The 54157-nt window shown below is 67.2% G+C and carries 61 protein-coding genes (2 of these 61 running past the window's edge); 33 read left to right on the top strand and 28 right to left on the bottom strand.

Annotation, left to right across the window (positions count from 1 at the left end; genetic code table 11):
• Together C0V75_RS01655 and C0V75_RS01660 are read left to right on the top strand one after the other, a co-directional pair.
• Nucleotides 1-206: the end of an FAD-binding oxidoreductase gene (locus tag C0V75_RS01655; protein ID WP_101919160.1), read on the top strand. It extends 868 nt beyond the left edge of the window; the window shows 206 of its 1074 coding nt (coding positions 869-1074); the start codon falls outside the window, past its left edge; the stop codon is at nucleotides 204-206.
• Between the two features lie 84 nt (nucleotides 207-290).
• Nucleotides 291-1112 (top strand): GH25 family lysozyme, encoded by an 822-nt coding sequence (locus C0V75_RS01660; RefSeq protein ID WP_101919161.1) that lies wholly within the window; start codon nucleotides 291-293, stop codon nucleotides 1110-1112.
• Between the two features lie 105 nt (nucleotides 1113-1217).
• Here the strand turns inward: C0V75_RS01660 and C0V75_RS01665 are convergent, their stop codons facing one another.
• The 4 genes from C0V75_RS01665 to C0V75_RS01680 all read right to left on the bottom strand — a co-directional run bounded on the left by C0V75_RS01665 (nucleotide 1218) and on the right by C0V75_RS01680 (nucleotide 5998).
• Complete coding sequence (locus tag C0V75_RS01665) at nucleotides 1218-3716, bottom strand: FAD-dependent oxidoreductase (RefSeq protein WP_101919162.1); 2499 nt, start codon at nucleotides 3714-3716, stop codon at nucleotides 1218-1220.
• Between the two features lie 197 nt (nucleotides 3717-3913).
• Nucleotides 3914-4705 (bottom strand): metal ABC transporter permease, encoded by a 792-nt coding sequence (locus C0V75_RS01670; RefSeq protein WP_101919855.1) that lies wholly within the window; start codon nucleotides 4703-4705, stop codon nucleotides 3914-3916.
• Nucleotides 4698-5474 (bottom strand): metal ABC transporter ATP-binding protein, encoded by a 777-nt coding sequence (locus C0V75_RS01675; RefSeq protein ID WP_101919163.1) that lies wholly within the window; start codon nucleotides 5472-5474, stop codon nucleotides 4698-4700. Before C0V75_RS01675 ends, C0V75_RS01670 begins: the two co-directional genes overlap by 8 nt.
• A complete protein-coding gene (locus tag C0V75_RS01680) occupies nucleotides 5471-5998 on the bottom strand; it encodes a Fur family transcriptional regulator (protein ID WP_101919164.1) in 528 nt (175 codons plus the stop codon). The genes C0V75_RS01675 and C0V75_RS01680 overlap by 4 nt, the downstream gene beginning before the upstream one ends.
• Before the next feature lie 70 nt (nucleotides 5999-6068).
• On the opposite strand from C0V75_RS01680, the gene C0V75_RS01685 reads away from it, so the two are divergent.
• Entirely contained in the window at nucleotides 6069-7130 is a 1062-nt protein-coding gene (locus C0V75_RS01685) for a zinc ABC transporter substrate-binding protein (RefSeq protein ID WP_101919165.1), read from the top strand.
• Between the two features lie 56 nt (nucleotides 7131-7186).
• Nucleotides 7187-8173 (top strand): aldose epimerase family protein, encoded by a 987-nt coding sequence (locus C0V75_RS01690; RefSeq protein WP_101919166.1) that lies wholly within the window; start codon nucleotides 7187-7189, stop codon nucleotides 8171-8173.
• Here C0V75_RS01690 and C0V75_RS01695 read toward each other — a convergent pair.
• On the bottom strand, nucleotides 8170-9417 hold the full coding sequence (locus tag C0V75_RS01695) for a urate hydroxylase PuuD (protein WP_101919856.1): 1248 nt from the start codon (nucleotides 9415-9417) through the stop codon (nucleotides 8170-8172). The two genes, C0V75_RS01690 and C0V75_RS01695, sit on opposite strands and share 4 nt — an antisense overlap.
• Nucleotides 9418-9540: 123 nt before the next feature.
• Between C0V75_RS01695 and C0V75_RS01700 the strand changes: the two genes are divergently transcribed.
• Genes C0V75_RS01700 through C0V75_RS01715 form a run of 4 tightly spaced genes read left to right on the top strand, consistent with a single transcriptional unit; the run spans nucleotide 9541 to nucleotide 11844 of the window.
• Nucleotides 9541-10473, top strand: coding sequence for a LysR family transcriptional regulator (locus C0V75_RS01700; RefSeq protein ID WP_101919167.1), 933 nt, complete (start codon nucleotides 9541-9543; stop codon nucleotides 10471-10473).
• Nucleotides 10470-11144, top strand: a complete 675-nt coding sequence (locus tag C0V75_RS01705) for a hypothetical protein (protein ID WP_101919168.1) — start codon at nucleotides 10470-10472, stop codon at nucleotides 11142-11144. The genes C0V75_RS01700 and C0V75_RS01705 overlap by 4 nt, the downstream gene beginning before the upstream one ends.
• 56 nt (nucleotides 11145-11200) lie before the next feature.
• Nucleotides 11201-11416 carry a plasmid stabilization protein gene (locus C0V75_RS01710; protein WP_101919169.1) on the top strand — a complete coding sequence of 72 codons (216 nt, stop codon included), beginning with the start codon at nucleotides 11201-11203 and terminating at the stop codon, nucleotides 11414-11416.
• A complete protein-coding gene (locus tag C0V75_RS01715) occupies nucleotides 11416-11844 on the top strand; it encodes a PIN domain-containing protein (protein WP_101919170.1) in 429 nt (142 codons plus the stop codon). Before C0V75_RS01710 ends, C0V75_RS01715 begins: the two co-directional genes overlap by 1 nt.
• Here the strand turns inward: C0V75_RS01715 and uraH are convergent.
• On the bottom strand, nucleotides 11829-12188 hold the full coding sequence (gene uraH / locus C0V75_RS01720) for a hydroxyisourate hydrolase (RefSeq protein ID WP_101919171.1): 360 nt from the start codon (nucleotides 12186-12188) through the stop codon (nucleotides 11829-11831). The genes C0V75_RS01715 and uraH overlap by 16 nt on opposite strands.
• 154 nt (nucleotides 12189-12342) lie before the next feature.
• Here uraH and puuE point away from each other — a divergent pair, with 154 nt between their 5' ends.
• From puuE to C0V75_RS01740, 4 genes are all read left to right on the top strand, one after another.
• Nucleotides 12343-13758, top strand: a complete 1416-nt coding sequence (gene puuE, locus C0V75_RS01725) for an allantoinase PuuE (protein ID WP_101919172.1) — start codon at nucleotides 12343-12345, stop codon at nucleotides 13756-13758.
• On the top strand, nucleotides 13755-14597 hold the full coding sequence (locus C0V75_RS01730) for a bifunctional allantoicase/(S)-ureidoglycine aminohydrolase (protein WP_101919173.1): 843 nt from the start codon (nucleotides 13755-13757) through the stop codon (nucleotides 14595-14597). Before puuE ends, C0V75_RS01730 begins: the two co-directional genes overlap by 4 nt.
• 101 nt (nucleotides 14598-14698) lie before the next feature.
• Nucleotides 14699-15172 carry an ureidoglycolate lyase gene (locus tag C0V75_RS01735; protein ID WP_101919174.1) on the top strand — a complete coding sequence of 158 codons (474 nt, stop codon included), beginning with the start codon at nucleotides 14699-14701 and terminating at the stop codon, nucleotides 15170-15172.
• Nucleotides 15173-15379: 207 nt separating this feature from the next.
• Nucleotides 15380-17347, top strand: a complete 1968-nt coding sequence (locus C0V75_RS01740) for a potassium transporter Kup (protein ID WP_101919175.1) — start codon at nucleotides 15380-15382, stop codon at nucleotides 17345-17347.
• Between the two features lie 18 nt (nucleotides 17348-17365).
• On the opposite strand, the gene C0V75_RS01745 is transcribed toward C0V75_RS01740, so the two are convergent.
• The 5 genes from C0V75_RS01745 to bhcA form a co-directional block, all read right to left on the bottom strand.
• A complete protein-coding gene (locus tag C0V75_RS01745) occupies nucleotides 17366-18340 on the bottom strand; it encodes a type I glyceraldehyde-3-phosphate dehydrogenase (RefSeq protein ID WP_101919176.1) in 975 nt (324 codons plus the stop codon).
• Between the two features lie 203 nt (nucleotides 18341-18543).
• Nucleotides 18544-19503, bottom strand: coding sequence for an iminosuccinate reductase BhcD (bhcD, locus tag C0V75_RS01750; RefSeq protein WP_101919177.1), 960 nt, complete (start codon nucleotides 19501-19503; stop codon nucleotides 18544-18546).
• Between the two features lie 70 nt (nucleotides 19504-19573).
• Nucleotides 19574-20737 carry a 3-hydroxy-D-aspartate aldolase BhcC gene (bhcC, locus tag C0V75_RS01755; protein ID WP_101919857.1) on the bottom strand — a complete coding sequence of 388 codons (1164 nt, stop codon included), beginning with the start codon at nucleotides 20735-20737 and terminating at the stop codon, nucleotides 19574-19576.
• Nucleotides 20738-20742: 5 nt separating this feature from the next.
• The gene (bhcB, locus tag C0V75_RS01760) at nucleotides 20743-21714 is read right to left on the bottom strand and encodes a beta-hydroxyaspartate dehydratase BhcB (protein ID WP_101919178.1); all 972 of its coding nucleotides are present in this window, start codon (nucleotides 21712-21714) and stop codon (nucleotides 20743-20745) included.
• A gap of 9 nt (nucleotides 21715-21723) precedes the next feature.
• On the bottom strand, nucleotides 21724-22914 hold the full coding sequence (bhcA, locus tag C0V75_RS01765) for an L-aspartate--glyoxylate aminotransferase BhcA (RefSeq protein ID WP_101919179.1): 1191 nt from the start codon (nucleotides 22912-22914) through the stop codon (nucleotides 21724-21726).
• Nucleotides 22915-23065: 151 nt separating this feature from the next.
• On the opposite strand from bhcA, the gene bhcR reads away from it, so the two are divergent.
• Entirely contained in the window at nucleotides 23066-23881 is an 816-nt protein-coding gene (gene bhcR / locus C0V75_RS01770) for an HTH-type transcriptional regulator BhcR (RefSeq protein ID WP_101919858.1), read from the top strand.
• A 143-nt stretch (nucleotides 23882-24024) separates the two neighbouring features.
• Here bhcR and C0V75_RS01775 read toward each other — a convergent pair whose 3' ends face one another.
• Nucleotides 24025-25197 (bottom strand): MalY/PatB family protein, encoded by a 1173-nt coding sequence (locus C0V75_RS01775; RefSeq protein ID WP_101919180.1) that lies wholly within the window; start codon nucleotides 25195-25197, stop codon nucleotides 24025-24027.
• A 222-nt stretch (nucleotides 25198-25419) separates the two neighbouring features.
• On the opposite strand from C0V75_RS01775, the gene def (C0V75_RS01780) reads away from it, so the two are divergent.
• Genes def (C0V75_RS01780) through C0V75_RS01795 form a run of 4 tightly spaced genes read left to right on the top strand, consistent with a single transcriptional unit; the run spans nucleotide 25420 to nucleotide 27630 of the window.
• Nucleotides 25420-25944, top strand: a complete 525-nt coding sequence (gene def / locus C0V75_RS01780) for a peptide deformylase (RefSeq protein ID WP_101919859.1) — start codon at nucleotides 25420-25422, stop codon at nucleotides 25942-25944.
• On the top strand, nucleotides 25941-26444 hold the full coding sequence (gene def, locus C0V75_RS01785) for a peptide deformylase (RefSeq protein ID WP_101919181.1): 504 nt from the start codon (nucleotides 25941-25943) through the stop codon (nucleotides 26442-26444). Before def (C0V75_RS01780) ends, def (C0V75_RS01785) begins: the two co-directional genes overlap by 4 nt.
• Nucleotides 26441-27337 (top strand): methionyl-tRNA formyltransferase, encoded by an 897-nt coding sequence (gene fmt / locus C0V75_RS01790; protein WP_101919182.1) that lies wholly within the window; start codon nucleotides 26441-26443, stop codon nucleotides 27335-27337. Before def (C0V75_RS01785) ends, fmt begins: the two co-directional genes overlap by 4 nt.
• Nucleotides 27338-27393: 56 nt before the next feature.
• Nucleotides 27394-27630 carry a GlsB/YeaQ/YmgE family stress response membrane protein gene (locus C0V75_RS01795; RefSeq protein WP_101919183.1) on the top strand — a complete coding sequence of 79 codons (237 nt, stop codon included), beginning with the start codon at nucleotides 27394-27396 and terminating at the stop codon, nucleotides 27628-27630.
• Here C0V75_RS01795 and C0V75_RS01800 read toward each other — a convergent pair.
• The 9 genes from C0V75_RS01800 to C0V75_RS01840 all read right to left on the bottom strand — a co-directional run bounded on the left by C0V75_RS01800 (nucleotide 27627) and on the right by C0V75_RS01840 (nucleotide 33028).
• Nucleotides 27627-28115 (bottom strand): transcriptional regulator, encoded by a 489-nt coding sequence (locus tag C0V75_RS01800; protein WP_101919184.1) that lies wholly within the window; start codon nucleotides 28113-28115, stop codon nucleotides 27627-27629. The two genes, C0V75_RS01795 and C0V75_RS01800, sit on opposite strands and share 4 nt — an antisense overlap.
• A 61-nt stretch (nucleotides 28116-28176) precedes the next feature.
• Entirely contained in the window at nucleotides 28177-28842 is a 666-nt protein-coding gene (locus tag C0V75_RS01805; protein WP_101919185.1) for a trimeric intracellular cation channel family protein, read from the bottom strand.
• Nucleotides 28839-29309 (bottom strand): ribonuclease HI, encoded by a 471-nt coding sequence (gene rnhA / locus C0V75_RS01810; RefSeq protein ID WP_101919186.1) that lies wholly within the window; start codon nucleotides 29307-29309, stop codon nucleotides 28839-28841. Before rnhA ends, C0V75_RS01805 begins: the two co-directional genes overlap by 4 nt.
• 145 nt (nucleotides 29310-29454) lie before the next feature.
• Nucleotides 29455-29910, bottom strand: coding sequence for a DUF3429 domain-containing protein (locus C0V75_RS01815; protein ID WP_101919187.1), 456 nt, complete (start codon nucleotides 29908-29910; stop codon nucleotides 29455-29457).
• Entirely contained in the window at nucleotides 29907-30356 is a 450-nt protein-coding gene (locus tag C0V75_RS01820) for a YdeI/OmpD-associated family protein (protein WP_101919188.1), read from the bottom strand. Before C0V75_RS01820 ends, C0V75_RS01815 begins: the two co-directional genes overlap by 4 nt.
• A complete protein-coding gene (gene ispH / locus C0V75_RS01825) occupies nucleotides 30353-31303 on the bottom strand; it encodes a 4-hydroxy-3-methylbut-2-enyl diphosphate reductase (protein WP_101919189.1) in 951 nt (316 codons plus the stop codon). The genes C0V75_RS01820 and ispH overlap by 4 nt, the downstream gene beginning before the upstream one ends.
• Before the next feature lie 79 nt (nucleotides 31304-31382).
• A complete protein-coding gene (locus C0V75_RS01830; protein WP_101919190.1) occupies nucleotides 31383-31820 on the bottom strand; it encodes a YqaA family protein in 438 nt (145 codons plus the stop codon).
• 54 nt (nucleotides 31821-31874) lie between these two features.
• The gene (locus C0V75_RS01835; RefSeq protein ID WP_101919191.1) at nucleotides 31875-32456 is read right to left on the bottom strand and encodes a hypothetical protein; all 582 of its coding nucleotides are present in this window, start codon (nucleotides 32454-32456) and stop codon (nucleotides 31875-31877) included.
• Complete coding sequence (locus C0V75_RS01840; RefSeq protein WP_101919192.1) at nucleotides 32453-33028, bottom strand: NYN domain-containing protein; 576 nt, start codon at nucleotides 33026-33028, stop codon at nucleotides 32453-32455. Before C0V75_RS01840 ends, C0V75_RS01835 begins: the two co-directional genes overlap by 4 nt.
• A gap of 148 nt (nucleotides 33029-33176) precedes the next feature.
• Here C0V75_RS01840 and folK point away from each other — a divergent pair, with 148 nt between their 5' ends.
• The 12 genes from folK (at nucleotide 33177) to recO (ending at nucleotide 42519) form a co-directional block, all read left to right on the top strand.
• Nucleotides 33177-33776 carry a 2-amino-4-hydroxy-6-hydroxymethyldihydropteridine diphosphokinase gene (folK, locus tag C0V75_RS01845; protein ID WP_101919193.1) on the top strand — a complete coding sequence of 200 codons (600 nt, stop codon included), beginning with the start codon at nucleotides 33177-33179 and terminating at the stop codon, nucleotides 33774-33776.
• 49 nt (nucleotides 33777-33825) lie between these two features.
• Entirely contained in the window at nucleotides 33826-34179 is a 354-nt protein-coding gene (gene rpoZ / locus C0V75_RS01850; RefSeq protein WP_101919194.1) for a DNA-directed RNA polymerase subunit omega, read from the top strand.
• A 31-nt stretch (nucleotides 34180-34210) separates the two neighbouring features.
• Nucleotides 34211-36328, top strand: a complete 2118-nt coding sequence (locus C0V75_RS01855; RefSeq protein WP_101919195.1) for a bifunctional (p)ppGpp synthetase/guanosine-3',5'-bis(diphosphate) 3'-pyrophosphohydrolase — start codon at nucleotides 34211-34213, stop codon at nucleotides 36326-36328.
• 73 nt (nucleotides 36329-36401) lie between these two features.
• Nucleotides 36402-37058 (top strand): DUF2062 domain-containing protein, encoded by a 657-nt coding sequence (locus C0V75_RS01860; protein WP_254216343.1) that lies wholly within the window; start codon nucleotides 36402-36404, stop codon nucleotides 37056-37058.
• A 41-nt stretch (nucleotides 37059-37099) separates the two neighbouring features.
• Entirely contained in the window at nucleotides 37100-37855 is a 756-nt protein-coding gene (locus C0V75_RS01865) for a pyridoxine 5'-phosphate synthase (protein WP_101919197.1), read from the top strand.
• A 78-nt stretch (nucleotides 37856-37933) separates the two neighbouring features.
• Nucleotides 37934-38425: a hypothetical protein gene (locus C0V75_RS22695; RefSeq protein ID WP_143710368.1), complete on the top strand. Its 492-nt coding sequence runs from the start codon at nucleotides 37934-37936 to the stop codon at nucleotides 38423-38425.
• Between the two features lie 9 nt (nucleotides 38426-38434).
• Nucleotides 38435-38878, top strand: coding sequence for a holo-ACP synthase (gene acpS, locus C0V75_RS01870; RefSeq protein ID WP_101919198.1), 444 nt, complete (start codon nucleotides 38435-38437; stop codon nucleotides 38876-38878).
• Nucleotides 38879-38921: 43 nt separating this feature from the next.
• Entirely contained in the window at nucleotides 38922-39713 is a 792-nt protein-coding gene (gene lepB / locus C0V75_RS01875) for a signal peptidase I (RefSeq protein WP_101919199.1), read from the top strand.
• 13 nt (nucleotides 39714-39726) lie between these two features.
• On the top strand, nucleotides 39727-40431 hold the full coding sequence (rnc, locus tag C0V75_RS01880) for a ribonuclease III (RefSeq protein WP_101919200.1): 705 nt from the start codon (nucleotides 39727-39729) through the stop codon (nucleotides 40429-40431).
• The gene (gene era / locus C0V75_RS01885) at nucleotides 40428-41345 is read left to right on the top strand and encodes a GTPase Era (RefSeq protein ID WP_101919201.1); all 918 of its coding nucleotides are present in this window, start codon (nucleotides 40428-40430) and stop codon (nucleotides 41343-41345) included. The genes rnc and era overlap by 4 nt, the downstream gene beginning before the upstream one ends.
• Before the next feature lie 78 nt (nucleotides 41346-41423).
• Nucleotides 41424-41759 carry a DUF1491 family protein gene (locus C0V75_RS01890; RefSeq protein ID WP_101919202.1) on the top strand — a complete coding sequence of 112 codons (336 nt, stop codon included), beginning with the start codon at nucleotides 41424-41426 and terminating at the stop codon, nucleotides 41757-41759.
• A 37-nt stretch (nucleotides 41760-41796) separates the two neighbouring features.
• Nucleotides 41797-42519: a DNA repair protein RecO gene (recO, locus tag C0V75_RS01895; RefSeq protein WP_101919203.1), complete on the top strand. Its 723-nt coding sequence runs from the start codon at nucleotides 41797-41799 to the stop codon at nucleotides 42517-42519.
• Here recO and C0V75_RS01900 read toward each other — a convergent pair.
• From C0V75_RS01900 to mnmD, 3 genes are read right to left on the bottom strand one after another with little or no spacing between them, the layout of a single operon-like run.
• A complete protein-coding gene (locus tag C0V75_RS01900; protein ID WP_101919204.1) occupies nucleotides 42516-43409 on the bottom strand; it encodes a DMT family transporter in 894 nt (297 codons plus the stop codon). The two genes, recO and C0V75_RS01900, sit on opposite strands and share 4 nt — an antisense overlap.
• Nucleotides 43406-44278: a DMT family transporter gene (locus C0V75_RS01905; protein WP_101919205.1), complete on the bottom strand. Its 873-nt coding sequence runs from the start codon at nucleotides 44276-44278 to the stop codon at nucleotides 43406-43408. Before C0V75_RS01905 ends, C0V75_RS01900 begins: the two co-directional genes overlap by 4 nt.
• On the bottom strand, nucleotides 44275-44967 hold the full coding sequence (gene mnmD / locus C0V75_RS01910; RefSeq protein ID WP_143710369.1) for a tRNA (5-methylaminomethyl-2-thiouridine)(34)-methyltransferase MnmD: 693 nt from the start codon (nucleotides 44965-44967) through the stop codon (nucleotides 44275-44277). The genes C0V75_RS01905 and mnmD overlap by 4 nt, the downstream gene beginning before the upstream one ends.
• Nucleotides 44968-45016: 49 nt before the next feature.
• On the opposite strand from mnmD, the gene C0V75_RS01915 reads away from it, so the two are divergent.
• A complete protein-coding gene (locus C0V75_RS01915; RefSeq protein ID WP_101919207.1) occupies nucleotides 45017-46072 on the top strand; it encodes an FAD-binding oxidoreductase in 1056 nt (351 codons plus the stop codon).
• On the opposite strand, the gene C0V75_RS01920 is transcribed toward C0V75_RS01915, so the two are convergent.
• On the bottom strand, nucleotides 46054-46404 hold the full coding sequence (locus tag C0V75_RS01920) for a hypothetical protein (RefSeq protein WP_101919208.1): 351 nt from the start codon (nucleotides 46402-46404) through the stop codon (nucleotides 46054-46056). The two genes, C0V75_RS01915 and C0V75_RS01920, sit on opposite strands and share 19 nt — an antisense overlap.
• 198 nt (nucleotides 46405-46602) lie before the next feature.
• On the opposite strand from C0V75_RS01920, the gene C0V75_RS01925 reads away from it, so the two are divergent.
• From C0V75_RS01925 to C0V75_RS01935, 3 genes are all read left to right on the top strand, one after another.
• Nucleotides 46603-47553: a threonine-phosphate decarboxylase gene (locus tag C0V75_RS01925; RefSeq protein ID WP_101919209.1), complete on the top strand. Its 951-nt coding sequence runs from the start codon at nucleotides 46603-46605 to the stop codon at nucleotides 47551-47553.
• Nucleotides 47550-48458, top strand: a complete 909-nt coding sequence (cbiB, locus tag C0V75_RS01930; RefSeq protein WP_101919210.1) for an adenosylcobinamide-phosphate synthase CbiB — start codon at nucleotides 47550-47552, stop codon at nucleotides 48456-48458. The genes C0V75_RS01925 and cbiB overlap by 4 nt, the downstream gene beginning before the upstream one ends.
• Before the next feature lie 62 nt (nucleotides 48459-48520).
• The gene (locus C0V75_RS01935) at nucleotides 48521-49690 is read left to right on the top strand and encodes a lytic murein transglycosylase (RefSeq protein WP_101919211.1); all 1170 of its coding nucleotides are present in this window, start codon (nucleotides 48521-48523) and stop codon (nucleotides 49688-49690) included.
• Here the strand turns inward: C0V75_RS01935 and C0V75_RS01940 are convergent.
• The 3 genes from C0V75_RS01940 to smc form a co-directional block, all read right to left on the bottom strand.
• Nucleotides 49687-50271, bottom strand: coding sequence for a dimethylsulfonioproprionate lyase family protein (locus C0V75_RS01940; protein WP_158241757.1), 585 nt, complete (start codon nucleotides 50269-50271; stop codon nucleotides 49687-49689). The genes C0V75_RS01935 and C0V75_RS01940 overlap by 4 nt on opposite strands.
• A 415-nt stretch (nucleotides 50272-50686) precedes the next feature.
• Nucleotides 50687-51037 carry a hypothetical protein gene (locus C0V75_RS01945; RefSeq protein WP_101919213.1) on the bottom strand — a complete coding sequence of 117 codons (351 nt, stop codon included), beginning with the start codon at nucleotides 51035-51037 and terminating at the stop codon, nucleotides 50687-50689.
• A 24-nt stretch (nucleotides 51038-51061) separates the two neighbouring features.
• Nucleotides 51062-54157, bottom strand: partial view of a chromosome segregation protein SMC gene (gene smc / locus C0V75_RS01950; RefSeq protein ID WP_101919214.1) — the 3' portion only. It continues 360 nt past the right edge of the window; 3096 of the gene's 3456 nt are visible here — the last part of the coding sequence; its start codon lies beyond the right edge, outside the window; the stop codon is at nucleotides 51062-51064.

Here is a 54157-nt window from a genome sequence, read left to right on the forward strand (position 1 = left end):
GCCTGCGCACCTTCTCGCCCGACCGGGTGCTGGTGATTGGACGGGATGCGCGTGACCCTGCCTTCTTCTGGCTGGCTGGCCAGGGCGGCTATGGCTTCCAGACCTGCCCCGCCGCCAGCCGCCTTGCCGCCGATCTGATCGGCGGCCGCCCAAGCCTTCTCTCCGGCAGCCTGACCCGCGCCCTCGATCCCGCCCGCTTCGGCTGACCCACCGCCAAGGGCATCGGCGGCGCAGCGCGCCCGCGTCTTTTCCCCGGTGACAGTGCGCCCCGGATCGGTCAGCATCGCCGCATGATCCGCATTCTCGCCGCCATCCCCTTTGCGCTTGCGCTGGCCGCCTGCACCCCATCCGGCCCCGCCCCCTCGGCCACCGTCTCGACCGGGGGCCTCAGCGTGGCGCCGCAGGACCCGGCCGCCGTCATCCGCCCGAATTTCGCCGATGCCAAACCCGTCAGTTTCGGCGGCAATGGTCCCGAACGGCACGAGGTGCACGGCATCGACGTGGCCCGCTTCCAGACCTCCATCGACTGGCCAACCGCACGCGCCAATGGCGTCAACTTCGCCTTCATCAAGGCCACCGAGGGCGGCGATCTCGTCGATCCGATGTTCCGGCAGAACTGGCGCGGCGCGGCGCGGGCTGGCGTGCCGCGCGGGGCCTATCACTTCTTCTACCACTGCCGCCCAGCGGCGGAACAGGCGGCCTTCTTCATCCGCAACGTCCCGCGCACGCGGGGGGCGCTTCCCCCCGTGCTCGACATGGAATGGACGCCCTTCTCGCCGACCTGCACCATCCGCCGCGCGCCCGAGGTGATCCGGTCCGAGGCGAAAATCTTCCTCGACATCGTCGAGGCGCATTACGGCCAGCGCCCCATCATCTATTCCACCGTGGATTTCTACCGCGAAAACCAGATGTGGCGCGTCGGCCCCTATCCGTTCTGGCTGCGCTCCGTCGCTGCCCATCCGGACGAAGTCTATGGCGGCCGGCATTGGAGCTTCTGGCAATACACCTCCACCGGCCTCATCCCCGGCATCGCCGGAGAGGTGGATATCAACGTCTTCGACGGCAGTGCCGCCGAATGGGGCGCCTGGCTGGCAGCGAACCGCCACCCCTGACCCCCGGCTCCACCCGCGACAACACCCCGGCCTCGCCACCATCGCCACAAGGCAAAGGGGCACCGGACGCGCGCCCGATGCCCCTTGCTTTCGCGCCTGACGGGATCAGCCGTCGATGCGGATGCGTTCGTTCTTCGGGTCGAAGGGGCTGTCCTCCGTCACCACGGCATCCCATTCCTGCCGCAGGATCTTGACCTTCAGCTTCGTGCCGGGCGCCGCCAGATCGGGGCGCACATAGCCCATCCCGATCTGCTTGCCAAAGGCCACCGACCACCCGCCCGAAGTCAACCGCCCCACCTTCTCGCCATCCAGAAGCAGCGCCTCCTTGCCCCAGGGATCGGTATCCGACGGCCCGTCGATCAGCAGCGTCACGCATTTGCTGCGGATGCCGGTCTCCAGCATCTTCGCCTTGCCCCGGAACTCCTTCGACAGATCGACGAACCGATCCAGTGCCGCCTCAAGGGGCGTCGCATCCCGGCCCAGTTCGTTCCCGAAGGCACGATAGGATTTCTCCTGCCGCAGCCAGTTCTGCGCCCGCGCGCCCACGGGCTTCAGCCCGAGCTTCTCCCCCACCGACCAGATCAGGTTCCACAGATACCGCCCCATCTCCACAGGGTGATGCAGCTCCCAGCCCAACTCGCCCGTATAGGCCACGCGCACCGCCCGCACCGGGCACATGCCGAGCTCGATGTCGCGATAGCTCAGCCAGGGGAAGCGCTTGTTGCCCAGCACCGTCTCGGGATCTGCATCCTTGACGATCTCCTTCAGGATCGCGCGGCTGTTCGGCCCCGCCAGCGCAAACACACCCCATTGCGTGGTGATGTCATGGATATCGACATAGCCGCCGCCCTGCGCCATCCAGTCCTCGGCGGACTTGATCAGGAAGTCGGCATCATAGGCCGTCCATGCGCCCGCCGAGATGAGGTAGTACTCATTCTCCTTCAACCGGACGATGGTGTATTCCGTCCGCGTCGTGCCGTGATCGGTCAGCGCATAGGTCAGGTTGATCCGGCCCACATTCGGCAGCTTGTTGCAGGTAAACCAGTCAAGGAAACCCGTCGCCCCCGGCCCGCGCAGCAGATGCTTGGTAAAGGCCGTGGCGTCGATGATCCCCGCCGTGGTGCGGATGGCCTTCGCCTCGGCCTCGGCATAGGGCCACCACGTCCCGCGCCGGAACGACCGCCCGTCATGATCGAACGTCGCAGGCGCATCCTTGGGGCCATAGTAGTTCGGCCGTTCCCAGCCATTCACCTGCCCCATCTGCGCGCCCAGGGCGATCTGGGCGTCATAGTTGGGCGCCGTGCGCAGCGGGCGGCAGGCCTCACGCTCTTCATCTGGGTGGTGCAGGATGAAGACATGCTCATAGCATTCCTCATTCTTCCGTGCGGCATATTCGGTGGTCATCCAGTTGCCGTAGCGCTTCGGGTCGAGGCTCGCCATGTCGATCTCGGCCTCACCTTCCGTCATCATCTGGGCAAGGTAATAGCCCGTCCCGCCCGCCGCCGTGATCCCGAAGCTGAAGCCTTCCGCGATCCACATGTTGCGCAGCCCCGGCACCGGGCCGACCAGCGGGTTGCCATCCGGCGTATAGCAGATCGGACCGTTGTAATCGTCCTTCAGACCCACCGTTTCCGAAGAGGGGATACGGTGGATCATCGACATGTACTCCGCCTCGATCCGCTCCAGATCCAGCGGGAAAAGGTCCGCCCGGAAGGACTGCGGCACGTCATACAGGAACCGCGCCGGGGCGTTCCGCTCATAGGGGCCAAGGATCCAGCCGCCCCGCTCTTCCCGCACATACCATTTCGCATCGGCATCGCGCAGCACCGGGTGCTGCGGATTGGTCTTTCGCCATTCCACCAGCGCCGGGTCAGGCTCCGTGACGATATACTGATGCTCCACCGGAATGGCCGGGATCTTGATCCCCAACAGCCGCGCCGTCCGCTGCGCGTGGTTGCCCGTCGCCGTCACCACATGCTCGGCATGGATGTCGTATGTCTCTTCGGTCGGCACCAGATTGCCGCCCCGATCCTCCATCTTCGTGACCGAAACGATCCATTCGCTCCCGGTCCAGCGATAGCCGTCCACCTGGATCTTCCGCTCGATCGTCGCGCCCAGTTGCCGCGCGCCCTTGGCCATGGCCTGCGTCACATCGGCGGGGTTAATGTAGCCGTCCTGCGGGTGATAAAGCGCGCCCACCAGATCCTCCGTCCGCACCAGCGGCCAGCGATCCTTGATCTCCTTCGGCGTCAGGAACTCGTGATAGACGCCCGCCGTCTCCGCGACGGACGAATAGAGCATGTATTCATCCATCCGCTCCTGCCGCTGGGCCATCCGCAGATTGCCCACGACATAAAAGCCGGGGTTCAGCCCCGTCTCGGCCTCCAGCCCCTTGTAGAAATCGACGCTGTACTTGTGGATATGCGTCGTCGCATAGCTCATGTTGAACAGGGGCAGCAGGCCCGCCGCATGCCAGGTGGACCCGGCGGTCAGCTCGTCCCGCTCCACCAGCATCGTGTCCCAGCCTGCCTTGGCAAGGTGATAGGCGATGCCGTTCCCGACGGCACCACCGCCGACGACAAGGGCTTTGACATGGGTCTTCATGGGGGCGACTCCGCGGAAAGGTGTTTGCCCCTTATCTGCCCGAACGCGCAGGAACGGGGCAAGTCAACCCGACCCTTGGCAGACAAAAGCGACATGGCTGTAAAATCCGCGACCTGCGCGGGAGGGCAGGCCCCCGGGTGTTTCACACCCCCGGACCCAAGTGGGACATGATCGGACAGAAAATGAAGCGGCAGGCCCTATCTGCGCCCGACGCGCCCAAACGCCGCCGAGAGCGCGAAAAGCAGCGCCGCCGCCGCGATGATGGACGGCCCCGCCGGCGTATCCTGCCAGAGCGACAGTTGCAGACCCGCAATCGCCGATCCGGCCCCGATCACCACGGCGATGGCCGCCATCGCCTCCGGCGTCCGTGCCAGCCCCCGCGCCGCCGCCGCCGGGATGATCAGCATCGCCGCGATCAGCAATGCCCCCACCACCTTGATCGCCACCGCCACCACCACAGCCAGCGCCAGCGTCAGCACCAGCCGCTCCCGCGCCGGGTTCAACCCCGAGGCATGGGCCAGATCCTCGTTCACCGTCGCCGTCAGCAAGGCCTGCCAGCGCCAGACCAACAGGCCCAGAACCAGCGCCGCGCCCCCCCAGACCAGCGCCAGATCGCCCCGCGTCACCGCAAGGATATCGCCAAACAGCCATGCCGAAAGATCGGTCCGCGCGCCCGGCACGAAACTCACCGCCACCAGCCCGAAGGCCAGCGCCGAATGCGCCAGCACCCCCAGCGTCGTATCCATCGCCCAGCCCCGCGCCGCCAGCGTGGCCACGGTAAAGGCCATGGCCAGCGCCACGACCAGCGTGCCGAAGGTCACCGGCAGATCGGCGGCCAGCGCCAGCGCCACGCCAAGGATCGCCGCATGGGATGTGGCATCCCCGAAATAGGCCATCCGCCGCCACACGACGAAAGACCCAAGCGGCCCCGTCGCCAGCGACAGCCCCACCCCGGCCAGCGCCGCGCGGATCAGGAAATCGTCAAGCATGGTGGTGATCATGGTCATGCTTGTGGTCATGGTGATGATGCGCCTGCGCCTCGCCATGATCGTGGCTATGGTCATGCACATGCTGATACAGGGCCAGCGCCCCCTGCGTCCCCAGCCCGAACAGCGCGCGGTATTCCGGCGCGGTGGACACCACGCGCGGCGTCCCCTCACAGCAAATATGCCCGTTCAGGCAGATCACCCGGTCCGACGCCGCCATGACCACATGCAGATCATGGCTCACCATCAGCACCGCAACGCCCGTCTCGCGCCGCACCTCTTCGATCAGCCGGTAGAAGGCCGCCTCGCCGGGCTGGTCCAGCCCCTGCGTCGGTTCATCCAGGATCAGGATATCCGGCTGCGACAGCAGCGCCCGCGCCAGCAGCACGCGCTGGAACTGGCCGCCCGACAGATCGGCCATCTGCCGCCCCGCCACCTCCGGCACGCCCACCCGCGCCAACGCCGCCGCAGCCTCGGCATCCCCCACCCGGCGCGGCAGCGACAGGAACCGCCGCACCGTCATCGGCATGGTCCGGTCGATGGCCAGCCGCTGCGGCACATAGCCCACCACCAGCCCCGGCCGCTGCACGACCCGGCCGCCACTGGCCGGGACGATCCCCAGCAACGCCCGAAGCAGCGTCGATTTCCCCGATCCGTTGGGACCAAGGATCGTCACGATCTCGCCCGGCTGAACCGCAAGGCTCACATCCGACAGCACGGGATGCGCCTCAAGCCGCACCGACAGATGTTCCGCCGTAATCAGCGCCGTCATGACGCCGTCCCCCGGCAGGCCGGGCAAAGACCCATCGCCTCGATATTCGACCGTTCCACCGTGAACCCCAGGGACGCCGCCACCGCATCCACCGCCGCGCGCACCGGGGCGGCCGGCGCCTCGGCCACATGGTTGCACTCGCGGCAGATCAGGAAGACCGGCGCATGATCCTCGCCCGGATGCATGCAGGCGGCAAAGGCGTTCAGGCGGCGGATGCGATGGGCCAGCCCGTTCTCCACCAGAAAATCCAGCGCGCGATAGGCCACTGGCGGCTGGTTCCCGAAGCCTTCCGCCGCCAGCCGTTGCAAAACGTCATAGGCCCCCAGCGCGCGATGTTCCTCCAGCAGGATCTCCAGCACCCGCCGCCGCACCGGCGTCAGCCGCGCCCCCTGCGCTTCGGCCAAGGCCTCGGCCCGCGCCAGAACATCACCCGCGCAATGGCTGTGGTCATGGCGCGCAAAGGCAACCTGCGGCGGCGCGGCGCAGCCGGGGCAGGCGTCGGAGTGATCATGCTCATGCGCCATGGGGGCCTCTTGACATGTTATTGTATAACATACATAGGGCCCGTTGATCTGCACAGGAAGGGCCACCCCGATGCGTTATATCATCTCCTCCGCCTTTGCCACCCTCGCCACCGCCCTTCCCGCCCTGGCCGAGGTGCCACGCGTCGTGACCGATATCCACCCCGTCCATGCCCTCGTCTCGCAGGTGATGGGCGATCTGGGCACGCCCGAACTCCTGCTCGAACGCGGCGCGAATGAGCATGACTTCCAGCTTCGCCCTTCGCAGGCGGCCGGACTGGCCGAAGCCGATCTGGTGGTCTGGATCGGCCCCGAACTCACCCCCTGGCTCGACCGCGCGCTGGAAGGGCTGGGCGAAGGCTCCACCCGGCTCACGCTCCTCACCGTCCCAGGCACGGAAACCCGCGAATTCTCGGAAGACGGCGCCCATGCGGGGCATGACCACGGCACTGCTGAAAAGGCCGCCGCCGAGGATCACGACCACGATCATGACCACGATCACGGCCACGAGGAAACCGCCGAAGCCGCACATGACCACGATCACGGCCATGACCACGGGCACGAGGAAACCGCCGCCGCAGGCCATGACCACGACCACGGCCACAGCCATGACGGCCTTGATCCCCATGCCTGGCTGGACCCCGCCAATGCGCAACTCTGGCTGACCGCCATCGCCGCCGAACTGGGACGGATCGACCCGGCCAACGCCGCGACCTACACCGCCAATGCCGAAACCGCCGCCGCCGAAATCGCCGCGCTGGATGCGGAACTGGCGGCCACGCTCGCCCCGCTCCAGGGCAAGCCCATCGTCGTCTATCACGATGCCTACGGCTATCTCGCCGCACATTACGGGCTGGATATCTTCGGCTCCATCGCCCTGGGTGACTCCACCGCCCCCGGCGCCGCACGCCTCGCCGAACTGCGCGAAGGCATCGCGGCAGGCACCCCCGTCTGCCTCTTCCCCGAGGCGCAGCATGACCCCGCGCTTGTCGAGCAACTCGCCGAAGGCACCGGCGCGCGCATCGGCGGCGCGCTCGATCCCAACGGATCGCTGCAAGAACCGGGGCCGGGCGCCTATGCCGGTCTGTTGCGTGCGCTGGCCGGGACCATGGTCGATTGCGTTCAGACCTCCTGACGGCTTGACCCACGCGCCGACAGGCCTCACCACTGCTGAAGGGCAGGGGGGATCGCATGACGGATCGGCAATTGGGCATCGCGCCCTTCGGCAGAACGGCGCAGGGCGAAGCGGTCCAGCGCGTCACCCTGGGCCGCGATGGCCTGACCGTTTCCATCCTGACCTGGGGCGCGGTGCTACAGGGCGTCTGGCTGGAAGGCGCGACCCGCAACCTCACCCTCGGCTCTGACCGGCTGTCGGATTACCAGGGCGACATGCGCTACCACGGCTCGCTCATCGGGCCGGTGGTCAACCGATTCAGCAATGCCCGCGCCACCATCGCCGGGCAAGACCTCCGCTTCGAGGCCAATCAGGATGGCCGGCACACCCTCCATTCCGGCAGCGCAGGGACGCATCTGAAGGTCTGGCGTCTGGCCGAGGCGACGGAAGACAGTCTCCGCCTCGAACTCGACCTGCCCGATGGCGAAGGCGGCTTTCCCGGCAACCGCCGCGTCACCGCTTCATGGCATGTTGACGGGGTCAGCCTGCACCTCCAGGTCCATGCCTCGACAGACCGCGCCACCCCGGTCAACTTCGCCAATCACAGCTACTGGAACCTCGACGGCAGCCCCACCTGGGCCGGTCACCGCCTTATGGTCGCCGCCGACCGCTACCTTCCCACCACCCCCGATTTCACCCCCACGGGCGAAATCCTGTCGGTGGACGGCACGGCGATGGATTTCCGCAAGGCCCGCCGCATCGAACCGGGGGTGGACCTCTTCGACAACTGCTACATCCTGGGCACCGCGCCCGCTCCGCTGCGCGAGGTGCTGCGCCTCACCGGCCAGACGGGCATCGGCCTCGTCGTCTCCACAACAGAACCGGGCGTGCAGGTCTATGACGGCCGCAACGCCTTCCGTCCCGGCAAGGGCGCATATGAAGGCTTCGCGATCGAGGCACAGAACTGGCCCGATGCGCCCAACCATGCGGGCTTTCCCTCGATCACGCTGGAACCGGGCCGGAACTACCACCAGCACACCGTCTGGCGGTTCACCCGCGACTAGCCGTCCACCCCGCCCACACCGGCGCTGCGGAACCATTGCACGATGGCGGCCCGCTCCTGCAGCTCCATATAGCTCAGGTTGCCAGGCGGCATGGCATGCGACACCCCCGCCTGAAGATAGATGCGCCGCGCCTCATGCGCGATCTGGGCGGGTGTCTCCAGCACCACCCCCTTGGGCGGCCAATACATCCCCTCCCATACCGGCTCCGCCGCGTGGCACATGGAACAGCGCCCCTGCACGATCCCCACCACATCCTCAAACCCGCTGGCCGAGGCATAGGTCAACGCCGCCCCCGACAAGGCCGCCCCCTCCTCCTCTCCCGCCGCCGCAACCTTCATCGGCGCGGTGGACAGCCAGGCGATCACAAGGAACAGCACCGCCGTCGCCGCCCAGGTCCAATGCGGATTGCCCTTGCGCGCGTGGCGGGTGTTGAACCAGTGCCGGATCGTCACCCCCATCAGGAACACCAGCGACGCAATCAGCCAGTTGTATTCGGTGGCAAAGACAAGCGGGTAATGGTTCGACAGCATCAGAAACAGCACCGGCAGCGTCAGATAGTTGTTATGCGTGCTGCGCTGCTTGGCGATCTTGCCGTATTTCGGGTCCGGGGTCCGGCCTGCCTTCAGATCCGCCACCACGATCTTCTGGTTCGGGATGATGACCATGAACACATTGGCCGACATGATCGTCGCCGTGAAGGCCCCCAGATGCAGCAGCGCCGCCCGCCCCGAAAAGACCTGCGTATAGCCCCAGGCCATCGCCACCAGCACCACGAACAGCGCCACCATCAGCACGGTCTGGTTGGCATTCACGAAAACCCGGCAAAGCGCATTGTAGGCCAGCCAGCCAAAGGCCAGCGACGCCAGCGAAATCGCCACCGCCTGCCAGACCTGCAACTCCATCACCGTCGGGTCGATCAGGTATAGGTCCGCCCCCAGGTAATAGACCAACACCAGCATGGCAAAGCCCGACAGCCAGGTCGCATAGCTCTCCCATTTGAACCAGGTCAGATGTTCGGGCAGCCGCTCGGGGGCCACCAGATATTTCTGGATGTGATAGAACCCCCCACCATGGACCTGCCATTCCTCGCCATGGGCCAGTTCCGGCATCCCCGGCGCCTTCCGCAGGCCAAGGTCCAGCGCGATGAAATAGAAGGACGACCCGATCCAGGCGATGGCCGTGATCACATGCGTCCAGCGCGCCGCGATCTCCACCCATTCCCACAGCACGGCCCAATCATAGATGCCTTCCATCGGCGCGGTCCCCTTCGTTCTTTTCCGAAAGGCTATACCGCCGCCCATTCCCCTGTTAATCCTTCAAATGCCCAATCACTTTCAAATCCCGGCAAAGAATGGGGCGCAGCGGCCATGTCCTATGTGAACAACATCAGAATGTTCGTCCGTGTCTATGAATTGGGCAGCATGAGTGCGGCCGCCCGCGATCAGCGCTGCTCCCCCGCCGTCGCCTCCGCCCGCATTTCCGAGTTGGAAAAACATCTCGGCGTCCGCCTCTTCAACCGCACCACCCGCAGCCTGCAACCCACAGAAAACGGCCGCATCTTCTATGACGGCGCCCGCCGCGTGCTCGACACGATCGACGAGGCCGAGGCCGCCGTGATGGACGTGACGCAGAACCCGCGCGGCACGCTTTTCATCGCCGCCCCGCTGGGCATCGGGCGGCGCTTCATCGCGCCCCATGTCCCCGCCTTCAAGGATCTCTACCCCCAGATCGACCTGCGCCTCCGCCTGTCGGACCGGGTCATCGACGTTACCGGCGAAGGGCTGGACATCGCCTTCCACCTCGGGCTTCTGGAGGATTCAACGCTCAAGGTCCGCCTCATCGCCGAATGCCCCCGCATCCTCTGCGCCGCCCCCGCCTATGTCGCCCGGCGCGGCATGCCCGCCGATGGCGCGGCGCTGGTGCAGGACAGGCATGATTGCCTCAACCTCCGCTTTCCCGGCGCGAAGGAATTCCAGTGGACGCTGCAAACCCCCGAAGGTCCGCGCCGCTTCGAAATCGCCGGCCCCTACGAATCCGATGATGGCGACGTGCTCACCGGCTGGGCGCTCAACGGGCACGGGATCGTGCTGAAACCGATCTTCGAAGTGGCCGAACATCTCAAGGACGGCACCCTCCTCCCCGTCGCCACCGCCACACCGCCCCTGCCCACCCAGCTTTCCGTCCTGTCGCAGCACCGCAGGCTCAAGGACCCCAAGGTCCGGCTCTTCACCGATTTCATCGTCGCCCGCATCAAGGCGGACATGGCCGCGCGCATGGCAGGACTTACCCCCGCCCCATGACCCTGCAAGACGTGATAGACGCGCCCCCATGGTGCGTGGCGCTGGCCGAAGAGACAGGCCCCGACCTTATCCTCGCCTTCGCCAGCATCGGCCATGATGCGACCCGCCCGCCCTCGCCCGAATTCGTGGCCTCCAGCCGCGCGCAAGGCCACCGCGCCCTGTTCTTCATGGATGCCTCCCGTAGCTGGGGCCTCGACCCGGCCTTCCCCGCGATCCTCCACCGCGCCCTCGCCGCCGCAGGCCCGGCACAGCGCCGCCTCGCCATCGGCTCTTCCATGGGCGCGGCCATGGCCCTGCGTGCCGCCGCCCATGTCCCCCTCGACGCGATCCTCGCCTTCGGCCCGCAATCGCACCTCGCCGATCCCCGCTGGCAGCACTGGACCGCCCGCCTCGCCGATCCCGGCCCCCCGCCCCTGACCCCCGGCCCCTGGACAATCCTCCTCCACGCCCTCGACGACGACCGCGATCAGGCGATGGGCTTCCCGCAGCAGCCGGGAACCGACCATCTCCTTTTCCCCGGCCTCACCCATTCCCGCCTCGGCCCCCATCTCAAGGAACGCGGCCTCCTGACCGGCCTGATCGACGCCGCCCTCGCCCGCGACCGCCGCCGCCTGCTGCGCCTTGCCATCAATGCGGGTGGGGTCCGGCGCGACAAAGGTATGCCTGGCTAAGACATCAACGATATCAGCCGTAGCCCCAGTCATCGCGACAAGGGACATCGGCTGCCATGGCAAGCATCATCATCCGCAACCTCGAAGATGACGTGAAGGCAAGGCTGAAGCTGCGCGCCGCCACCCATGGCCGCTCGATGGAGGAAGAAGCGCGCGACATCCTCCGCTTCGCCGTGGGCGCGGCCGATCCTCGCGCCGATCTCGGCGCGGTCATCGCCGCCCGCTTCGCCGATCTGGGCGAGGCACTGCCGCTCCTCGACCGGGGTCTCTGATGATCCTTCTCGACACCCCGATCCTGTCATCATTGATGGCCCCCGATCCCGACCCGCGCCTTTTCCGCTGGTTCGCGCGCCACCCGGCAGCCCTTCTGCACATCTCCACCGTGACCGAGGCCGAACTCCTCGCCGCCGCCGCCCGCCTCCCGGAAGGCAAGCGTCAGCGCAGCATCGCCCAGATCGACGCCATGGTCGGCGAGGATTTTGCCGGGCGCGTCCTGCCGCTCGACAGCGCCGCCGCCCGCGACCTTGCCGCGATCCTCGCCCGCAGCAGCCGCGCGGGCATCCGCCTGCCCATGGCCTGCGCCCAGAACGCCGCCATCGCGCGCGCCAATGGCGCCAGACTCGCCACGCTCAGCCCCACGATCTACGCCCATACCGGCGTGGAGTGCATCGACCCGCTGGGCGATCAGGAACCGCGATAGGTCGAATAGGCAAAGGGCGAAATCAGCAGCGGCACATGGTAATGCTGCCCCGCATCCGGCACGCCAAAGCGGATCGGGATCTGGTCCAGAAACAGTACCCCCTCCCCGGCCTGTCCCGTCGTCCGCAGATAATCCCCCGCGAAGAAGACCAGCTCATAGGTCCCTTCCGTGAAATCCTTCCCCGTCAGCATCGGCGCATCCGTCCGGCCGTCGGCATTGGTCACCGTCTCGGCGATCTTGCGATGGGAATTCCCGCTCACCCGATAAAGCGCGATCTTCACCCCCGCCGCGGGCTTGCCCCGTGCCGTGTCCAGAACATGGGTCGTCAACCGTCCGCCGCTCATGCGATCCTCCTGCCTTGCCCGCCCATCCTAGCCCCATCCCCCGCATCAGGCGACAGGATCACGCCCGGATAGGTCCTTCTGGCATTTTTTGATAAACCCCGCCGCCCAGACCGCCTAAGCTGTCCGCAACACTGCCCAAACCGGGATCATCACCGTGAACCGCTACCCGCGCGATTTCCGGGGCCACGGCCCCAACCCACCCGATGCGAAATGGCCGGGGGGCGCAAAGATCGCCATCTCCCTCGTCCTCAACTATGAAGAGGGCGGCGAAAACAACCTCCTCCACGGCGACGCCCAATCCGAGGCCTTCCTCTCCGACATCGCCGGTGCCCAGCCCTGGCCGGGGATGCGCCACTGGAACATGGAATCCCTCTACGATTACGGCGCGCGCGCGGGCTTCTGGCGGCTCCACCGCCTTTTCACCGAACGGCGCCTTCCCGTCACCATCTATGGCGTGACCACGGCCCTCGCCCGCAACCCCGAACAGGTGGCGGCGATGAAGGCGGCGGGGTGGGAGATCGCCTCACACGGCCTGAAATGGGTCGATCACCGCGACATGGCCGAGGATGTCGAACGCGCCCAGATCGCGGAATCCTTCCGCCTGCACGAAGAGGTGGTCGGCGAACCCCCGCGCGGCTGGTACACGGGTCGCTGCTCCATGAACACCGTCCGGCTGACGGCCGAAACCGCCCGTCTCGACTGGATTTCCGACACCTATGACGACGACCTGCCCTATTGGCTGGAACTCGGCGACCGCGACCAGTTGGTGATCCCCTACACGCTCGAAGCCAATGACATGCGCTTCGCCACCGCGCCGGGCTATATCGAAGGCGAACAGTTCTTCACATATCTGAAGGACAGCTTCGACACCCTCTATGCCGAAGGCCAGGCGGGCCGCGCCAAGATGTTCTCCATCGGCCTCCACTGCCGCCTGATCGGACGACCGGGCAAGATCGCGGGCCTGATCCGCTTCCTCGATTACGCCCAGCGCCACGAAGGCGTCTGGTTCGCCCGCCGCATCGACATCGCCCGCCACTGGGCCGCCACCCATCCCCACCGCCGCATCGAACGCCCCTCGCAGATGACCCGCGAACGTTTCGTCGAACGTTTCGGCGGCATCTTCGAACATTCCCCCTGGATCGCCGAAGGCGCCTGGTCCCTCGAACTCGGCCCCGCGCATGATTGCGCCACGGGCCTGCACAACGCGCTGGCCCGCATCTTCCGCAGCGCCACGCCCGATCAGCGCCTCGCCGTCCTGCGCGCCCATCCCGATCTCGCGGGCAAACTCGCCGCCGCGAAACGGCTGACCCCCGAATCCACCGCCGAACAGGCCAGCGCCGCGCTCGACGCCCTCACCGATGACGAACGCGCCACCTTCCAGCGGCTCAATACCGACTACGTCGCCAAGCATGGCTTCCCCTTCGTCATCGCCGTGCGCGACAACAGCAAGGCCTCCATCCTGAGCGCCTTCACCACCCGCATCGGCAACGACACCGAAACCGAATTCGCCACTGCCTGCGCGCAGGTGGAACGCATCGCCGAACTTCGCCTCAAGGACCTCCTGCCATGACCGGCTACTACGCCCCCACGGGCGGCCTCCCCCCCCAGACCAGCCTGATGACCGGCCGCGCCATCTTCACCACGGCCTATGCCTTCCTGCCCAAGGGCGTCTTTTCCGACATCGTCACCAGCTACCTCCCCGGCTGGACGAAAACCCGCCTCTGGCTGATCGCCCGCCCGATGACCGGCTTCTCCGAAACCTTCAGCCAATATGTGATGGAGGTCGCCCCCGGCGGCGGCTCCGACGCGCCCGATCCGGAAACCGGCGCGGAACACTGGTTCTTCTTCACACACGGCCTCGCCACCCTCACCCTCGGCGGTCAGGCGCAAGAGGTAGAGGCAGGCTCTTACGCCTATATCCCCCCCGGCCTGCCTTGGACGCTTCACGCCGAAGGCACGGAACCCACCCGCTTCCACTGGCTGCGTAAGCTTTACGAACCGGCACCGGGGCTAACCCCGCCCGACCCGATCCTCATCAACGAACGCGACCTCGCCCCCATCGCGATGCCGGATACCGAAGGCCGCTGGGCCACCACCCGCTTCGCCGATCCCGCCGACCTGCGCCACGACGCCCATGTGAACATCGTCACCTTCCAACCGGGCGGCCTGATCCCCTTCGAGGAAACCCATGTCATGGAACACGGGCTCTTCGTCCTCGAAGGCAAGGCGGTCTATAAACTCAACACCGATTGGGTGGAGGTAGAGGCCGGCGATTTCATGTGGCTCCGCGCCTTCTGCCCGCAGGCCTGCTATGCCGCAGGCCCCGGCCCCTTCCGCTACCTCCTTTACAAGGACGTCAACCGCCATGCCAAACTGCGCGGACCGGGTGCCTTCGGCCCGCCACGCTGACCCCGGATATCCCGAAGACCCTCCCCACTTTCTGTCTGGAAATATCCTGCGGGGGTCCGGGGGTGCAAAACCCCCGGTCCTGTCCCAACAACCGGCGCGACATGCGAGAGATCAGAACCGAACCCCTCACCCCCGCCGCCTTCGCCCCCTTCGGCGATGTGCTGGAGGCGACGGGCGATTTCCGCCTCATCAATGCGGGCCTCTGCCGCCGCCACCATGACCGCGCCACCCTCGATTTCGGCCCCGACGGCCGCGCCGGCATCTCCGTCTTCAAGGCGGAACCCCGCGCCCTGCCCTACAGCTTCGACCTGATCGAACGCCATCCCGACGGCAGCCAGGCCTTCCTCCCCATGACCGCAGATCCCTTCCTCGTCATCGTGGCCGAAAGCCCCGCCCATCGCCCCCGCGCTTTCCTCACCGATGGCACCCAGGGCATCAACCTGCATCGCGGCACCTGGCATGGCGTGCTGACCCCCCTCCACCCCCCCGGCCTCTTTGCCGTGGTGGACAGGATCGGTGCCACCCCGAACCTCGAAGAACACCGCTATCCCGAGGCGTGGGTCGTAACCATCTGACGGCACAGAAGAATCCCGCCGCGATTCTGCACCGCAGAATTTTCGTTGCCGCAACCGCATGACAGGCGTAACCTCACCCTCAGGCGCCGCGACTCACGCGGTATCTTCCGGAGTGTCCCGGACCGCTGCCAAGGTCCGACCGCCGTCCCCGCCCCAAGGGCCCTGACGCGCGCAGCCGATCCCCATCCAGACAAGAACCGTGTCCCAATGATCCAGAAACCGTCTGCCGCGGTTTCGGGCGTCGATCCGCTCCCGGTAATCGACGATTCCGAACTCGACATCGCCGATTACCTCCGGGAAGAGGCCGATCCCCCGCCCGCCGTCCCGCAAGGCTTTGCCGCCCTCACCATCGGTGCAGTGGGCGTGGTCTATGGCGATATCGGCACCTCGCCCATCTACGCCTTCCGCGAGGCGCTCCGCCCCGTCGCCGCCGATGGCCTCGCCCGGGCCGAGGTGCTGGGCCTCCTCTCCCTTCTCATCTGGACGCTCACCCTGATCGTGACGGTGAAATACGTCCTCTTTCTGCTGCGTACCGACAACCGCGGCGAAGGCGGCGTGCTCGCGCTCTACACCCTGGCCCGCCTCGCCATCGGTCGCCGCTCGCTGCCGGTGCTCGCCCTCGCCGTGGCAGGGGCGGCGCTCTTTGCGGGCGACGCGATCATCACCCCCGCCATCTCGGTCCTCTCCGCGGTCGAAGGCGCCGGGCTCATCCTTCCCGACCTCGCAGAATGGGTCGTCCCCGTCACCCTGGGCATCATCCTTGCCCTCTTCCTCGTGCAGCGGCGCGGCACCGGGGCCATGTCGCTTGCCTTCGGGCCAGTCACCGCCCTCTGGTTTCTCACCCTCGGCGCCCTCGGGTTGTGGCACATCCTGGCCAATCCGGGCGTCCTCGCCGCCGTCTCGCCGACCCATGCGGTCTTCTTCCTGCTGGAACATCAGACCGTCGCCTTCCTCGTCCTCGGCGCGGTCTTCCTCGCCGTCACCGGGGCCGAGGCGCTCTATGCCGATCTCGGCCATTTCGGGCGCAAACCCATCATCACCGCCTGGATCGCATTGGTGATGCCCGCGCTCATCCTCAACTACCTCGGCCAGGGCGCGCTGGTCCTGTCCGACCCCGCTGCCATCGACGATCCCTTCTTCCGCCTCGTCCCCGAAGCCTGGCTGCCCGCCCTCGTCCTGATCGCCACCGCCGCCACTGTCATCGCCGCACAGGCCGTGATATCGGGCGCCTTCTCGATGACCCGCGCCGCCGTACAACTCGGCCTGCTGCCGCGCCTGACGATCCGCCACACCTCGCATGACCAGAGCGGCCAGATCTATATCGGCGCCGTCAACTGGATGCTGCTGGTCGGGGTCATCGCTCTTGTGCTGTCCTTCGGAAGCTCCGCCGCCCTCGCCTCGGCCTATGGCATCGCGGTGACAGGGACGATGGTGGTGACCACCCTCCTCGCCATCGTCTATGTCACGCAGGCAGGCAAACTGCCCCTGCCGCTGGCCCTCTTGCTCGCCGCGCCGATCCTGCTGCTGGAACTGGCCTTCCTCGCCTCGAACCTGACCAAGCTGCATGACGGCGGCTATGTCCCGGTCCTGCTGGCCGCCCTTCTCATGCTCGCCATGCTCGCCTGGTGGCGCGGCAGCCAGCAATTGCTGGCACATACCCACCGCCAAGCCATCGCGCTGGACGGCTTCGCCGCCTCCATGCTCAAAAGCTCTGCCCCCGTGGTTCCGGGCACCGCCTTCTTCCTGACGCCGGACCCGACTGTCGTGCCCTCGGCCCTGCTGCACAACCTCAAGCACAACCGCGTGCTGCACGACCAGAACGTCCTCGTCACGGTCGAGACGCTCCGTATCCCCGTCGCCGATCCCGAGGACCGCGCCAGCTACGAGGTCATCAACCCCCGCTTCGCCCGCCTCACCCTGCGCTTCGGCTTCATGGAAACCCCGAACGTGACCCGCGCCATGGCCCATGCCCGCAAGGCGGGGCTGAAATTCGACGTGATGGCCTCGTCCTTCTTCCTGGGCAAGCGGCGGCCCGTCGTCACCGGGCCCATCGGCCTCGACCGGCTGCTCGACAACATCTTCGCGCTCCTGTCGCGCTTCTCCGCCGATCCGTCCGACTTCTACCACCTGCCGCGCAATCGCGTGGTGGAACTGGGCGAACGGGTGGCCGTCTGATCCGCGCGGCGCGGCGGATCACCCCATCCGCCGCGCCACATCCAGCATCCGGTTGGAAAAACCCCATTCATTGTCATACCAGCCGAAGACCCGCAGCATCCCCCCCGCCGTGACCCGCGTCTCGGGACAGGCCATCACGATGCTCTCGGGCCGCGCCCGCAGGTCGGTCGATACCAGAGGCCGGTCCGTCGCCCCGATCACCCCACCCGCCGCCCGCAGCGCGGTGTTCACCTCCTCTGCCGTCACCGCCTTCGCCGTCATCACCGCCAGATCGACGCAAGAGACCGATGCCGTCGGCACCCGCACCGCCGACCCTTCGATCCGCCCCGCAATCTGCGGCAGCACCACATCCAGCAACCGGCTCGCCGAGGTCGTCGTCGGCACCATCGACAAGGCCGCCGCCCGCGACCGCGGATAATCCGCCGCCGGCGCATCCACCGTAGGCTGGCTGCCGGTATAGCAATGGATCGTCGTCATCGACCCCGTCACCACGCCCCAATGGTCGTCGATCAGCTTCGCCAGCGGCGCCAGCGCATTGGTCGTGCAGGACGCGTTCGACACGATGGCCTGATCCGCCAGCCGGTCCTCATTCGCGCCCAGCACCACGGTCAGATCGGCCGCCTTCGACGGCCCCGACACCAGCACGCGGCGCGCGCCCGCACGCAGCCCCCGCTCTGCCACCTCCCGCGCGTCGGCGCGGCCGGTGCATTCCATCACCACATCCACCCCCGTCAGAGGCAGGGCAGAGATATCCGCCGTCCGGTGCAGCGGGATCGCCCGCCCATTCACCACCAGCGCGCCGGGCTCCAGGCTGACCGTCCCCCGCCACGGGCCGAAGACGCTGTCATATTCAAAGAGATAGGCGCACATCTCGGCCGCCGCGATGTCATTGATCCCGGCAATGTCCAGCCCCGGCCAGCGGTCCGGCGACTGCAATGCCGCCCGCAGCACCGACCGCCCGATCCGCCCGAACCCGTTGATGAAGACGCGCATGTGACCAAGCCTCCCCGCCCGATGCGCCAGTCAGACCATGGCCCCGCAGGGGGTTCAATGCCTGAAACGAAATATGATCAAAAACGGAGTTTGACGCAAACTCCGGCCCGGTTCCTGACGCAGGAACCGCCACCAGACCCTGCGCCACTGCACCCCCCGATTTCTGCGTGCAGAAATCGACGCGAAATCTGCGCCAGATTTCGCTAGACCGAAACCTCCATCCCCAGCCCGCGCTCCCGCGCGCGCTGCACGGCCACCGCCGCCACGGCCAGATCCTGCAACCCAACGCCCGTCCCGTCGAACAGCGTGATCTCCTCGTCCGATCGCCGCCCCGCATCCGCCCCGGTCAGCACCGCCCCCAGCGGCACGATATCCCCCGCCGCCACCAGCCCCGCCGCCACCGCATGCTGCGCCTCGCCGATGGAAACCGACTGCGCCACCTCATCGGTGAACAGCCGCGCCTTCGCGACCAGCGCCACCTCCACCTCCTGCTTGCCCTTGGTATCGGTCCCCATGCAGGCCAGATGCGTGCCCGGCCCCACATGCGCCGCCAAAAGCGAGGCCGCAGGCGACGAGGTTATGGTGATGATCGCCTCCGCCTCCACCATCCGCTCCAGCGACACCGCCTCGAAGGGCAGGCCCAACTCATCGGCCACCGCCGCCAGCTTGGGCAGCATCTCGGGATGCAGGTTCCAGCCGATCACCCGGTCCCAGTCCCTGACCCGCGCCGCCGCGCGCAACTGGAACCCCGCCTGATGCCCCGCCCCCACGATGCCCAGCACCCGCGCCCCCTTCCGCGCCAGCCGGTCGATGGACAGGGCCGAAGCCGCCGCCGTCCGCAGCGCCGTCAACAGGTTCCCCCCCACCATCGCCGTGGGACGGCCCGAGTCCGGGTCAAACAGATAGACCGTCGATTGGTGATTGGTGATCCCGCGCCCCGCATTGCCGGGGAAATATCCCCCTGCCTTGACGCCCAGCATCCCCCCCGCCCTGTCCAGCCCGGACTTGAACCCGTATTGCCGCCCCTCGCCCAGCGCCTCGCGCACCACGGGGAAGTTGTAAGCCTCGCCCCGCGCCATGGCGGCAAAGGTCGCCGCCACCGCCGCATAGGCATCCTCGGGCGAAACGAGGTCGGCAATCAGCGCCTCGGAAACAATCAGCATCATTCATCCTTGCCGGAACAGGGTTTCCCCGGTCGTGCAGGGGGCGCATCACCCCCCACGCGCCCTTCGCTCAATAGGCCTTGCCGCGCGCCGAGACAGGCCAGACCACCTCCACCTTCCCGTTCCGCACGCCGACATACCAGTCATGGACATTGCAGGTCGGGTCGCAATGCCCCGGCACCAGCCGCAGCTTGTCATTGACCTTCAGAACACCCGCCGGATCGTCGATCACCCCATGCTCGTCGCTGCATTTGATGTATTTCACATCCGTCCGCCCAAAGATCACCGGCAGCCCGCTATCCACCGACTGCGCCTTCAGCCCCGCATCGCAGATCGCCCGATCCGCCTTGGCATGGCTCATCACGCTCGTCAGGATGAACAGCGCATTCTCCCATTCCCCCTGGTCGATCCGCTTCCCGTCCTTGTCCAGGATGCGCCCGTAATCCGCATCCATGAAGGCGTAAGACCCGCATTGCAGCTCGTTATAGACCCCCGAATTCCCCTCGAAGTAATAGGACCCCGTGCCGCCTCCGCCGACAATGTCGCAGTCCAGCCCCTCGGCCTTCAACGCCTCCACTGCATCCCGCACCATCGCCACCGCAATGTCGATCTTCGCCTTGCGGTCCTCATAACGGTCCATATGCTGCATCGCGCCCTGATAGGCCTGGATGCCCGCAAAGCGCAGCCCCGGCGCCGCGTCAATCGCCTTGCCCAAGGCCACCACCGCCGGCGTCGTCGTCACCCCGCAGCGCCCCGCGCCGCAGTCGATCTCCACCAGACATTCGATCGTGGTCCCGTGTTTCACCGCCGCCGCCGACAGGTCGGCGACATTCGCCAGATCATCCACACAGCAGATCGCCCGCGCGCCCAGCTTGGGGATGCGCGCCAGACGGTCGATCTTCGCCGGGTCGCGCACCTGATTGCTCACCAGCACATCCTTGATGCCGCCCCGCGCAAAGACCTCCGCCTCGCTCACCTTCTGGCAGCACACCCCGACCGATCCGCCCAGCCTTTCCTGCAACAGCGCCACATCCACCGATTTGTGCATCTTCCCATGCACCCGGTGCCGCACGCCCATCTCCTGCGCGAACCGCCCCATCTTCACGATGTTGCGCTCCAGCGCATCCAGGTCCAGCACAAGGCAGGGCGTCTGGATATCCGCCTCATCCATCCCCGGCAGCGCGGGAATGTCATAGCCCACTTCCAGCCCGTCGAAATCTCCGCGTCCGTCCATCATCCTCACCCCTTCATCCAAGGCAGCTTGTCCAGATCCACATTCCCGCCGGTCAGGATCACCCCCACCCGCTTGCCCCGGAACCTGTCCGGGTTCTTCAGGATCACGGCCAGCGGCACCGAACAGCTGGCCTCGATCACGATCTTCATCCGCTTCCAGTGGAGCTTCATCGCCTCGACGATTTCCTCCTCCGTCGCGGTCAGCACATCGGTCGCGTAGGTCCGCAGGAAATGCCAGGTCAGTTCCTTCAGCGGCACCTTCAACCCGTCGGCCACCGTATCGGGCGCATCATCCGCGATGATGTGCCCCGCCCGGAAACTGCGCGCCGCATCATCGGCATTCACCGGCTCCGCCGCGAAAATCTCCACCCCCGGCGCGATGGAAGACAGCGTCAGGCAGGTCCCCGAAATCATCCCGCCCCCACCGATGGGGGCCACCACCGCATCCAGCCCCTCCACCTGCTCCATCAATTCGCGCGAACAGGTCCCCTGTCCGGCAATCACACGCGGATCATTGTAGGGATGCACGAAATCCGCCCCCGTCCGCGCCTGCACCTCGGCGAACACCGCCTCGCGGCTGCTGGTGGAGGGCTCGCATTCCACGATCACCCCGCCATAGCCCCGCACCGCATCCTTCTTGGCCTGCGGCGCCGTGCGCGGCATCACCACCGTGCAGGGAATGCCCCGTCGCCCCGCCGCATAGGACAGGCTCAGCGCATGGTTCCCGCTCGAATGCGTCGCCACCCCGCGCTCCAACTGATCCTCGCGCAGGCCGAAGACGGCATTGCTTGCCCCGCGCACCTTGAACGCCCCGGCCTTCTGGAAATTCTCGCATTTGAAGAACAGCTCCGCCCCCGTCAGTTCGTTCAGGAACGAAGACGTCAGCACCGGCGTCCGGTGGATATGCGGCGCGATCCGCGCATGGGCCTCCACCACGTCCTCATAGGTCGGCACCCACAAACCCTGATAATCCTTCATCGCCTCCCCTCACTCTGCCGCCATCGCCATCGGCACGGCCGACCCGCGATAGAACTCCGCCGCCGCCGCCACGCCCGATCCCAACCGGATATCCCATCCCAGATCGGCCATGCACATCTCCGCCGTGGCCAGCCCGCCCAGCACCATCACATCGGTCAGCATTCCCAGATGCCCGATGCGGAACACCTTGCCCGCCACCTCGCCTAAGCCCACGCCAAAGGCCACGCCATATTTCTCCGCCGCCAGCTTCACGAGGTCCGTGCCATTGCACCCGGCAGGCACGACCACCGCCGTCACCGTCTCGGAATACAGATCCGCCGAGGCCGCGCAGGGCCGCATCCCCCAGGCCGCCACCGCGCGCCGCACCCCTTCGGCCAGCCGCGCATGGCGGGCATAGACGGCCTCCAGCCCCTCCTCCTCCAGCATCTCGATGGATTTCGCGAGACCCGCGATCAGCCCCACCGCGGGCGTATAGGGATACCCACCCCCGGCATAGCTCCGCAGCATGTCGCGGAAATCGAAAAAGGTCCGCGGCAGCCGCGCCCCCTCCATCGCCGCCAGCGCCTTGTCGGAAACCCCCAGGATTGCCAGCCCCGCCGGCAGCATGAATCCCTTCTGGCTCCCCGCCACCGCGATGTCCACGCCCCAACCGGCCATGTCGAAAGGCATCGACCCGATCGACGACACGCCATCCACGAACAGCATCGCCCCATGCCCCGCCACATCCATAGCGCGGCGGATGCCTGCGATATCCGAACGCACCCCCGTCGCCGTCTCGTTATGCGTCGCCAGCACCGCCTTGATCCGCCCCGCCCTGTCGGCCTTCAACGCCGCCTCGATGGCCGCCACGGGCGCACCCTGCCCCCAGGGCGTCTCGATGATCTCCACCTCCAGCCCATGCCGCTGGCACAGGTCGATCCAGCGATGGCTGAACATCCCGAACCGCGCCGCCAGAACGGTATCGCCCGGCGACAGCGTGTTGGTGATCGCCGCCTCCCATCCCCCCGTCCCGGTGGATGGCAGGATGATCACCTCGCCCCCCGCCATGCCCAGCACCCGCCGCACCCCCGCCACCGCAGGCCGGAACAGCTTGCCAAAGGCCGCCGACCGGTGATCCAGCGTCGGCATGTCACAGGCCTTGCGGATCGCCTCGGGAATGTTCGTCGGACCGGGAATGAAGACGGGATTCTGAAAGGACATGATGGCCACCTCGCTTGGGCATGGCATGACCCTACGCCCCGGCCACCCGCAGCACAATTTTTTCGAAAAGATTTTTCATATATCGAAAAACCCGCTATCCTTTCAAGAAATCAGGGACTTGCGATTTTTCACCCGAACCGGATGCCTCCAGATGCCCACAAAACCCCGCGGCCGCCCCAAGGCCTTCCACGACAAGACCGACCAGAACACCGTGCAGGCGCTCGACCGCGCGCTCGGGCTCCTCTCCACCCTCGCCGCCCATCCGGGCCTCACGCTTTCGGAACTCGCCGATACCTCCGGCCAGGCCGTCGCCACCGTCTATCGCGCGCTGGTCACCCTGCAATCGCACGGCATGGTGGAATCCGAAGACCCTGCCCAGACCTGGCATATCGGCCCCGGCGCCTTCCGCATCGGCTCTGCCTTCCTGCGCCGCACAAAGGTCGTGGAACGCGCCCGCGCCGCGATGGATGCGCTCATGCGCGACACGGGTGAAACCGCCAATCTCGGCGTCGAAGTCGGCGACGAAGTCCTCTTCCTCTCCCAGGTGGAAACCCATCAGGCGATCCGCGCCTTCTTCCCGCCCGGCACCATCGCCCCCATGCACGTCTCCGGCATCGGCAAGGCCCTTCTGGCCTGGTATCCAACGGAAAAGGTGCAAGGCATCCTCGCCCGCAAGGGCCTTCAACGCTTCACCACCCTCACCCATACCTCCGAAACCGCCCTCCTGCGCGATCTCGCCCGCATCCGCGACCGCGGCTTCGCCATCGACGATCAGGAACGCGCCGAAGGCATGCGCTGCGTCGCCGCCCCCATCTTCAACGCCCATGGCGAACCCGTCGCGGGTCTCTCGGTCAGCGGCCCGGCCTTCCGCATGGGCCTCTCCGATGCCACCCGCCTCGGCACCCTCGTCCGCGCCGCAGCCGACAAGGTGACAGAGGCGACGGGCGGCCAGCAACCCGCGCCCTAAGCCCTTTCATCTTGGCAAAAAATACTCGCGGGGGAGCGGGCGCGCAGCGACCGCGGGGGCGGCAGCCCCCCCCTTCTGACGGGGCGAAGTCCCCGGCAGAAGGGCAAGGGAATGCCGCGCATGCGGCGCCGCTCAATTCACCGCTATTGCAGGTCGCGGAACGCCGCCTGCATCCGCTCCACCGCCTCAACCACCATCGCGCGCGGCGCGGCGATGTTGAACCGCAGGAAGGTCTCTCCCCCCGTGCCAAAGGCATCGCCATGGTTGGTGGCGATCCGCGCCTCCTTCTCCACCCGCCCGATGAACTCCGCGGGCGCCATCCCGGTCCCGGAAAAATCCAGCCAGGCCAGATAGGTCGCCTCCAGCAGCATGGACCGCAGCCCCGGTATCCCCGCCATGCCTGCGTCAAAGACCTGCCGGTTCCCCTCCAGATAGGCCATCAGCGCATCCACCCATTCCGCGCCGTCCGGGGAATAGGCCGCCGTCGCCATATGCATCCCGAAACTGTTCCCCGAAATGCCCAGCGCCATGATCTTCGCCGCGAACTTCGCGCGCAGCGCGGGGTCCGCAATGATCACATTCCCCGTATGGCTGCCCGCAATGTTGAAGGTCTTGGTCGTCGCCGTCATCATCACCAGACGATCCATGATCTCCGGCGCGGCCAGAGGCATGGGCAGATGCCGCTGCCCCGGAAAGACCAGATCATGGTGAATCTCATCCGACACGAGGATCAGGTCATGCCGCTTGCAGAAATCGGCCACCCCCCGCAACTCCTCCGCCGTCCAGACCCGCCCCCCCGGATTGTGGGGTGAGCAGAGGATGAACATCCGCTCCCGCCCCGTCATCAACCCGTCCCAGGCGGCGAAATCCATCTCATAGCGCCCGTCGATCAGGGACAAGGGACATTCCCGCACCTCGCGCCCCGCCGCCTTTATCGTGCGCGCAAAGGCGTGATAGACCGGCGTCGTCAGCACCACCCCATCCCCCGGCGCGGTGAATGCCTCCAGACACAGCCCCGTCCCGTTCACCAAACCATGCGTGGTGAAAATGTCCCCCGCCGCCACGTCCCAGCCGTGCCGGTTCTTCATCCACCAGCGGATCGCCTCAAGATAGGCCCGGTCATCGCCGAAATAGCCATAGACGCCATGCGCCGCCATCCGCTCCACCGCCTGCTGCACGATGGCCGGGGGCCGGAACTCCATATCCGCCACCCACATTGCCAACCCGCCCTCGGCCGGAACGCCGTAAAGCTTCTCCATCATGTCCCATTTCACGCAATGGGTGCCGATGCGGTTGATCGGGGTGTCGAAATCCATATCCGCCCTCTGTCCAAGCTGCCTTGGCCACGAATAGCAACGCAGAACCGTCGTTCCAACTGAGAAATTGACGCCGATACAATGTTCCGATTCCAATACTTAAATCGGAACCCTGTCCCGATATACGATCAAAACACAAACCAGAATTCCGGATAACCCCTCGCCGCCACCCTCCCCGTCCCGCCATTGCACCCCTGGGGGCTTTTCCGCTATCCAACCCTCATGATCCGCCCTATCCTGATCCATCCCGACCCGCGCCTGAAGAAACTCTGCGACCCCGTCGCCGAGATCACGCCCGACATGGGCAAACTGGCCGAAGACATGCTTCAGACGATGTACGATGCCCCCGGCATCGGCCTCGCCGCCCCCCAGATCGGCGTCACCAAGCGGCTCATCGTCATGGATTGCGTCAAGGGCGAGAATGAGAGCCCCCGCCCCCTCGTCCTCTTCAACCCCGAAATCACTTGGGTATCGGAAGAGCTTTCGACCTATGACGAAGGCTGCCTCTCCATCCCCGACCAATATGCCGAGGTGCAGCGCCCCGCCGAGGTGCGCGTCCGCTGGATGGGCCTCGACGGCAAGTCGCAGGAAGAACAGTTCACCGGCCTCTGGGCCACCTGCGTCCAGCACGAGATCGACCATCTCAACGGCAAGCTCTTCATCGACTATCTGGGTCCGCTGAAACGCCAGCTCATCACCCGCAAGATGGAAAAACTGAAACGCGAACGCGCGCGGCAGGGCGGATGACCGTCCGCCCCTGCCTTCCCTGGCCCCACCCCATCCTGAAGGCCCCCGCCGCAACGGTGGATGCCATCACAGACGAGATCCGCGCCATCTGGGCCGACATGATCGACACGATGGATGCCATGCCCGGTTACGGCCTTGCCGCCGTGCAGATCGGCATTCCCCTCCGCCTCGCCGTAGTGGATTGCTCCACCGAACGCGGGCAGGCCATCCGCATGGCGAACCCGGAAATCCTGCATGCCTCTGTCCAGAACCGCACGCATGAAGAGGCCTCGCCCAACCTCCCCGGCGTCTCGGCAGTGATCGAACGCCCCCGCGCCGTGACCGTCCGCTTCCTGAACGACAAGGGCGAAACCGAAGAGCGCGACTTCGTCCATCTCTGGGCGACCTCGGTCCAGCACCAGATCGACCATCTCGCAGGCAAGATGTATTTCGACCGCCTCTCGCCCCTCAAGCGCAAGATGCTGCTCGCCAAGGCGGAAAAGCTGCGGAGGCGCGGGTGAAAATCGTTTTCATGGGCACGCCCGATTTCTCGGTCCCCGTGCTGCACGCCCTCGCTGCGCAGCATGACATCGTCGCCGTCTATAGCCAACCCCCCCGCCCCGCCGGCCGGGGCAAGGACCTCCGCCCCACTCCCGTCCATGCGGCCGCCGCAACGCTCGGCCTGCCCGTCCGCCATCCTGTCAGCCTGAAATCCCCTGAAGAACAGGCCGCCTTCGCCGCGCTGGATGCCGATGTGGCCGTCGTCGTCGCTTATGGCCTGATCCTGCCGCAAGCCATCCTCGACGCGCCCCGCCACGGTTGCCTCAACATCCACGCCTCGCTCCTGCCCCGCTGGCGCGGCGCGGCCCCGATCCACCGCGCCATCATGGCAGGCGATGCCGAAACCGGCATCTGCATCATGCAGATGGAGGCAGGCCTCGACACCGGCCCCGTCCTTTTGCGCCAATCCACCCCAATCGGGGCAGAGGAAACCACCCAGGACCTGCACGACCGCCTCTCCCAGATGGGCGCGCGCCTGATCCTGACGGCCCTCGACCGCCTGCCAACCCTCACCCCCGAAGCGCAACCCACCGAAGGCGTCACCTACGCCGCCAAGATCGAAAAGGCCGAATCCCGCATCGACTGGTCCCGCCCCGCGACCGAGGTTGACCGCCAGATCCGCGCCCTCTCGCCCTTCCCCGGCGCCTGGTGCATGGCAGGCGGCGAACGCATCAAACTCCTCCGCTCCCGCCTCGCGTCCGGCGCAGCCCCCCCCGGCACCCTCCTCCACGGCCTCACCATCGCCTGCGGGCAGGGGGCCATCGACATCACCCTCGCCCAGCGCGAAGGGAAAAAGGCCCAGGCCCCGCAGGATTTCCTCAACGGCCTCACCCTTCCCGCCCGGCTGGACTGACGGCTGGACGGATCGGGCAAGCTGCGCCACACTGACCGCGCAGACCGGAGGCACCCATGCCCATCCTCATCCTCATCGTCATCGGAGCCGCCGCGGGCTTCCTCGCCACCCGCTTCATGCGCGTGCAGACCGACGTCCTCACCACCATCGCCATCGGCATCGGCGGCGCGCTGCTGGGCTGGGGCATCCTGCGCTTCCTCGTCTCCGTCTCCGGCTGGGTCGCGGCCTTCGTCGGCGCGGTGATCGGGGCCATCGCCCTCATCTGGCTCTGGCAAAAATACGTCTCGCGCTAGCCGATCCGCTTCACCGCATCGCGCAGCCGGAACCCCGCCCCGCCCGCCGCGTCCCACAGCATCCGCCCCTGCCAGGCGGCAAAGATCATCGCCGCCGCCTCGGCCTTGCACCCGGCCTTGCGCGCCACCGCCGCCTCCACGCCCGCGCGCCAGGCTGCCGCCCGCTCCCCCGCCAGCCCCTCCCCAACCGAGGCCCAGACCAGCGACACCCGCACCGCCACCCCCAGCGCCTTCAGAAAGCCCTGCGCGCTCTCCTCCGCCGCCTCGGCGGCTTCCGTCACCGCCGCGACCCGCTCCCAGCCATGCGCCAGCGCGGCGCGCAGCATTCCCTCCCGGTCGCCATAGCGCTGCACCAGCGACGGCGGGGCCAGCCCAACCACCGCCGACACCGCGCCAAAGGACACCGCCGCCGCGCCCCGCTCTTCCAGCAGGTCGAGAACGGCATCATAGATCACGGCATCGGGGATGGAACGCGGTCGCGCCATGGCACATCCTGAACGGTCATTCGCTCATCAGCCTGCGCCCGTCCCGCCCGACGATCAAGCCCTAACGCTTCGGCGATCCCGGCTTCGGCGGCCGCGCCCGATAGACCGGCAGCCGCCAGCCAAAGCCAAGGCTCCCGGCCCGCAGCACGAAGGTCACCACCGCACAGGCCATCAGCGCCTGCCACCCTTCCGCCCCCGCCAACCCCAGCAGCACCGCCACCCCCGCCCCGCAGAAGGCGCAGGTCACGTAAAGCTCGCCCTGCTTCAACACCAGCGGCACCTCGTTGCAGACCACATCGCGCATCAACCCGCCCATGCAGCCCGTCACCATCCCCATGACCAGCACCACGGGCCAGCCCAGGCCCTCGGCAAAGGCCACCCCTACACCCGCGGGCACCGCCACGGCCAGCGCGCAGGCATCCAGCCATTCGATGGCCCGATAGCGGCTTTCCAGAAGATGCGCCCCGAAGAACACCAGCACCGCCGCCCCCGCCGCCACCGCCAGCAATGCAGGATCCCCGATCCAGACGGGTGGCCGCCCAAGGATGACGTCGCGCAGCGTCCCGCCCCCCACCGCCGTCAGGCAGGCGATGAAGATGAACCCCACCACATCCAGTTGCGACCGGCTCGCCACCAGCGCCCCCGTCAGCGCGAAGATGGCGACCGACGCATAATCCAGCATCGGCAATATCGCCGCGGCCGATGCTTCCAACCCCGGCGCGATCATGCGTCCCTTGCCTTCGCCGGCTTGAACGGCGCCATCCCGGCACGGGCGAGGGCATCGGCCCGCTCGTTCTCCTCATGCCCCGCATGGCCCTTGATCCAGCGCCACTGCACCTTGTGCCGCGCCTGCGCCTGATCCAGCCTCTGCCACAGCTCGGCATTCTTCACCGGATCCTTCCCCGCCGTGCGCCAGCCGTTGCGCTTCCAGCCATGGATCCATTCCGTCACGCCGTTCTTCACATAGGCGCTGTCCGTGACCACCGTGATCTCCGACGGCTTCGCCAACGTCTCCAGCGCCGAAATCGCCGCCAGCAACTCCATCCGGTTATTCGTGGTCAGCGCCTCGCCCCCCGAAAGCTCGCGCTCCCGCAGGACCGCACCGCCCTCGCGCGCGATAAGCAACACGCCCCATCCCCCCGGCCCCGGATTGCCCGAACAGGCCCCATCGGTATAGGCGAAAAGCTCAGGCATCGGCGGCTCCTTTTCACCCCGTTTATGCAGCGCGGCCAAGACCGTCAACGCAACGCCCTGCTTCATCTTGGCAAAAATACTCTCAGGGGGTGAGGAGCGAAGCGACGAGGGGGCGGAACGCCCCCTGCAACGCCGGCCACAAGGATCACCCCATCAGGATCGGCACCGCCACGCAGGCCAGAACCACCACCGTCAGCAGCACCCGCAGCCGCATCCACCACGCAGGCGTCAGCCCCTGCACGGAAAAGAAATAGTCCAGCATCAACAGCCCCGCGAACCCCGCGAACAGGTTCACCGCCGCAGCGCCCGGCGCGCCGTTCACCATGAAGAAGGCCCACAGCGCCGGGATCACCGACAGCCCGTAACCCACAGCCGCAACCCGCCCCTCGGCTTTGGTCGCAAAGCCCCACAGCACGCCCGACATGAAGGACAGGATCACCACCCCATAGGTCAGGATCACATAGGTCTCTCGGAACATGGGCGTCAGCCATGGCCCGACCCATTCCCTGCTCGGCGGGTAGACCACATTCGCCGCCCCCCAGAGGAACGGGATCAGCCCGGCAAGGCCAAGGATCAGGGCAGAACGGGGGATCGCTGTCATCTCAGGCTCTGGATCATCGCATCAATGCGCTTCGCGCGCGTGGGCGCCGTCTTCGCGGTGCCGATCTGATATAGCATCCCGCGCCGCTTGCCAGCCGTCAGCCCGTCCCAGACCGCCGTCATCTCCGCCGCCCGCAGCGCCGACGCCACATCCTCGGGCGTGTCCACCTGGTCATCCGGCGCGGGCCGCAGCCGCACCTCCAGGGGCTCTCCCGGCACGATCCCCGTGCGGTCCAGCAGCGACGCGCCCGCCCAGACGAACACCCCCTCCACCACCGGCGCGCGCGACAGGGCAAGGTTCACCCAATGCTCGTTGATCTCACCTTCTACCCGCTTCGCCGCGCCCAGCGCCGCCACCGCCTCGTCAGGCAGCCGCAGGATCGTATAGGTGGCCTTGCCCCAGTCCAACGGCTCCACCACGCCCTCGAAGGAAACCCAATCGCTCACGCGGGTTCCCGCAGGATGCGCGGCACCTTGAACTCCACATTCTCCACCGCCGTCTCGACCATCTCGACCGTGGTCGCAAACCGCGCGCGGAAGGCGTCGATCACCTCATTCACCAGAACCTCCGGTGCACTCGCCCCCGCCGTGATGCCCACCGACCGGATACCTTCCAGCGCCCGCCAGTCGATATCCACCGCCCGCTGGATGAGTTGGGCATAAGGACAGCCCGCATTGGCCCCCACCTCCACCAGCCGCTTGGAATTCGAAGAATTTGGCGCCCCGATCACCAGCAGCGCGTCGATCTTCCCCGCCATGGCCTTCACCGCCATCTGGCGGTTCGTCGTCGCATAGCAGATGTCATCATGCGCCGGCGCCAGGATCGCCGGGAACCGCGCCTTCAGTGCCGCCGCGATATCGGCGGTATCATCCACCGAAAGTGTCGTCTGCGTGATGAAGGCCAGCTTGCCGGGATCGCGCACGCTCAGCGTCGCCACATCCGCCACCGTCTCGACCAGCAGCACCTCACCCTCCGGCAATTGCCCCATGGTCCCCACCGTTTCCGGATGGCCCGCATGGCCGATCATGATCATCTGCAACCCGTTCTCGTGATGCCGCGCCGCCTCGTTATGCACCTTGGTCACCAGCGGGCAGGTCGCATCCACTGCGATCATCTCGCGCCGCGCCGCCTCGGCGGGCACCGCCTTGGGCACGCCATGGGCGGAAAACACCACGGGCCGGTCCAGCGGACACTCATCCAGTTCCTCGACAAACACCGCCCCCTTGGCGCGCAGCCCGTCCACCACGAACTTGTTATGCACGATCTCGTGGCGCACATAGACCGGCGCACCCCATTTCTCGATCGCCATCTCCACGATCTTGATCGCCCGGTCCACACCGGCGCAGAACCCGCGCGGCGCGGCAAGATACAGGGTCAGGGGGGGCAGGGTCATCGCGCTTCCTTTCGGGCCGTCACGGCAGAAATAGGCCGAAACCCCGGCCCGGTAAACCGCCAACCGCCATCCCGCCGCCTCACCCGATCACCCCCAGCAGGATAAGGCCCAGCACCAGATAGCGCCCCGTCTTCGCCACCGTCACCAGCGCCGCGAACAGCCAGACCGGCGTCTTCAACACCCCCGCCACCACTGTCAGCACATCCCCCAGCGGCAGCCAGGACAAAAGCAGCGACCACACCCCCCAGCGCCGGAACCACTCTTCCGCCCGCGCCATCGCCGCCTCCGGAATCCGGAACCGCGGCGGCGGCGTCAACCCCGCCAGTCCCCGCCCGATCGCATAATTGACGCAAGACCCCAGAACATTCCCCACCGAGGCCACCGCCAGGATGAGCCAGAACCGCGCAGGTTCCGCGACGACCATGCCGCCGAAGATGATCTCGGATTGAAACGGAACCGGGGTCGCCGCCACGAAGGCGGCCAGAAACAGGCCAAGCAGGGCGGAACCGAAAATCATCCCGCGCAGATGGCCCCGCCCGCGCCGCGCCGCAAGGGCCGCCCGGGCGCAAGCTCAGTCAATCTTCGCCTGCCACTCGGCGGCAAAAGCTGATTTGGCAGCCGGGTTCAGGAAGGCCCGCGTCGGAATGATCATCACATCCTTGCCCGTGGACAGGAAGACATGCCCCTCGGTCTCGCGCACCTCGCGCAGCGACAGCGCGCCAAAGGCCAGCGGCTCCTTCCGGTCGTCGCGATGTTCCACCAGCCGGTCGCCCCAGATTTCCAGCCTTGCGCCGGTCCGCCGATCCGCCCGCCGCTGGGCGCGCCCGCGCAGGTCGCGCCGCTGCAAGAACACCACCAGCAGGAAAGGCAGCGCCATCAGCACCGCCGCCATCGGCGCCGAATGCAGGATGGCAAGGTCCGTCATCACGCCGCTCAACATCTGCAACAGGCCGAGACCGGCGAAGAAGGCCGCGAAAAGCGCCACCTTGTCCCGCTTGCGATGCTCGGGCGATGCGCGCTCCCAGACCAGCGCGTCGTCATAATCCTGCGTATAGTGGATCACCCGGTCGGGCTTGCCGCCCGTCCGCTCGCCGACGGCGACGGGGGCCTCTGCTTCCCCCGCCCCGCCTTCCATGGCCGCGACCCCGGTCACTTGACGTCGACGACGGCCTCTTCACGATCCGCCATCCGCGGCTCGCGCGGCGGACGGCCGATCACTTCGCGCAACTCGTCCAGTTCGATGAAATTGTCCGCCTGCCGCCGCAGTTCATCGGCAATCATCGGCGGCTGGCTGCGGATCGTGGACACGACCGACACCCGCACCCCCTGCCGCTGCAGGCTTTCCACCAGCGGGCGAAAATCCCCGTCGCCCGAGAACAGCACGATATGATCCACGCGCGGCGCAAGTTCCATGGCATCGACCGTCAGTTCGATATCCATGTTCCCCTTGACCTTCCGCCGCCCCTGGCTGTCGGTGTATTCCTTGGCCGGTTTCGTCACCATGGTGAAGCCGTTGTAATGCAGCCAGTCCACCAGAGGACGGATCGGGGAATAATCGTCATTCTCCAGAAGCGCCGTATAGTAGAAGGCCCGCAACAGCTTTCCCCGGCGCATGAACTCCTGCCGCAGAAGCTTGTAGTCGATATCGAACCCCAGCGCCTTCGCGGCTGCGTAGAGATTCGAGCCGTCGATGAACAGCGCAAGCCGTTCGTCCTTGTAAAACATTATAAGTTCCCCTCAAAAAACTGTTCCCCGGACGCATGTCATGAGTGGTCTACATCAAAGTAGGGAAACACCCGGTGAACAAGCCAAGGTTACCCGGAAAAGATGAATCCATTCAAGTTCGGCTATACGAAAGGGTACCAGACGTATCATGGCTGACGAAATGCTGCTGATCGCCCTCGGCGCGAACCTGCCGTTCGACGGCATGCCGCCCGATCAAACCCTGATTCTCGCGTTTCAGGCGCTCCGGCAGGCCGGTCTTTCTCTGCTTCATGTCAGCCCCATATATGCGACGCCCTGCTTTCCGGCAGGGGCCGGTCCCGATTATGTGAACGCCGCCGCCGCCGCCCCTATTCCCGAAGGATGGGATGCCCCCCGCACCCTCGCTTTGCTGCACGCCATCGAAACCCGTTTCGCCCGCAGCCGCGAAACCCGCTGGGGGATGCGGACGCTCGACCTCGACCTCCTCGCCTTCGGCCAGACCATCGCCCCCGACCGGCCCGGCTGGCAGGCCTGGCACGACCTCCCCCCTGCCCGCCAGCGGACCGAGGCACCCGACCGCCTCATCCTGCCCCATCCCCGCCTTCAGGACCGCGCCTTCGTCCTCGTTCCCCTGCACGATGTGGCCCCGCTCTGGGCGCATCCCGTCACCGGCCTCACGGTCCGCGAGATGCTCGCCGCCCTGCCCGCCGCCGACCGTGCCGAAGTCCGCCCGCATTCCCCCGATTCAACGCTTGTCAAGCCCGGATGATGCGACTAGATAGGCCACTCCATGCCCCCCATCCGAACTGGAGTCGCTCATGGCCCGCGTGACGGTCGAAGATTGCGTTGACAAGGTGCCGAACCGCTTCGAACTGGTGATGCTCGCCGCGCATCGCGCCCGCGAAATCGCCGCCGGTTCCCCGATCACGATCGACCGCGACAACGACAAGAACCCCGTCGTCGCCCTGCGCGAGATTGCCGAGGAAACCCAGTCGGCCGAGGTTCTGCGCGAACGCATGATCGAATCGCACCAGACCCAGATCGAGGTGGACGAACCCGAAGAAGACCAGATGGCGCTTCTCATGTCGGGCGAGATCGACCGTCCCATGCAGGACGACATGTCCGAGGAAAAGCTGCTGCGCGCATTGATGGAAGCGCAGGGCGACAACTGATCCGGCCTCAGGCCGGGCCTGCGGGGCGGTGATGATCGACGTCGAAGACCTCATCGCCCTCGTCCGGAACTACAACCCGCGCACCAATGCCGACCTGATCCGCAAGGCCTATGCCTACGGAAAACAGATGCATGACGGTCAGTTCCGCAAGTCCGGCGAACCCTATTTCACCCATCCCGTCGCCGTCGCCGCCATCCTCACCGAACAGCGGCTGGATGATGCCACGATCATCACCGCCCTCCTCCACGACACGATCGAGGACACGCGCTCCACCTATTCCGACATCACCCAGATGTTCGGCACCGAAGTGGCCGAACTCGTCGATGGCGTGACGAAACTCACCAACCTTCAGCTTTCCTCGGCCCAGTCCCAGCAAGCGGAAAACTTCCGCAAGCTTTTCATGGCCATGTCGAAAGACCTGCGCGTCATCCTCGTGAAACTGGCCGACCGCCTGCACAACATGCGGACGATCAAGTCGATGAAGCCGGAAAAGCAGGCCCAGAAGGCCCGCGAGACGATGGAGATCTTCGCCCCCCTCGCCGGCCGCATGGGGATGCAATGGATGCGCGAGGAACTCGAAGACCTCGCCTTCCGCGTCCTCAACCCCGAGGCGCGCAATTCCATCATCCGCCGCTTCATCACGCTGCAACGCGAGGCGGGCGATGTCGTCCACAAGATCACCGCCGACATCCGCAACGAACTCGAAAAGGTCCAGATCGAGGCCGATGTCTATGGCCGCGCCAAGAAACCCTATTCCATCTGGCGCAAGATGCAGGAAAAGGATCTCGCCTTCTCCCGCCTCTCCGATATCTACGGCTTCCGCGTCATCTGCGGCTCGGTCGCCGACTGCTACCGCATCCTCGGCGTGATCCACCAACGCTGGCGCGCCGTGCCGGGCCGGTTCAAGGATTACATCAGCCAGCCCAAATCGAACGGCTACCGCTCCATCCACACCACCGTCTCGGGCCGCGACGGCAAGCGGGTGGAAGTCCAGATCCGCACCCGCGAGATGCACGAAGTGGCCGAGGCCGGCGTCGCCGCGCATTGGTCCTACCGCGAAGGCGTCCGCGCCCAGAACCCCTTCGCCGTCGATCCGGCGAAATGGATCGCCTCCCTCACCGAACGCTTCGATGCCGAGGATCACGACGAATTCCTCGAACATGTGAAGATGGAGATGTATTCCGATCAGGTCTTCTGCTTCACGCCCAAGGGCGACGTGGTGCAGTTGCCGCGCGGGGCCACGCCCCTCGACTACGCCTATGCCATCCACACCCGCATCGGCAATTCCTGCGTCTCGGCCAAGGTGGACGGCATCCGCGTCCCCCTCTGGACCCGCCTCAAGAACGGCCAGAGCGTCGAGATCATCACCGCCGAAGGCCAGCGCCCGCAGGCAAGCTGGATCGACATCGTCACCACCGGCCGCGCCAAGGCCGCCATCCGCAAGAGCTTGCGCGAAGAAGACCGCGGCCGCTTCGTCAAGCTTGGCCAGGAACTCGCCCGCGCCGCCTTCGACCATGTCGGAAAGAAGGCCACCGACAAGGCGCTCCGCACCGCGGCCAAGATGCTCGGCCTCTCCGACGAAACCGATCTCCTCGCCCGCCTCGGCTCCGCCGAAATCACCGCCCGCCGGGTGATCGAAACCCTCTACCCCGAACTGGCCCGCGCCCAGGATGACGAGGTGGATGCCTCCCGCCCCGTCGTCGGCCTGTCCGATGACCAGTCCTTCCGCCGCGCCCCCTGCTGCCAGCCCGTCCCCGGCGAACGCATCGTCGGCATCACCTATCGCGGGCAGGGCGTGGTGGTCCATGCCATCGACTGCCCCGCGCTGGAGGAATTCGAGGAACAGCCCGGCCGCTGGGTCGATCTGCACTGGCATTCCGGCCGTCACGCCGCCGTCCACACCGTCAGCCTCGAAATCACCATTTCCAACGATGCCGGTGTGCTTGGCCGCATCTGCACCTTGATCGGCGAACAGAAGGCCAATATCTCCGACCTGAGGTTTACAGACCGCAAGCCGGACTATTATCGACTCATTGTCGATGTGGACCTTCGCGATGTCGAACATCTGCACATGGTCATGACCGCGCTGGAGGCCGAGACCGATGTCGCCCAGATTTCACGTCACCGCGATATGACGCGAAAGCCCTGACCGGGCCCATTGGGAGAGAGACTTGGTTTTCAAGCGGCGCAATCCTCGCACCCTCTGGGGATGGACCCGCGAGATGGTCTATCCCCAAGGCGGTTTCAAACGCGCCACCCAATACGTCCTGCACCGGATGCGCCGCCTGCCCGACAGCCCGCACCGCATCGCGCGCGGGGTCTTCGCCGGATCGCTCGTGGGCTTCCTGCCCCTGCCGGGGATGCAGTTCATCGCCGCCTGGCTGGCATCGCGGGCGGTGAAGGGCAACCTGCTGGCCGCCCTGCTGGCCACCTTCAACACCAATCCGATCACCACACCCTTCTTCGCCGTCCTCGCCATGACGCTGGGCCACTGGATGCTGGGCATCCAGAAACCGCTCTCGCCGGAATATATCGGCCAGGCCTTCGCCAATGCCGGCACCGACCTGTGGTTCAACGTGACCGCGCTCTTCGGCCCCGAAACTGCCCGCTGGGACGGCCTGGCCCAGTTCTGGCACGAAATCTACCTGCCCTATTTCCTCGGCGCGCTCGGCCCCGGGCTGGTGTTGTCGCTGCTCTTCTACTGGCTCACCATTCCGCTCGTCCGGGCCTATCAGAAGGCGCGCGACGCCCGCTCCGCCGAACGCAGCGAACGCCGCCGCAAACTGCGCGAGGCCCTCGCCGCCGCCAAGGCCAAGCTGACGCATCGCGGTGATCCGCCTCAGGGCGCGGGGGATGACGACGCACCCGGTCCGACCTAATCTTTCACCGACTCGCACATGATCAAGGAAAGGCCAAGGCCATGAAACCCCTCGGGCGCCTCCGTCTCGGCGTGAACATCGACCACGTGGCCACCGTCCGCAACGCCCGCGGCTCCACCTGGCCCGAACCGCTCCGCGCCGCCCTGCTGGCCGAGGCGGCGGGTGCCGACGGCATCACCGCCCATCTGCGCGAAGACCGCCGCCACATCCGCGACGCCGATATCGAGGCGCTGGTCGCCGGCCTCTCCATCCCGCTCAATTTCGAATGCGCGGCCACCGCCGAAATGCAGGCCATCGCGCTCCGCCACAAGCCCCATGCCATCTGCCTCGTCCCCGAAAAGCGCGAGGAACGCACCACCGAAGGCGGGCTCGATGTGGCGGGCGACATCGACCGCCTCACCGATTACATCGCCCCCCTGCGCGAGGCGGGCGCCCGCGTCTCCATGTTCATCGGCCACGATCCCCGCCAGATCGAAGCCTCCGCCAAGATCGGCGCGGCGGTGATCGAACTGCATACCGGCCATTATTCCGAACTCCTCGCCGACGGTCAGGACGACGCAGCCGCCGAAGAACTCGAAGGCCTCCGCCGGGGGGCAAAGCTCGCCCATGCGCTGGGGCTCGAGGTGCATGCCGGCCACGGGCTTACCTATGACAACGTGGCCCCCATCGCCGCCATGCCCGAGGTGATGGAACTCAACATTGGCCATTTCCTGATCGGCGAGTCGATCTTCCGCGGCCTCGGCCCCGCGATCGAGGAAATGCGCCGCCGCATGGACGCGGCGCGCGAGGTGCAGTGATGGGAGTGCATACAGGTGAAAGTTGCGCCGCCCGTTTAGGGGGGTGCAACTTTGCCTAACGAGATTTCGCGGATCAGTGTGGACGATGCGGAACTGACGGAAGCCATCGCAAGAGCCGGTCTGGGCAATGCCCCGATCGGTCACCTCATCCGTCTGCATGCGCCCGATCGCTGGGTGCGATTCCATTTTTTCGAGTCTAAGCGTGACCCCGAAACGCCTGCAGAGGACTCAGCCGTTTTCTCCAAATTCGCCACATTGGGCGACAGGCTCTTTGCCGACGGTCAGCCAGTGAAGGTCTGTGTCTGGTCCGTCTGGACGGATGATGAAGGTCGCGACTGCTACCGATGCCTCTCCAGAAACGCACTGTGGTCACCGCTCCCGTGGCGCGAACGTCTTCTGGACATGGCTCATTTTGGAATGAACAGCTTCACGCTTCTGTCCATGGACGCGAGATCGGCTCTTTCTTGCTACGATGGTGGCTTCGACGTTTTCCTGCGTGACCGTGCAGAGCGGGATCTCTTCCGCGCACAGTTTTCCGAGTGGTTATCTCCGCGCGAAGATGGATTGTAAGGTGACCCCATGATCCTCGGCATCGGCACCGATCTCGCCAATATCGAACGGATCGAGGCGACGATCGCGCGCTTCGGTGACCGCTTCAAGGACCGCGTCTTCACCGAACGCGAACAGCGCAAGGCCGAAGGCCGCCCCCGCGCCATCGCCGCCACCTATGCCAAGCGCTGGGCGGCGAAAGAGGCCTGTTCCAAGGCGCTCGGCACCGGCCTGCGCATGGGCATCTCCTGGAAGGACATGGCGGTGACCAATCTCCGCTCCGGCCAGCCCGTGATGCATGTCACCGGCTGGGCCGCCGAACGCCTGCGCGACATGACCCCCGCCGGTCACGAGGCGGTGATCCATGTCACCCTGACCGACGATCACCCCTGGGCGCAGGCCTTCGTCGTGATCGAGGCCCGCCCCCTCCGCGCGCCCGCAGAACTTGACTCCCCCGCGCCCAGCGCGCAATGAACCGCGATCCGCACGGGCGGGCAGAGGACACAGAGAAAAAATCATGGCATCCAGCAAGGCCAAGAACGACAGCGGCATTGTCGAAACGATCAAGACCGTCCTCTGGGCGCTGATCATCGCGGGCGTCTTCCGCACGCTGTTCTTTCAACCCTTCTGGATTCCCTCCGGCTCGATGAAGGACACGCTGCTGATCGGCGACTTCCTCTTCGTCAACAAGATGGCCTATGGCTATTCCCGCTATTCCTGCCCCTTCTCGGCCTGCCCGATCTCGGGCCGCCTCTTCGGCGGTGAACCCGAACGCGGCGATGTGGTCGTGTTCCGCCACCCGGTCAATGGCACCGACTTCATCAAGCGCCTCATCGGCCTGCCCGGCGACACGGTGCAGATGCGCGAAGGCATCCTCTACCTGAACGGCGAGATGGTCCCGCAGACCCCGGCAGGCACCTTCGAAGAGATCTACGAAAAGCAGGGCCCCATGGGCCAGCTTCCCCGCTGCGAGAACGGCCCCGTGGGCGAAGGCGGCATCTGCACCTCCTCGCGCTTCACCGAAACCCTGCCGGGCGGACGCCAGCACAACGTCCTGAACATCGACAGCAACGGCTTTGCCGACAACACCGATGTCTTCACCGTGCCCGAAGGCCATTTCTTCTTCATGGGCGACAACCGCGACAATTCGCAGGACAGCCGCTTCGGTCAGGCCGTCGGCGGCGTGGGCTTCGTCCCCGCCGAAAACCTGATCGGTCGCGCCGACCGGATCATCTTCTCCTCCGCCGGCCGCTCCATGCTCTTCTTCTGGACATGGCGCGCCGACCGCTTCTTCAAGGCCGTCGAATGATCGGGGCGGCGGCGTGAGCGGCCAGCGCGTCAAGCTGGCGGCAGACCTTGCCGCCTTCGCCACCCGCATCGGGCACGACTTCCGCCGACCGGAGCTTCTGGCCCGCGCCGTCACCCACGCCTCCCTCTCCTCGCCCACACGGCCCTCGAACGAAAGGCTGGAATTCCTCGGCGACCGCGTCCTCGGCCTTTCCATCGCCACCGCTCTCTTCCAGCAGGATGGCAGCGCCGCCGAAGGCCAGCTTGCCCCCCGCTTCAACGCCCTGGTCCGCCAGGAAACCTGCGCCGAGATCGCCCGCGAAGTGGGCCTCGGCGACGTCCTGAAACTCGGCCGCTCCGAAATGCTCTCCGGGGGGCGGCGGAAAGAGGCGCTTCTGGGCGACGCGCTCGAGGCCGTCATCGCCGCCATCTACCTCGACGCAGGTTTCGAGGCCGCACGCGACACGGTCCTCCGCCTCTGGGGCGACCGCATCGCCCAGGCCGCCCGCGCCGATACCCGCGACGCCAAATCCACCCTTCAGGAATGGGCCCAGGCCCGCGGCCTGCCACCGCCCACCTATGCCGAAACCGCCCGCAGCGGCCCCGATCACCAACCCGTCTTCACCGTCGAGGCCCGCCTCGCCACCGGCGAAACGGCCAGCGGCACCGCCACCGGCAAACGCGCCGCCGAACAATCCGCCGCCCGCGCCCTTCTGGCGCGACTGGAGCAACAGGAATGACCGATACCCCCACCCGCGCCGGCTTCGTCGCCCTGATCGGCGAACCCAATGCCGGGAAATCCACCCTGCTGAACCGGATGGTCGGGGCCAAGGTCTCCATCGTCACCCACAAGGTGCAGACCACCCGCGCCCGCATCCGCGGCGTCTGCATGGAAGGCCAGTCGCAGATCGTCTTCGTCGATACGCCGGGTCTCTTCCGCCCCCGCCGCAGGCTTGACCGCGCGATGGTCGCCGCCGCCTGGGGCGGGGCTGCGGATGCCGATATCATCGTCCTTCTGGTCGAGGCGCATCGCGGCCTCACCGAAGGCGTGCAGGCCATCATCGACAACCTCAAGGACAAGATCCCCGCCACCGCCACCGTCGCGCTGGCCGTGAACAAGATCGACAAGGTCAAGGCCGAAACCCTCCTCGCCCTCACCGCCAGGCTCAACGACGCCTTCCCCTTCGCCAAGACCTTCCTCATCAGCGCCGAACGCGGCTATGGCGTCGATGACCTGCGCGAATGGCTGGCCGCCGAAATCCCCGCAGGCCCCTGGTTCTATCCCGAAGACCAGATCGCCGACCTGCCCATGCGCATGATCGCGGCCGAAATGACGCGCGAGAAACTCACCCTGCGCCTGCATGAGGAACTGCCCTACCAGCTCACCGTGGAAACCGAGAAATGGGAGGATCGCCCCGACGGCTCCACCCGCATCGACCAGGTGGTCTATGTCGCCCGCGACGGCCACAAGGGCATCGTGCTGGGCGCCAAGGGCGAAACCATCAAGGCCATCGGCCAGCAGGCAAGGGCCGAGATCGCCACCTTCCTCGACCGCCCCGTCCACCTCTTCCTGACCGTGAAGGTCCGCCCCAACTGGCTGGAAGAGGCCGAGCGTTATTCGGAAATGGGGCTGGATTTCAAGGACGGCGACTGACGCGTCCCGCCGCACCCCCGGGAGGGCTGTCTGCCCTCCCGGACCCACCCGAGAGTATTTTCGCCAAGATGAAGGGGCATCCCGTTGCGCCTGACGACCGACCTCTGGGTATCCGCCTATCTGACGCGTCTGCGGCTGGCCGATATTCCGGTCTATGTGACGGCGAAGGGCGACGCGACCGCAGGCGCGGTGATCGTGAAATGCGCCACGCTGGATGGTCAGGCCAAGGCCGTGCAGCGCAGCTATGACCTGATGACCGGCGCCCGCGTCTGGGTCACCCTGGCCGAAGGGCCGGAGGCCGAGGTGGACGCCACCCTTTCCCGCCAGCGCGACCGCGACCCCGATCTCTGGGTGATCGAGGTGGAAGACCGGCAGGGTCGCACCCTTCTCGATCAGCCGGGGCTTGCCGACTGACTTGCCCTTCCCCTGAACCCCGCCGATAGTCACCCGCATGGAATGGCGGGACGAAGGCGCGCTCCTGTCGGTCAGACCCCACGGCGAAAGCGCGGCGATCATCGAGGTCTTCACCGAAGAACATGGCCGCCATGCCGGGGTCGTGCGCGGTGGCGCGTCCCGGCGCATCGCCCCCCTCCTGCAACCCGGCGCGCAGGTGCAGGTCACATGGCGCGCGCGGCTGGACGATCACCTCGGCATCTTCACCGTCGAACCCCTGCGCGCCCGCGCGGCGCTCCTCTCCGATCCGCTGGCACTGGCGGGACTGAACGCCGTCTGCGCCATGCTCCGCGTGGCGCTGGCCGAACGCGAACCCCATCCGGTGCTGCACGCCGCGACCATGCCCCTGCTCGACGCGCTGGATGCCGGGACAGACTGGCCCCCCGCCTATCTGCGCTGGGAACTCCTGCTGCTCGAAGAGATCGGCTTCGGCCTCGACCTCGCCACCTGCGCCGTCACCGGATCGCGCGACGATCTCATCTATGTCTCGCCCAAGTCAGGCCGCGCCGTCAGCCGCCAAGGCGCGGGCGACTGGGCCAGCCGCCTTCTGCCCCTGCCGCAGGTGCTGCTCGGCCAGGGCCCCGCCTCCGCCCGCGAGATTGCCGAGGCGCTTGCCCTCACCGGTCACTTCCTGAACCGCGAACTCGGCCCCATGCTGAACGGCCGCCCCCTGCCCGAGGCGCGGGCCCGGCTGATCGACCGCCTCGCCCGCCGCGCCTAGCCCTGCGCCTGCTGCGCCTTCACCCGCTGCCGCCACAGGGTAAAGACCCCCGCCGCCACCACCAGCCCCGCGCCGATGGCGACATTGGTCCGCAAATCCTCGCCGAACAGGAACAGCCCGATCCCCGACGCCCAGACCAGTTGCAGATAGGCAAAGGGCTGGATGGCCGAGGCTTCGGCCACCGCAAAGGCCTTGATCAGCAGCCAATGCCCCAGGCAGGCCGTGCAGCACAAGGTCAGCATCCAGCCCCAATCCGCCGCCGTCATCGGCTCCCAGAACCACATGCCGACCAGCGTCATCGCCACGGCCCCCACCATCCCCGTCCAGAAGAAGGACACCGCCGCACTGTCCCCCCGCGCCACATAGCGCGTCAGCAGCCCGTAGATGGCAAACAGGAAGGCCGACAACAGCGGCACCAGCGCCCAGGGCGAAAACACCGCATAGCCCGGTTGCAGGATGATCAGCACGCCGACAAAGCCGATCAGGATCGCCGTCCAGCGCCTCCAACCCACCTTCTCTCCGAGCAAAGGCCCCGACAGCGCCGCGATCAGCAGCGGATAGCAGGTGAATACCGCATGGCTCTCCACCAGCCCCAGCTTCACGAAGGCCACGACCATCACGCAGACCTCGGTCACCAGCAACAGGCCCCGCGCCACCTGCAACCAGGGGAATTGCGTCCGCACCGCCGCCCGGATGCCGCCCCGATCCCGCGCCGCCAGCAGCATCACGAAGGCGGCAAAGAACCAGAAGCGGATCATCACCACCATATAGACGTTATACGCCTCGGCCAGATGGCGCGAGATGCCGTCCTGCACCGAAAAGACGACCGTCGTCGCCACCATCAGCCAGATACCCAGCCGCGTGTCCTGTGCCGTCGCCTGCCCGCTCATGCCGCGCCTGTCCTGCCCCGTTCCTGCAACAGCGAATACAGCCCCGCCGCCACGACCACCACCGTCCCCAGCGCCACCGCCGGGGCCAGCACCTCGCCATAGACGACGATCCCGATGATCGTGACAAAGACGATCTGCAAATAGGCATAGGGCTGCACCACATTCGCCTCCGCCATCTCATAGCACTTGGTCAGCAGCCAGTGCGACAGGATGGCCAGCGCGCAATAGAACCCGAGGAAGACCAGATCGACCCCCGCCACCGGCTCCCAGTTCGGCAGGCCCAGCAGCGTCATGAACCCCGCCCCGATGATCCCCGCCCAGAAGAACCCCGGAAAGACCGGCTCATCCCGCGCCGTCCCCCGCGTCAGGATGGAATAGAGCGCAAACATCAAGGCCGAGGCAAAGGGCAGCAGCGCCGGCCAGGAAAACACCCCCGATGTCGGCCGCAGGATGATCAGCACCCCCACCATCCCCGCCCCGATCGCCGCCCAGCGTTGCCAGCCGACCTTTTCCCCCAAGAGCGGCCCCGACAGCGCCGCGATCAGCAGCGGGCAGATGGCAAAAACCGCATGGCTCTCGATCAGCCCGATCAGCGTATAGCCCCAGACGATCAGGCACACTTCCGCCACCAGCAGCGTGGCGCGCAAGCCATGGGTGAAGGGCCGCTTCGTCATCACCGCCGCGCGAAACCCTTCTGGCCGCCGCATCGCAAGGAACAGCACAAAGCCCGCAAAGACCCAGTACCGCACCATCACGATCATCAGCGTGTTGTATTCCCCCGCCAGATGGCGCGAGAATCCGTCCTGCGCGGCAAAGGCCGCGACGGCGGCGATCATCAGCCAGATGCCCGCCCTGCGGTTGCGGCTCATGCCTGCCGCTCCGCCAGATGCCCCGCCGTCATGTGCCGCTTCCTTCCATGCCCCGGCCGCCGTTCGACCGCAAACCCCGCCGCCGCCAGCGCCCGCCGCACATGCCCCGCCGCCGTATAGGTGGCGAAAGTGCCGCCCGGCGCGCTATGCGCCGCCACCGCCGCCATCAGGTCCTCAGACCACAGTTCCGGGTTCTTCGCGGGCGAAAACCCGTCCAGAAACCACGCATCCGCGACGCCACCCCAGACAGGCAGCCTTTCCCGCGCATCGCCGAGGATGACCTCTGCCCGCAACCCCGGCAGGTCGATCACCCGCGCGCCCGCCGCCCACTGCTCCAGCAAAGGCCCCGCCACCGCCGCCGCCTCGGGAAAGGCCGCCAGCGCCCGCGCCATCTCCTCCGCCGTCAGGGGATAGGCCTCAAAGGAGGTGAACCGCACCACCCCCGGCGCGCCCACCCCCTGCCAGGCCATCCACAGCGCCAGCAGGTTCAACCCGGTGCCAAAGCCAAGCTCCGCCACATGGAACCCGTCGCGCAGCCGCCCCGGCAAGCCGTTCCCGTCCAGAAACACGTGCCGCGTCTCGGCCAGCCCATCGGCCAAGGAAAAATAGGGGTCATCAAAGCGGCGCGACACGGGCACGATCCCCTCGCGCCAGTCCAAGCCACCCTCGCCCTGTTCCCCGCCGCCCATATGCCCTAAATCCGGAAATCGCGGCGGACCATGGGCAAGGGCGCGGGGAATGGCAAGGGTCGATCTGACGGTGATGGGGGGCGGCATCTTCGGCCTCGCCTGCGCTTGGGAAGCCACCCGTCGCGGCGCCCGCGTCCGGCTGATCGAACGCGAAAGGATCGGTGCGGGGTCATCAGGCGGCCTCGTCGGCGCCCTCGCCCCGCATGTGCCGGAAAACTGGAACGACAAGAAGCAATTTCAGCTTGAAAGCCTCCTCATGGCCCCCGCCTGGTGGGCCGAAGTGGCGGCCACCGGCGGCACCGATCCCGGCTACCTGCAATCAGGCCGCCTGCAACCCATCCCGGATGACCGCGCCCTGCAAAACGCCCGCGCCCGCATCGCCGAGGCTGAAACTCTCTGGCAAGGCCGCGCCGAATGGCGCGTCGTCCCCGCCACCGGCGCGGCATGGGAACCGCACAGCCCCACGGGCTTCCTCATCCACGACACGCTCACCGCCCGCCTGCATCCCCGCCGCGCCGCCGCCGCCCTGACCGCCGCCCTCCGCGCCAAGGGAGCCGAGGTCATCATAGGCTCGGCAGAACCCGAAGGCCCCACCCTCTGGGCTACGGGCTACTCAGGCCTCCTCGCCCTCAACGAAGCCCTCGCCCAACCCGTCGGCGCGGGCGTGAAAGGTCAGGCCCTTCTCCTCGCCCATGACGCCCGCGACCTGCCCCAGCTTTTCGCCGACCAACTCCACATCGTCCCCCATGCCGACGGCACCACCGCCATCGGCTCTACCTCCGAAAACGACTGGCAGGACCCGCACCAGACCGACGCGCAGCTTGACACCATCCTCGCCCGCGCCCGCGCCGCCCTGCCGATCCTGACCGACGCGCAAGTCCTCGACCGCTGGGCAGGCATCCGACCCCGCGCCCGCTCCCGCGCGCCCATGCTGGGGCCCTGGCCCGGCAGACCGGGCCATTACATCGCCAATGGCGGCTTCAAGATCGGCTTCGGCATGGCCCCCAAGGTCGCCACCACGATGGCCGACCTCATCCTCAACGGGCAGGACAGCATCCCCCCCGGCTTCCGCGTCGAAGCCAGCCTTCAGGCGCGCGGCAGGTAACCCACGGGCGCATTCTCGTCGCGCCAATAGTCCAGCGCCGGACGATCCAGTACGGCGGTGGACCGCTTGAATTCGCAGACCAGTTCCCCGTTCTCCTCGACCGAGGCGATGATCAGGCATTGGAAGATGTGGTTGGCCCCGTCATAGACATCGACCAGCCCGCGCAGATGCGGCGTCAGCGCGGCATCCAGCGCAAAGCCCTCATCCCAGAACCGCAGCACCGGAAAGACCGCCCCGCCCACCTGCACCCGCAGACGCGACTTGCGCTTCAGGTCGCGCTTGCGCGCGGCCTCAAGGCCCTCACGGATCTCCTTCGACAGGAATTCCAGCATCGGTCCATCCTCCCCGTGACTAAGTCTGCGGCGCAACCCGGCCAAATCAAGGAAACGGAAAGACATGACCGTGATGTTAACGAAGCGTGGCGCAAAAGCCGCATTCCCGTCTTTCCCCCCGCAAAGCGCCCCGAATGCCGCATCCGCCGACGCGAAACCCCGATGGACAGCCGCCACGCAATCCTGTCTCTCCCCCGCATGAACAGACCTGACCCCCGAATCGCGGAACCGGATCACGGCGGTGGCATAGATGCCGCCTGCGCCCGCTGGGGCGGCAGCCGTGCCGATTGGCTCGACCTCTCCACCGGCATCAATCCGCGCCCCTACCCGATCCCCGCGCTTCCCGCCGATGCATGGACCGCCCTGCCCGACCGTGCAGCCTTCGCCGCGCTGGAACAGGCCGCTCGCCGCTTCTGGCACATCCCCGACAGCGCGGCCCTGATCGCCGCCCCCGGTGCTTCCGCCCTCATCGCCCGCATCCCGGCGCTTCTGCCGCCCGCCCGCGTGGCCATCCCGGCCCCCACCTATAACGAGCATGCCCGCGCCTTCCGCGCCTGCGGCTGGACCGTGACCGATGACGCAACCGAGGCGCGGGTCATCGTCCACCCCAACAACCCCGACGGCCGCCTCCACCCCGCCCCCGCCACCCCCTTCGCGGTGATCGACGAAAGCTTCTGCGACGTCACCCCCGACGCCACCCATATCGGCGAAGCCACCCGCCCCGGCACCCTGATCCTGAAAAGCTTTGGCAAGTTCTGGGGCCTCGCCGGCGCCCGCCTTGGCTTTGCCATCGGCGAACCGGCGCTGATCGACCGCCTCAAGCCGATGATCGGCCCCTGGGCCGTCCCCGGCCCCACCCTCGCCATCGCCACCACCGCGCTGAACGATCCCGCATGGGCCGAGGCCACCCGCAGCCGCCTCACCGCCGACGCGCAGCGCCTCGACACCCTCCTCGCCGCCGCCGGCGCCACGCCCCTCGGCGGCACCACCCTCTTCCGCCTCTACGACACGCCCGATGCCGCCGCCTGGCAAGACCGCCTCGCCCGTCACCGCATCCTTTCCCGCATCTTCCCCTATTCCACCCGCTGGCTGCGCCTCGGCCTGCCCGATGGCGCAGGCTGGTCCCGGCTGGAGCATGCCCTGACATGAGCGCGACCCTCCTCATCCCCGCCCTCCTCCTCGACGCCGCCTTGGGCGAACCGAAATGGCTCTGGGACCGCTTCCCCCACCCTGCCGTCCTGATGGGCCGCGCCATCGGCTGGATGGACAGCCGCTTCAACAACGGCACACAAAAGCGCCTGAAGGGCACCGCCACCATGGCTGCCCTCGGCGCGGCCGCCCTCACCCTCGGCTGGCTCATCCACGAAATCCCCGATTTCGGTCTCCTCGAAATCATCGCCGCCGCCATCCTCCTCGCCCAGAAATCGCTGGTCCAGCATGTGCAGGCCGTGGCCGATGCCCTGCGCCTCTCCACCGAAGGCGGCCGCCGGGCCGTCGCCATGATCGTCGGCCGCGACACCGCCACCCTCGACGATCCCGCCATCTCCCGCGCCGCCATCGAAAGCGCCGCCGAAAACCTGTCCGACGGCGTCATCGCCCCCGCCTTCTGGTTCCTTGTCGCAGGCCTGCCGGGCCTCATGCTCTACAAGATCACCAACACCGCCGACAGCATGATCGGCCACCGCACCCCAAGGCATGAGGAATTCGGCTGGGCCGCCGCCCGCCTTGACGATCTCCTCAACCTCATCCCCGCGCGCCTCACCGCCCTCCTCCTCGCCCTCACCCATGGCTGGACGGACCCGCGCCCGATCCTGCGCGACGCGCCCCTCCACCGCTCGCCCAATGCCGGCTGGCCCGAGGCGGCGATGGCCGTCATCCTGAACACCGCCCTCTCCGGCCCCCGCGCCTATCACGGCGAGATGCGCGATTACCCCTGGGTCTGGCCCGAGGGCCGCCGCGACCCCGGCCCCGACCAGATCGACGCCGCCGTTTCCGCCCTCTGGCGCGCCTGGGGCGCGATGCTCGCCCTCACCGCCCTCATCGCGCTCTTCTGATCGCCGCACCGTTGCGCAGGCAGGCCCACCCCCCTACCCTGACCGGGTCAACGGAGAACACCATGCGCCCCGCCCTCATCGCCGCCCTGTCTGCCACCCTCGCCACCCCCGCCCTGGCCGATGTCCCCTGCGGCGGCGACTTCGGCGCATGGGTGCAGGCCATGAAGACCGAGGCCACCGCAAAGGGCATCCCCCCCGAAACGGCGGATGCCTTCTTCGCAGGCCTCTCCCCCGATCCGCGCGTCCTCAAGGCCGACCGCTCCCAAGGTGTCTTCCGCAAAAGCTTCCTCGACTTCTCGCAAAGCCTCATCTCCCGCGACCGCCTCACCCGGGGCCGCGCGCTCTCCGATCAGTGGGACGCCATCTTCGACCGGGCAGAACAGGAATACGGCGTCTCGCGCGGCATCCTCCTCGCCTTCTGGGCCTTCGAGACGGATTACGGCGCGGTCCAGGGCGATTTCGAAACCCGCCGCGCCCTCGTCACCCTCGCCCATGACTGCCGCCGCCCCGACCTCTTCCAGCCTCAGGTCTTCGCCGCCCTCGAAATGCACCGCCTGGGCGAATTCGACCTGAACACAACCGGCGCCTGGGCGGGCGAGATCGGGATGGTCCAGATGCTGCCGGGCGACATCCTCGCCCGCGGCGTCGATGGCGATGGCGACGGGCTCGTCACGCTCAAGACCTCGGTCCCCGACGCGCTTCTGTCGGGCGCGAAGATGCTGCAACATCACGGCTGGCAGGCGGGCCAGCCCTGGCTGCAAGAGGTGATCCTGCCCGAAACCTTCGACTGGTCCCTCACCGGCCTTGAAACCGAACTGCCCGCCGAACAATGGGCCGCGATGGGCGTGCAGCTCCGCGACGGCGTGGTCCCCAACGGCCTGCCCGCCTCGGTCCTGCTGCCGCAGGGCAGGAACGGCCCCGCCTTCCTCGCCTATCCGAACTTCCGCACGCTCTTCGAGTGGAACAAAAGCTTCGTCTATGTCACCACCGCCGCCTATTTCGGCACCCGGCTCCTCGGCGCAGAACCCTATCGCGCCGGCAATCCCGACCCGGCCCTGCCCGTCGAAGAGATGAAGGCCCTGCAACAGAAACTCGCCGCCCTCGGCTATGACGTCGGCACCATCGACGGCATCCTCGGTGCCGCCACCCGCAGCGCCGTGCAAAAGGAACAAGCCCGCCTCGGCCTGCCCGCCGATGCCTGGCCCACGCGCGACCTTCTCGATCGGCTCTAGAGCGGCAGATACCAAAGCGCGAGGAACGGCCGATCCCCCGACCGCATCGCATGCAGGATGCCCGGCGGGTTGTAGATCAGCCGCTCCATCCCCGGATCGGTCCAATCCATCTCGGCATTCCACCATTCGCCCGGTGCCAGCGACAGATAGACCTCCGCCGGAGGATGCTTGTGATCGACATAGGTCACGCCGGGGGCCATCAGCGTGGCCCCGATCCACAGATCGTCCCGCTCCTCATACCCTCCGGGTCCAAGGATCAGCGCATTGGCATGACCGTCATAGAAGGCCCGGTTCGCCGGATCGCTGGCATCCCGCCGCTCCCATTCCAGCCGCTCCGCCATGGCCTCCAGCGCATCGGCCACCGCCCGGCGCGGGCCATCGCCGGTGCTGTCCAGCGCCGCATCCAGCCAGCCGCAGACGGGCAGGGTCGCCGGCGGCACCGTCGAAGGCCCGCCCACCCGCGCATGGCAACGCCGGAACACCTCGCGCGCCACGGCCTCGGCAGGCGATCCCGGCTCCGCCGCCGCCATCACCGCCACCTCCGACGCCTCGATGAACCGCTGTAGCACCGGATCCCGCATCGCAACCCCCATCACACCGACAGCCCCACCCTGCCCCGCCCGCACGCCTCTGCGCTATGCCATTTCCGACATGCCCGGACGCGGCATGGACCGCGTTTCGCAACGCCCAATTAACCAAATCCCCAGCAAAGACTTTACACAGCAACGCATCAGGGTCATCTTTCGCTCACGATAGTCAAAATGTCAGGTTCACCTCCTGAAAAGAACCCGGCGCAGTTGCTGCTGCGCCGGGTTTCCCTTTTCACGGGGCTAGGACCCGATCCAAAGGCGCAGGATGGAAACCAGCAGCGTTCCCGCCGCGATGATGACCATCCACTTTCGATAGTCCTTAATGTCCAGTTCGATCACCTCCAATCATCGCAAGGGATTGCGATGCGGAAACCCTAGAATTGGAGGATGAATAAAATCTTAGGGATCACATCCCGTGCAAGGGCCGCTCGCGCCGCCGCCACCCGACCGCGGCCTTCGCGCAGGCCCGCACCAGGCCGCGCCATACAGCCAGCCCCGCCACCAGATCGGCCCCCTCGGGCAGCGCCATCACCAGCCGCGTCTCGCCCTCGGTGATGTCCAGCCGCCCGGCCGGATTCGCCCGCATCCAGGCCTCCCGCTCTGCCTCCCCCGCGCGAACCGGAAAGCGCAAGGCGAAGACCCGCCCCTCTACCGTGAATTCCGGCGCCTCGGCACCATCGCGGGCAAAGACCACCTCCCCCGCCCGCTCCACACCGACAAAGCCCGCCGCAACCAGCGCCTCTTCCAGCCCCGTCAAGCGGCCCCCATCACACAACCCCCATCACGCAACCAAAGCCTCGGCCTTCTTCAGATCGACGCTCACAAGCTGGCTCACCCCCTGCTCCTGCATCGTCACTCCGAACAGCCGGTCCATCCGCGCCATCGTCACCGCATGGTGGGTGATGATCAGGAACCGCGTATCCGTCCGCCGCGTCATCTCGTCCAGCAGGTCGCAGAACCGCGTCACGTTGGCATCGTCCAAAGGCGCATCCACCTCGTCCAGCACGCAGATCGGCGCCGGGTTCGCCAGGAACACCCCGAAGATCAGCGCCAGCGCCGTCAGCGTCTGCTCCCCCCCGGACAAAAGCGACAGCGTGGCCAGCTTCTTCCCCGGCGGCTGGCACATGATCTCCAGCCCCGCCTCCAGCGGATCATCGGATTCCACCAGAACGAGCCGCGCCTCGCCGCCCCCGAACAGATGGGTGAAGAGGGTGGAGAAATTGGCATTCACCTGCTCGAACGCCGTCAGCAGCCGCTCCCGCCCTTCGCGGTTCAACCCGGCAATCCCGGCGCGCAGCTTCTTGATCGCCTCTTCCAGATCGACCTTCTCGGTAACCAGCGTGTCATATTCCTCCGACACCGCCTTGGCATCCTCCTCGGCGCGCAGGTTCACCGCCCCCAGCGCCTCGCGCTGCCGCTTCAACCGGTTCACCTCGGTATCCAGCGTCTCGGCATCCGGCATCCGATCCGGGTCCGCCTTCAGCGTGGTCAGCAACTGCTCCGGCGTGCTTTCCGTCTCTTCCATGATCCGCTCGGCGGCATAGGCCACCGTCTCGCGCGCCGCATCCATCCGCGCCTCGGCCCGTGCGCGGGCCTCCCGTGCCTCGCCCGCCGCGCGCTCCGCCTCGCGCTCGGCCAGTTGCGCCTCGCGCAAGGCACCCTCGGCCTCGGCCAGCGCATCCGCCGCCACCCGCCGCCGCTCCTCCGCCGTGGCAATCGCCTCGGCCAGTTCCTCGCGCTTGATGGCAATCTCTTCGGGCGCGGCGCTGGCCTCGGCCAGTTCCTCTTCCGTCTCGGCCTTGCGCTCCGCCAGTTCGGCGATGCGCTTTTCCGCCGTCTCCAGCCGGTGCTTCCAGCCCGACAGCTCCTTCACCGCCTCCTGCCGCCGCCGCACCCGCGCCTCGCCCTCGCGCCGCAACTCGTCATGCGCCGACCGGCGGGTCAGCATGGCCAGCCGGGCCGCCTCCACCGCAACTTTCGCCGCCTCCACGGCATTGCGCGCGGCCTCCACATCACCAAGGTCACCCATCGCCGCCTCGGCCTCGCGCAGCCGCGCCCGCGCCGCCATCGCCTCATCCTCAAAGCGCGAAACCGCCAGCCGCGCCGCCTCCAGCTTGCCCGCCGCGATGGACTTGTCCGCCTCCGCCCGCGCCGCCGCCCGGTTCGCCTCGGTCACCCGGCCATCCGCCGCCCGCCGCGCATCCCGCGCCATCTGATCGGCCCGCGCCAGATCGGCCAGCCGCGCCTGCAAGGCCTCATGCGCCTGCCGCGCCCCTTCCGCCCGCGCCGCCACATCCTCCAGATCGCGCTTCAACTGCACCAGCCGGTTCAACTGCTGCAAGCGCAGCGCCGCCGCGCTCGGAGCATCCTCCGCCCCCGCCCGGAACCCGTCCCAGCGCCACAGATCGCCGTCCTTCGACACCAACCGCTGCCCCGGCAACAGCGCCGCCTGCAAGGCCGCCCCCTGCGCCCGGTCCACCAGCCCGATCTGCCCCAGCCGCCGCGCCAGCACGCCGGGCGCCGTCACATGCGCCGACAGCCGCGCCACGCCCGCGGGCAGGTCCTGCGGCCGGTCATAATCGGCCAGCATCGCCCAGCCCGACCGCCCGTCACTCCCCACTTCCGGCGCGCGCAGATCATCGGCCAGCGCCGCACCCAACGCCTTCTCGAACCCCGGCTCCACCTCCAGCCGGTCCAGCAACTGCGTCCCCGCACTCGCCTCCCGCTCCACCAGCCGCGCCAGCGCCGCCACTTCCGCGCGCAGCGCATTGGCCTCGCCCTCTGCCGCCGACCGCGCCGCCCGCGCCTCGGCCTCGCGCCCCTGCGTCTCGGCCCGTGCCGCCTCGGCCTTCTCCAGAAGCGTCTCGGCCTCCTCGGCCTGCGCGACCGCCACCTCCTGCGCCTCTTCCGCCGCCTCGAACGCCTCCGACGCGAAGGCCAGCGCCTCCGTCGCGCCCTCCACCGCCTCCCGCGCCGCCGCGGCCGCGCCCTCTGCCTTCTCCAGGCTCCCGCGCGTGTCGCTCAGCATCCGCTGCGCCGACTGATGCCGCGCCACCAGCCGCGCCGAATCCTCCGTCGCCTGCGACAGCAGCGCCTCGCGATCCCCAAGGATCGCCCCCGCCTCGCGCGCCGCCTCCGCCGCTTCGGCCAGCCGATCCTCATGCCCCTCATGGGCCCGCGCGAGCTGCTCGATCTCCCAATCCAGCCGCCCGATGGTCTCCCCGGCATCCCGGTTCAGCCCCGCCTCGCGCTCCATGTCGCGCACCAATTGCTCGATCCGCCCGCGCAGCGTCTCGATCATCGCCCGCGCCCGCGCCTCCTGCTCGGCCAGCCCGTCGCGCTGCACCACAAGCCGTTGCAGGATGGCCGAGGCAATCGCCTCCTCCTCCCGCCGCGAGGGCAGCACATCCTCCCGCCCCTCCCGCGCCTTGCCCGCCGTCCGCGCCGCAGCTTCCGCCTGCGATGCCGCCACCAGCCGCTCGCGCAGCACGCCCTCGGCCTCCAACCGCGCCATCTCGGCCTCGCGCCAGCGCCGATACAGCAGCATCCCCTCCGCCCGCCGCAACTCCTCGCCGATCTCGCGATAGCGCGCCGCCTGCTTGGCCTGCCGGTTCAGCGTGGAAAGCTGCTGCGCCAATTGCTCCAGCACGTCATCCACACGGGTCAGGTTCTGCTCCGCCCCCTGCAACTTCAGTTCCGCCTCATGCCGCCGCGCATAAAGGCCCGAAATGCCCGCCGCCTCCTCCAGCACCCGACGACGCGCTTTCGGCTTCGCGTTGATCAGTTCCGAAATCTGCCCCTGCCGCACCAGCGCCGGGGAATGGCTCCCGGTCGAGGCATCGGCAAACAGCATCTGCACATCCCGCGCCCGCACATC

This window comes from Tabrizicola sp. TH137, assembly GCF_002855575.1.
GTDB lineage: Bacteria > Pseudomonadota > Alphaproteobacteria > Rhodobacterales > Rhodobacteraceae > Paragemmobacter.

What these genes read in the sequence shown, in the direction of transcription:
- C0V75_RS01660 (WP_101919161.1), top strand. Translation starts at nt 291, where the DNA reads ATGATCCGCATTCTCGCCGCCATCCCCTTTGCGCTTGCGCTGGCCGCC.
- C0V75_RS01665 (WP_101919162.1), bottom strand. Translation starts at nt 3,716, where the DNA reads ATGAAGACCCATGTCAAAGCCCTTGTCGTCGGCGGTGGTGCCGTCGGG.
- C0V75_RS01670 (WP_101919855.1), bottom strand. Translation starts at nt 4,705, where the DNA reads ATGCTTGACGATTTCCTGATCCGCGCGGCGCTGGCCGGGGTGGGGCTG.
- C0V75_RS01675 (WP_101919163.1), bottom strand. Translation starts at nt 5,474, where the DNA reads ATGACGGCGCTGATTACGGCGGAACATCTGTCGGTGCGGCTTGAGGCG.
- C0V75_RS01680 (WP_101919164.1), bottom strand. Translation starts at nt 5,998, where the DNA reads ATGGCGCATGAGCATGATCACTCCGACGCCTGCCCCGGCTGCGCCGCG.
- C0V75_RS01685 (WP_101919165.1), top strand. Translation starts at nt 6,069, where the DNA reads ATGCGTTATATCATCTCCTCCGCCTTTGCCACCCTCGCCACCGCCCTT.
- C0V75_RS01690 (WP_101919166.1), top strand. Translation starts at nt 7,187, where the DNA reads ATGACGGATCGGCAATTGGGCATCGCGCCCTTCGGCAGAACGGCGCAG.
- C0V75_RS01700 (WP_101919167.1), top strand. Translation starts at nt 9,541, where the DNA reads ATGTCCTATGTGAACAACATCAGAATGTTCGTCCGTGTCTATGAATTG.
- C0V75_RS01705 (WP_101919168.1), top strand. Translation starts at nt 10,470, where the DNA reads ATGACCCTGCAAGACGTGATAGACGCGCCCCCATGGTGCGTGGCGCTG.
- C0V75_RS01710 (WP_101919169.1), top strand. Translation starts at nt 11,201, where the DNA reads ATGGCAAGCATCATCATCCGCAACCTCGAAGATGACGTGAAGGCAAGG.
- C0V75_RS01715 (WP_101919170.1), top strand. Translation starts at nt 11,416, where the DNA reads ATGATCCTTCTCGACACCCCGATCCTGTCATCATTGATGGCCCCCGAT.
- uraH (WP_101919171.1), bottom strand. Translation starts at nt 12,188, where the DNA reads ATGAGCGGCGGACGGTTGACGACCCATGTTCTGGACACGGCACGGGGC.
- C0V75_RS01730 (WP_101919173.1), top strand. Translation starts at nt 13,755, where the DNA reads ATGACCGGCTACTACGCCCCCACGGGCGGCCTCCCCCCCCAGACCAGC.
- C0V75_RS01735 (WP_101919174.1), top strand. Translation starts at nt 14,699, where the DNA reads ATGCGAGAGATCAGAACCGAACCCCTCACCCCCGCCGCCTTCGCCCCC.
- C0V75_RS01740 (WP_101919175.1), top strand. Translation starts at nt 15,380, where the DNA reads ATGATCCAGAAACCGTCTGCCGCGGTTTCGGGCGTCGATCCGCTCCCG.
- C0V75_RS01745 (WP_101919176.1), bottom strand. Translation starts at nt 18,340, where the DNA reads ATGCGCGTCTTCATCAACGGGTTCGGGCGGATCGGGCGGTCGGTGCTG.
- bhcD (WP_101919177.1), bottom strand. Translation starts at nt 19,503, where the DNA reads ATGCTGATTGTTTCCGAGGCGCTGATTGCCGACCTCGTTTCGCCCGAG.
- bhcC (WP_101919857.1), bottom strand. Translation starts at nt 20,737, where the DNA reads ATGGACGGACGCGGAGATTTCGACGGGCTGGAAGTGGGCTATGACATT.
- bhcB (WP_101919178.1), bottom strand. Translation starts at nt 21,714, where the DNA reads ATGAAGGATTATCAGGGTTTGTGGGTGCCGACCTATGAGGACGTGGTG.
- bhcA (WP_101919179.1), bottom strand. Translation starts at nt 22,914, where the DNA reads ATGTCCTTTCAGAATCCCGTCTTCATTCCCGGTCCGACGAACATTCCC.
- bhcR (WP_101919858.1), top strand. Translation starts at nt 23,066, where the DNA reads ATGCCCACAAAACCCCGCGGCCGCCCCAAGGCCTTCCACGACAAGACC.
- C0V75_RS01775 (WP_101919180.1), bottom strand. Translation starts at nt 25,197, where the DNA reads ATGGATTTCGACACCCCGATCAACCGCATCGGCACCCATTGCGTGAAA.
- def (WP_101919859.1), top strand. Translation starts at nt 25,420, where the DNA reads ATGATCCGCCCTATCCTGATCCATCCCGACCCGCGCCTGAAGAAACTC.
- def (WP_101919181.1), top strand. Translation starts at nt 25,941, where the DNA reads ATGACCGTCCGCCCCTGCCTTCCCTGGCCCCACCCCATCCTGAAGGCC.
- C0V75_RS01795 (WP_101919183.1), top strand. Translation starts at nt 27,394, where the DNA reads ATGCCCATCCTCATCCTCATCGTCATCGGAGCCGCCGCGGGCTTCCTC.
- C0V75_RS01800 (WP_101919184.1), bottom strand. Translation starts at nt 28,115, where the DNA reads ATGGCGCGACCGCGTTCCATCCCCGATGCCGTGATCTATGATGCCGTT.
- C0V75_RS01805 (WP_101919185.1), bottom strand. Translation starts at nt 28,842, where the DNA reads ATGATCGCGCCGGGGTTGGAAGCATCGGCCGCGGCGATATTGCCGATG.
- rnhA (WP_101919186.1), bottom strand. Translation starts at nt 29,309, where the DNA reads ATGCCTGAGCTTTTCGCCTATACCGATGGGGCCTGTTCGGGCAATCCG.
- C0V75_RS01815 (WP_101919187.1), bottom strand. Translation starts at nt 29,910, where the DNA reads ATGACAGCGATCCCCCGTTCTGCCCTGATCCTTGGCCTTGCCGGGCTG.
- ispH (WP_101919189.1), bottom strand. Translation starts at nt 31,303, where the DNA reads ATGACCCTGCCCCCCCTGACCCTGTATCTTGCCGCGCCGCGCGGGTTC.
- C0V75_RS01830 (WP_101919190.1), bottom strand. Translation starts at nt 31,820, where the DNA reads ATGATTTTCGGTTCCGCCCTGCTTGGCCTGTTTCTGGCCGCCTTCGTG.
- C0V75_RS01840 (WP_101919192.1), bottom strand. Translation starts at nt 33,028, where the DNA reads ATGTTTTACAAGGACGAACGGCTTGCGCTGTTCATCGACGGCTCGAAT.
- folK (WP_101919193.1), top strand. Translation starts at nt 33,177, where the DNA reads ATGGCTGACGAAATGCTGCTGATCGCCCTCGGCGCGAACCTGCCGTTC.
- rpoZ (WP_101919194.1), top strand. Translation starts at nt 33,826, where the DNA reads ATGGCCCGCGTGACGGTCGAAGATTGCGTTGACAAGGTGCCGAACCGC.
- C0V75_RS01855 (WP_101919195.1), top strand. Translation starts at nt 34,211, where the DNA reads ATGATCGACGTCGAAGACCTCATCGCCCTCGTCCGGAACTACAACCCG.
- C0V75_RS01860 (WP_254216343.1), top strand. Translation starts at nt 36,402, where the DNA reads ATGGTCTATCCCCAAGGCGGTTTCAAACGCGCCACCCAATACGTCCTG.
- C0V75_RS01865 (WP_101919197.1), top strand. Translation starts at nt 37,100, where the DNA reads ATGAAACCCCTCGGGCGCCTCCGTCTCGGCGTGAACATCGACCACGTG.
- acpS (WP_101919198.1), top strand. Translation starts at nt 38,435, where the DNA reads ATGATCCTCGGCATCGGCACCGATCTCGCCAATATCGAACGGATCGAG.
- lepB (WP_101919199.1), top strand. Translation starts at nt 38,922, where the DNA reads ATGGCATCCAGCAAGGCCAAGAACGACAGCGGCATTGTCGAAACGATC.
- era (WP_101919201.1), top strand. Translation starts at nt 40,428, where the DNA reads ATGACCGATACCCCCACCCGCGCCGGCTTCGTCGCCCTGATCGGCGAA.
- recO (WP_101919203.1), top strand. Translation starts at nt 41,797, where the DNA reads ATGGAATGGCGGGACGAAGGCGCGCTCCTGTCGGTCAGACCCCACGGC.
- C0V75_RS01900 (WP_101919204.1), bottom strand. Translation starts at nt 43,409, where the DNA reads ATGAGCGGGCAGGCGACGGCACAGGACACGCGGCTGGGTATCTGGCTG.
- C0V75_RS01905 (WP_101919205.1), bottom strand. Translation starts at nt 44,278, where the DNA reads ATGAGCCGCAACCGCAGGGCGGGCATCTGGCTGATGATCGCCGCCGTC.
- mnmD (WP_143710369.1), bottom strand. Translation starts at nt 44,967, where the DNA reads ATGGGCGGCGGGGAACAGGGCGAGGGTGGCTTGGACTGGCGCGAGGGG.
- C0V75_RS01915 (WP_101919207.1), top strand. Translation starts at nt 45,017, where the DNA reads ATGGCAAGGGTCGATCTGACGGTGATGGGGGGCGGCATCTTCGGCCTC.
- C0V75_RS01920 (WP_101919208.1), bottom strand. Translation starts at nt 46,404, where the DNA reads ATGCTGGAATTCCTGTCGAAGGAGATCCGTGAGGGCCTTGAGGCCGCG.
- C0V75_RS01925 (WP_101919209.1), top strand. Translation starts at nt 46,603, where the DNA reads ATGAACAGACCTGACCCCCGAATCGCGGAACCGGATCACGGCGGTGGC.
- cbiB (WP_101919210.1), top strand. Translation starts at nt 47,550, where the DNA reads ATGAGCGCGACCCTCCTCATCCCCGCCCTCCTCCTCGACGCCGCCTTG.
- C0V75_RS01935 (WP_101919211.1), top strand. Translation starts at nt 48,521, where the DNA reads ATGCGCCCCGCCCTCATCGCCGCCCTGTCTGCCACCCTCGCCACCCCC.
- C0V75_RS01940 (WP_158241757.1), bottom strand. Translation starts at nt 50,271, where the DNA reads ATGCGGGATCCGGTGCTACAGCGGTTCATCGAGGCGTCGGAGGTGGCG.